The 48,598-nt window shown below is 29.8% G+C and carries 44 protein-coding genes and 1 other annotated feature; of the genes, 36 read left to right on the top strand and 8 right to left on the bottom strand.

The features are described 5' to 3' along the window. Window positions 1–157 precede the first annotated feature (157 nt). The 8 genes from ACX6CF_RS17850 to pyrE all read left to right on the top strand — a co-directional run bounded on the left by ACX6CF_RS17850 (window position 158) and on the right by pyrE (window position 9,714). On the top strand, window positions 158–313 hold the full coding sequence (locus ACX6CF_RS17850) for a hypothetical protein (RefSeq protein WP_458786719.1): 156 nt from the start codon (window positions 158–160) through the stop codon (window positions 311–313). Between the two features lie 147 nt (window positions 314–460). Next, window positions 461–1,729 carry a dihydroorotase gene (locus ACX6CF_RS17845; protein ID WP_458786718.1) on the top strand — a complete coding sequence of 423 codons (1,269 nt, stop codon included), beginning with the start codon at window positions 461–463 and terminating at the stop codon, window positions 1,727–1,729. A gap of 25 nt (window positions 1,730–1,754) precedes the next feature. Continuing rightward, the gene (gene pyrF / locus ACX6CF_RS17840) at window positions 1,755–2,678 is read left to right on the top strand and encodes an orotidine-5'-phosphate decarboxylase (protein ID WP_458786717.1); all 924 of its coding nucleotides are present in this window, start codon (window positions 1,755–1,757) and stop codon (window positions 2,676–2,678) included. Between the two features lie 55 nt (window positions 2,679–2,733). After that, window positions 2,734–3,813, top strand: a complete 1,080-nt coding sequence (locus ACX6CF_RS17835; protein ID WP_458786716.1) for a carbamoyl phosphate synthase small subunit — start codon at window positions 2,734–2,736, stop codon at window positions 3,811–3,813. Further along, complete coding sequence (gene carB / locus ACX6CF_RS17830; protein WP_458786715.1) at window positions 3,806–7,024, top strand: carbamoyl-phosphate synthase large subunit; 3,219 nt, start codon at window positions 3,806–3,808, stop codon at window positions 7,022–7,024. The genes ACX6CF_RS17835 and carB overlap by 8 nt, the downstream gene beginning before the upstream one ends. A 137-nt stretch (window positions 7,025–7,161) precedes the next feature. Continuing rightward, on the top strand, window positions 7,162–7,938 hold the full coding sequence (locus ACX6CF_RS17825; protein WP_458786714.1) for a dihydroorotate dehydrogenase electron transfer subunit: 777 nt from the start codon (window positions 7,162–7,164) through the stop codon (window positions 7,936–7,938). After that, the gene (locus tag ACX6CF_RS17820; protein WP_458786713.1) at window positions 7,938–8,840 is read left to right on the top strand and encodes a dihydroorotate dehydrogenase; all 903 of its coding nucleotides are present in this window, start codon (window positions 7,938–7,940) and stop codon (window positions 8,838–8,840) included. The genes ACX6CF_RS17825 and ACX6CF_RS17820 overlap by 1 nt, the downstream gene beginning before the upstream one ends. 199 nt (window positions 8,841–9,039) lie before the next feature. Beyond that, a complete protein-coding gene (gene pyrE / locus ACX6CF_RS17815) occupies window positions 9,040–9,714 on the top strand; it encodes an orotate phosphoribosyltransferase (protein ID WP_458786712.1) in 675 nt (224 codons plus the stop codon). 90 nt (window positions 9,715–9,804) lie between these two features. Here the strand turns inward: pyrE and ACX6CF_RS17810 are convergent, their stop codons facing one another. Further along, complete coding sequence (locus tag ACX6CF_RS17810) at window positions 9,805–10,716, bottom strand: helix-turn-helix domain-containing protein (protein ID WP_458786711.1); 912 nt, start codon at window positions 10,714–10,716, stop codon at window positions 9,805–9,807. 266 nt (window positions 10,717–10,982) lie between these two features. Between ACX6CF_RS17810 and ACX6CF_RS17805 the strand changes: the two genes are divergently transcribed. The 12 genes from ACX6CF_RS17805 (at window position 10,983) to melA (ending at window position 27,539) form a co-directional block, all read left to right on the top strand. Next, on the top strand, window positions 10,983–11,105 hold the full coding sequence (locus tag ACX6CF_RS17805) for a hypothetical protein (RefSeq protein WP_339364571.1): 123 nt from the start codon (window positions 10,983–10,985) through the stop codon (window positions 11,103–11,105). A 292-nt stretch (window positions 11,106–11,397) separates the two neighbouring features. Continuing rightward, window positions 11,398–12,654: a radical SAM protein gene (locus tag ACX6CF_RS17800; RefSeq protein ID WP_458786710.1), complete on the top strand. Its 1,257-nt coding sequence runs from the start codon at window positions 11,398–11,400 to the stop codon at window positions 12,652–12,654. Window positions 12,655–12,682: 28 nt separating this feature from the next. Continuing rightward, window positions 12,683–13,813 carry an aminotransferase class V-fold PLP-dependent enzyme gene (locus ACX6CF_RS17795; protein WP_458786709.1) on the top strand — a complete coding sequence of 377 codons (1,131 nt, stop codon included), beginning with the start codon at window positions 12,683–12,685 and terminating at the stop codon, window positions 13,811–13,813. Then, window positions 13,810–15,039: an MFS transporter gene (locus tag ACX6CF_RS17790; protein ID WP_458786708.1), complete on the top strand. Its 1,230-nt coding sequence runs from the start codon at window positions 13,810–13,812 to the stop codon at window positions 15,037–15,039. The genes ACX6CF_RS17795 and ACX6CF_RS17790 overlap by 4 nt, the downstream gene beginning before the upstream one ends. Next, window positions 15,029–16,144, top strand: coding sequence for an aminopeptidase (locus ACX6CF_RS17785; protein ID WP_458786706.1), 1,116 nt, complete (start codon window positions 15,029–15,031; stop codon window positions 16,142–16,144). The genes ACX6CF_RS17790 and ACX6CF_RS17785 overlap by 11 nt, the downstream gene beginning before the upstream one ends. Further along, window positions 16,134–17,405, top strand: coding sequence for a M16 family metallopeptidase (locus ACX6CF_RS17780; protein ID WP_458786705.1), 1,272 nt, complete (start codon window positions 16,134–16,136; stop codon window positions 17,403–17,405). The genes ACX6CF_RS17785 and ACX6CF_RS17780 overlap by 11 nt, the downstream gene beginning before the upstream one ends. Before the next feature lie 34 nt (window positions 17,406–17,439). After that, entirely contained in the window at window positions 17,440–17,949 is a 510-nt protein-coding gene (locus tag ACX6CF_RS17775; RefSeq protein WP_458786704.1) for a hypothetical protein, read from the top strand. Beyond that, window positions 17,946–19,703, top strand: coding sequence for a B12-binding domain-containing radical SAM protein (locus ACX6CF_RS17770; protein WP_458786703.1), 1,758 nt, complete (start codon window positions 17,946–17,948; stop codon window positions 19,701–19,703). The genes ACX6CF_RS17775 and ACX6CF_RS17770 overlap by 4 nt, the downstream gene beginning before the upstream one ends. A 33-nt stretch (window positions 19,704–19,736) precedes the next feature. After that, window positions 19,737–21,488, top strand: a complete 1,752-nt coding sequence (locus ACX6CF_RS17765; RefSeq protein WP_458786702.1) for a M3 family metallopeptidase — start codon at window positions 19,737–19,739, stop codon at window positions 21,486–21,488. A 230-nt stretch (window positions 21,489–21,718) separates the two neighbouring features. After that, a complete protein-coding gene (locus ACX6CF_RS17760) occupies window positions 21,719–25,045 on the top strand; it encodes an NPCBM/NEW2 domain-containing protein (protein WP_458786701.1) in 3,327 nt (1,108 codons plus the stop codon). Between the two features lie 148 nt (window positions 25,046–25,193). Continuing rightward, the gene (locus tag ACX6CF_RS17755; RefSeq protein ID WP_458786700.1) at window positions 25,194–26,078 is read left to right on the top strand and encodes an AraC family transcriptional regulator; all 885 of its coding nucleotides are present in this window, start codon (window positions 25,194–25,196) and stop codon (window positions 26,076–26,078) included. A 105-nt stretch (window positions 26,079–26,183) separates the two neighbouring features. Further along, entirely contained in the window at window positions 26,184–27,539 is a 1,356-nt protein-coding gene (gene melA, locus ACX6CF_RS17750; RefSeq protein ID WP_458786699.1) for an alpha-galactosidase, read from the top strand. Between the two features lie 98 nt (window positions 27,540–27,637). Here the strand turns inward: melA and ACX6CF_RS17745 are convergent, their stop codons facing one another. Beyond that, entirely contained in the window at window positions 27,638–28,921 is a 1,284-nt protein-coding gene (locus tag ACX6CF_RS17745; protein WP_458786698.1) for a peptidoglycan-binding domain-containing protein, read from the bottom strand. Window positions 28,922–29,374: 453 nt separating this feature from the next. Between ACX6CF_RS17745 and deoC the strand changes: the two genes are divergently transcribed. Beyond that, a complete protein-coding gene (gene deoC, locus ACX6CF_RS17740; protein WP_458786697.1) occupies window positions 29,375–30,037 on the top strand; it encodes a deoxyribose-phosphate aldolase in 663 nt (220 codons plus the stop codon). 29 nt (window positions 30,038–30,066) lie between these two features. On the opposite strand, the gene ACX6CF_RS17735 is transcribed toward deoC, so the two are convergent. From ACX6CF_RS17735 to ACX6CF_RS17720, 4 genes are all read right to left on the bottom strand, one after another. After that, window positions 30,067–31,164, bottom strand: coding sequence for a pyridoxal phosphate-dependent aminotransferase (locus ACX6CF_RS17735; protein WP_458786696.1), 1,098 nt, complete (start codon window positions 31,162–31,164; stop codon window positions 30,067–30,069). A 134-nt stretch (window positions 31,165–31,298) separates the two neighbouring features. After that, window positions 31,299–32,390, bottom strand: coding sequence for a GerAB/ArcD/ProY family transporter (locus ACX6CF_RS17730; RefSeq protein WP_458786695.1), 1,092 nt, complete (start codon window positions 32,388–32,390; stop codon window positions 31,299–31,301). 14 nt (window positions 32,391–32,404) lie between these two features. Continuing rightward, window positions 32,405–33,817, bottom strand: coding sequence for a spore germination protein (locus tag ACX6CF_RS17725; protein WP_458786694.1), 1,413 nt, complete (start codon window positions 33,815–33,817; stop codon window positions 32,405–32,407). Between the two features lie 20 nt (window positions 33,818–33,837). After that, window positions 33,838–34,965 carry a Ger(x)C family spore germination protein gene (locus tag ACX6CF_RS17720; protein ID WP_458786693.1) on the bottom strand — a complete coding sequence of 376 codons (1,128 nt, stop codon included), beginning with the start codon at window positions 34,963–34,965 and terminating at the stop codon, window positions 33,838–33,840. Between the two features lie 195 nt (window positions 34,966–35,160). On the opposite strand from ACX6CF_RS17720, the gene ACX6CF_RS17715 reads away from it, so the two are divergent. The 3 genes from ACX6CF_RS17715 (at window position 35,161) to ACX6CF_RS17705 (ending at window position 39,654) form a co-directional block, all read left to right on the top strand. Further along, a complete protein-coding gene (locus ACX6CF_RS17715) occupies window positions 35,161–36,309 on the top strand; it encodes a hypothetical protein (protein ID WP_458786692.1) in 1,149 nt (382 codons plus the stop codon). Between the two features lie 114 nt (window positions 36,310–36,423). Beyond that, window positions 36,424–36,675: a binding site (T-box leader), on the top strand. A gap of 53 nt (window positions 36,676–36,728) precedes the next feature. After that, on the top strand, window positions 36,729–36,947 hold the full coding sequence (locus ACX6CF_RS17710) for a hypothetical protein (protein ID WP_458786691.1): 219 nt from the start codon (window positions 36,729–36,731) through the stop codon (window positions 36,945–36,947). 61 nt (window positions 36,948–37,008) lie between these two features. After that, on the top strand, window positions 37,009–39,654 hold the full coding sequence (locus tag ACX6CF_RS17705; RefSeq protein ID WP_458786690.1) for a valine--tRNA ligase: 2,646 nt from the start codon (window positions 37,009–37,011) through the stop codon (window positions 39,652–39,654). A 194-nt stretch (window positions 39,655–39,848) separates the two neighbouring features. On the opposite strand, the gene ACX6CF_RS17700 is transcribed toward ACX6CF_RS17705, so the two are convergent. Both ACX6CF_RS17700 and ACX6CF_RS17695 read right to left on the bottom strand, forming a co-directional pair. Then, the gene (locus ACX6CF_RS17700) at window positions 39,849–40,097 is read right to left on the bottom strand and encodes a hypothetical protein (protein WP_458786689.1); all 249 of its coding nucleotides are present in this window, start codon (window positions 40,095–40,097) and stop codon (window positions 39,849–39,851) included. Beyond that, entirely contained in the window at window positions 40,094–40,171 is a 78-nt protein-coding gene (locus ACX6CF_RS17695) for a helix-turn-helix transcriptional regulator (RefSeq protein WP_458786721.1), read from the bottom strand. The genes ACX6CF_RS17700 and ACX6CF_RS17695 overlap by 4 nt, the downstream gene beginning before the upstream one ends. 170 nt (window positions 40,172–40,341) lie before the next feature. Between ACX6CF_RS17695 and ACX6CF_RS17690 the strand changes: the two genes are divergently transcribed. The 12 genes from ACX6CF_RS17690 (at window position 40,342) to spoVAE (ending at window position 48,577) form a co-directional block, all read left to right on the top strand. Further along, window positions 40,342–41,640 (top strand): bifunctional folylpolyglutamate synthase/dihydrofolate synthase, encoded by a 1,299-nt coding sequence (locus tag ACX6CF_RS17690; protein ID WP_458786688.1) that lies wholly within the window; start codon window positions 40,342–40,344, stop codon window positions 41,638–41,640. Window position 41,641: 1 nt separating this feature from the next. Continuing rightward, entirely contained in the window at window positions 41,642–41,788 is a 147-nt protein-coding gene (locus ACX6CF_RS17685) for a hypothetical protein (protein ID WP_193774394.1), read from the top strand. Window positions 41,789–41,802: 14 nt separating this feature from the next. Continuing rightward, complete coding sequence (locus ACX6CF_RS17680; RefSeq protein ID WP_458786687.1) at window positions 41,803–43,218, top strand: tetratricopeptide repeat protein; 1,416 nt, start codon at window positions 41,803–41,805, stop codon at window positions 43,216–43,218. 278 nt (window positions 43,219–43,496) lie between these two features. Then, window positions 43,497–43,844 carry an anti-sigma F factor antagonist gene (gene spoIIAA, locus ACX6CF_RS17675; protein ID WP_458786686.1) on the top strand — a complete coding sequence of 116 codons (348 nt, stop codon included), beginning with the start codon at window positions 43,497–43,499 and terminating at the stop codon, window positions 43,842–43,844. 188 nt (window positions 43,845–44,032) lie between these two features. Then, entirely contained in the window at window positions 44,033–44,470 is a 438-nt protein-coding gene (gene spoIIAB / locus ACX6CF_RS17670; RefSeq protein WP_458786685.1) for an anti-sigma F factor, read from the top strand. A 13-nt stretch (window positions 44,471–44,483) separates the two neighbouring features. Next, on the top strand, window positions 44,484–45,200 hold the full coding sequence (sigF, locus tag ACX6CF_RS17665; protein WP_458786684.1) for an RNA polymerase sporulation sigma factor SigF: 717 nt from the start codon (window positions 44,484–44,486) through the stop codon (window positions 45,198–45,200). 238 nt (window positions 45,201–45,438) lie between these two features. Continuing rightward, a complete protein-coding gene (locus ACX6CF_RS17660; RefSeq protein ID WP_458786683.1) occupies window positions 45,439–45,582 on the top strand; it encodes a hypothetical protein in 144 nt (47 codons plus the stop codon). A gap of 4 nt (window positions 45,583–45,586) precedes the next feature. Then, complete coding sequence (locus tag ACX6CF_RS17655; RefSeq protein WP_458786682.1) at window positions 45,587–46,210, top strand: stage V sporulation protein AA; 624 nt, start codon at window positions 45,587–45,589, stop codon at window positions 46,208–46,210. Further along, window positions 46,210–46,641 carry a stage V sporulation protein AB gene (locus ACX6CF_RS17650; RefSeq protein WP_458786681.1) on the top strand — a complete coding sequence of 144 codons (432 nt, stop codon included), beginning with the start codon at window positions 46,210–46,212 and terminating at the stop codon, window positions 46,639–46,641. The genes ACX6CF_RS17655 and ACX6CF_RS17650 overlap by 1 nt, the downstream gene beginning before the upstream one ends. Window positions 46,642–46,672: 31 nt before the next feature. Continuing rightward, on the top strand, window positions 46,673–47,128 hold the full coding sequence (gene spoVAC, locus ACX6CF_RS17645; protein ID WP_458786680.1) for a stage V sporulation protein AC: 456 nt from the start codon (window positions 46,673–46,675) through the stop codon (window positions 47,126–47,128). 54 nt (window positions 47,129–47,182) lie between these two features. After that, window positions 47,183–48,199: a stage V sporulation protein AD gene (gene spoVAD / locus ACX6CF_RS17640; protein ID WP_458786678.1), complete on the top strand. Its 1,017-nt coding sequence runs from the start codon at window positions 47,183–47,185 to the stop codon at window positions 48,197–48,199. 21 nt (window positions 48,200–48,220) lie between these two features. Then, window positions 48,221–48,577 carry a stage V sporulation protein AE gene (spoVAE, locus tag ACX6CF_RS17635; RefSeq protein WP_458786720.1) on the top strand — a complete coding sequence of 119 codons (357 nt, stop codon included), beginning with the start codon at window positions 48,221–48,223 and terminating at the stop codon, window positions 48,575–48,577. Window positions 48,578–48,598 lie beyond the last annotated feature (21 nt).

Below are 48,598 nucleotides of genomic sequence, written 5' to 3'. Positions count from 1 at the left end.
TTATCATAAATCAATCATAATGGTAACGCACAAATCTAAAAAAATATTGACTTTTATATTAGACTATGATATCATTTATAAAAATATATAAAACTAATTCGACAGTACGCAAGTCGACCTTTAATTTGGTACAGAGAGACCAGCAAGGGAGGAAATTATGATGCGAGACATCGGTGCGTTCTTTTATTGTATAAAAAAATACAAAAAATGCATAGTGGATAATATGAAGACAGATAATATTATTATGGCGATTCTGTCCTCATTTGTAATTGAAAAAAATAAACTTTGTAATATTAGGGAGTATGCATGGTAATTAATTATTATCATGTGTATTCCCTTTTTCATCTTATAGGAAAGTTCTACTAATCAAGTATATGAAATTGAAATGAAACTTCCTACGGAAGATGAGACGTAGCCACTTTTCTTGTTAATTATACGTAAATTTAGGAGGTTAGAATAAATGAAACTATTAATTAAGAATGGAACAATCATTAATCCAAAAGAAAACTTGGTTAAGAAATTAGACTTGCTTATTGAAGACAATCTAATAGTAAAAATGGAAAGAGATATAATTAGTGAAGCAGATGAAATTATAGATGCAGAAGGGTTATGGGTAACACCTGGACTTATTGATGTTCATGTGCACCTAAGAGAACCAGGATATGAACATAAGGAAACTATAGCAACAGGAAGTAGAAGTGCAGCAGCGGGAGGATTTACAACAATATGTGCCATGCCTAATACGAATCCTGCTATAGATACAAAAGAGCTAGTTGAGATGGTAAAACAAAAAGCAAAAAATGAAGCTATAGTAAATGTTCTACCAATAGGAGCAATAACATTAGGACAAAATGGAGAACAACTAGTGGATATAGAAGCTATGGCAAAGGCAGGTATATGTGCTATAAGTGAAGATGGCAAATCAGTGATGGATGCAAAGATACTGAATGATGCTATGATACAGGCTGAAAAATTAGATGTACCTGTATTATCACATTGTGAAGATGCTAATCTAGCTAAAACAGGAATCATGAATGAAGGTATTGCTAATAAATTAGGTGTACAAGGGATACCACCAGAATCAGAGGACATAATTGTATCAAGGGACATAATTCTTGCAGGAAGAACAGGAGCTAGACTTCATATCTGTCATATTAGTACGAAAGAGAGTATAGACTTTTTACGACAAGCTAAAGATAATGGTATAAACGTATCTGCTGAAGTATGCCCACACCACTATACCTTAACAGAAGATGATGTAACAATAGACAATACAAATACTAAGATGAATCCACCATTAAGAAGTAAAAAAGATGTAGAGGCAATAAAAAAAGCACTAAAAGAAGGAGTAATAGAAATAATCGCTACTGACCATGCTCCTCATCACATTGATGAAAAAAATTGTGGATATGATAAAGCTCCAAATGGAATAGTTGGTCTAGAAACTGCTGTAGCATTAGGAATAACAGAACTAGTAGAAACAAAAATATTATCGCCGCTGGAACTGATAAGGAAAATGAGTTATAACCCAGCTAAGATGCTAGGAATTGATAAAGGAACAATTGGGATTGGAAAAATTGCTGATATAACGATTATTAATCCAACAGAAGAATATGATATAGATGTAAACAGATTTCATTCAAAAAGCAAAAATAGCCCTTTCCATGAAAAACATGTAAAAGGAAAGGTTAAATATACAATTGTAAATGGAGAGATAGTTTTCAAATAAAGATTTATAAGGAGGAAGATAAAAAATGGTAGATCAATTAATAAGAAAGATTAAAGAGATGGATAATGCAACGGTTGTAGGATTAGATCCTAGGTTGAATTTTGTACCAGAATATATAAAAGAAAATTCATACGAGAAATATGGGAAGACTCTTCAGGGAGCTGCTGATGCATTTTATAATTTTAACAAAGAAATAATAGATAATGTATATGATTTAATACCTGCTGTGAAACCTCAAGTTGCTATGTACGAACAATATGGTATTCATGGTCTTAAGGCTTATATAGATACAATAGATTATGCCAAAGAAAAAGGGCTTATAGTAATAGGAGATATAAAAAGAAGCGATATAGCTTCAACAGCTTTAGCATACTCTAACGGACATATTGGTAGAGTAGAAGTTGAGGAAGAAGCATTTGAAGTGTATAGAGAGGATTTCATAACTCTAAATCCTTATCTAGGATATGATTCCATAGAACCTTATATAGGAAATTGTAATGAGTATGATAAAGGGTTGTTTGTGCTCGTAAAGACATCTAATCCAAATAGTGGAGAGATACAGGACCTTGTTGTAGAAGGTGAAAAGATATATGAGAGAGTAGGAAAGCTTGTAGCTAATTGGGGAGAGAAATCAATGGGTGAGCTTGGTTATAGCAGGGTAGGAGCAGTTGTAGGAGCAACTTATCCTAAGCAAAGTACTGAGCTTAGAAGAATTATGCCTAAGACTTTCTTCTTGGTACCTGGTTATGGTGCACAGGGGGCTACGGCGGAAGATCTTGCTGGATGCTTTAATAAAGATGGACTAGGAGCAATAGTTAATTCGTCTAGAGGAATTATTGCAGCTTATACTAAGGAAGTTTATAAGAAGAAATTTAAGGTTGAGGAATTTGGTAAGGCGGCTAGAGAGGCTGTAATTAGTATGAGAGATGATTTGAATAGGGTGAGATAATCCTTAGATAAATATTGATGATGATTAATTAGATGACTTAGAAGGAGTTTACTATATGAGAGCTAGATTGATTCTTGAGAATGGAACTGTATTTCATGGGAGAGCTTTTGGATATCTTAAGGAAACAGTAGGAGAGGTTGTTTTTAATACAGGAATGACAGGGTATCAAGAAGTGTTGACTGATCCATCATATTATGGACAGATTGTAACTATGACGTATCCTTTGGTTGGAAATTACGGTGTGAATTTGGATGATATGCAGTCTAAGGGAGCCAAGGTCAGAGGCTTTATCGTTAGGGAAAAATGCGATAATCCTAGTAACTGGAGATGTGAGTTCGAATTAGATACGTATTTGAAAGAAAATAGAATATTAGGATTAGAAGATATAGATACTAGAGCGTTAACTAAGATAATTAGAAACTACGGAACAATGAAAGGCATTATTACCTTAAGGGATTTAACTGATAGTCAGATAAAATTGCAACTAGATGGATTTAATAATAGAAATGCAGTAAAAGAAGTTACTACTAAGGAGATACAAGTTGAAGATGGCGAAGGATTACATATTGCCATAATGGATTTTGGTATTAAGCAGAATATCATTGATTCATTCAAGAGCAGAGGTTGTAAGGTAACTATTTTTCCAGCTAATGCGAAAGCAGAAGAAGTATTGGCTGTAGAGCCTGATGGAGTGTTTTTATCTAATGGACCTGGTGATCCAAAGGATATACAGGAGTCTATTGAAGAGATTAAGAAACTGGTTGGGAAAAGACCTATTACTGGTATTTGTTTGGGCCATCAACTATTAGCCTTAGCTCTTGGTGGTAATACTGAGAAGTTGAAATTCGGTCATAGAGGTGCTAATCACCCAGTAAAGGATATGAATACTGGCAGGATTATGATAACATCTCAAAATCATGGTTATGTGGTTACTGAAGAAGGATTACCAAAAGATGTTAGTGTAACTCACATTAATATGAATGACAATACTATTGAAGGTATGAAACATAATAAGTACAAGATATATAGTATACAGTTTCATCCAGAAGCTTGCCCAGGACCATATGATACAGACGGGATATTTGATGAATTTATAGACATAATGAATGAACAAGGAGGTAAACTTAATGCCTAAAGATATGAGTATAAAAAAAGTATTGGTAATAGGTTCAGGACCTATAGTTATTGGACAGGCGGCAGAGTTTGATTATTCAGGGACACAAGCTTGTCAAGCACTTAGAGAAGAAGGAATCGAAACTATATTAGTAAATAGTAATCCAGCTACAATTATGACAGATAAAGAAGTGGCTGATAAGGTATATATAGAGCCTTTAACCTTAGAATATCTAGAAAAAGTTATCAAGATTGAGAAACCGGATAGTCTAATAGCAGGAATGGGTGGACAAACAGGACTTAATATTGCAGTAGAACTTTATGATAGTGGAATATTAGATAAATATAACGTTCGTGTAATAGGAACATCCATTGCTGCAATAAAAGAAGGAGAAGACAGGGAAGATTTTAAGAAATTGATGGAGAGAATTGAACAGCCTGTTATAGAGAGTAAGATTGTAACCAGTATGGAAGAAGGTGTAGATTTTGCCGCTAAGATTGATTACCCTGTTGTAGTAAGACCAGCTTATACACTTGGTGGAAGTGGTGGCGGAATAGCCGAAGATAGAGAAGAATTAAAACAAATACTAGCAAAAGGTCTTCAATTAAGTAGAGTTGGTCAGGTTCTTTTAGAAAAATCAATAAAAGGGTGGAAAGAGATAGAGTACGAAGTTATGAGAGACTCTTTTGGTAACTGTATAACTGTATGTAATATGGAAAATATTGACCCGGTTGGAGTACATACAGGAGATAGTATAGTTGTAGCACCATCACAGACTTTGTCAGATGTAGAATATCAAATGTTAAGAAAAGCATCTATAGATATCATTAATGCTATAGGGATTGAAGGAGGATGTAACGTACAATTAGCACTTCATCCAGATAGTTTTGAATATGCAGTAATTGAGATTAATCCAAGAGTTAGCCGTTCTTCAGCCCTAGCATCAAAAGCGACAGGTTATCCAATAGCCAAAGTAAGTACTAAGATAGCATTAGGTTATGGACTAGATGAAATAAGCAATGCGGTAACTAAGAAGACGAAAGCTTGTTTTGAACCAACATTAGACTACTGTGTAATAAAAATACCTAAATGGCCTTTTGACAAATTCAGAAGAGCTAAAAAAACTCTAGGTACCAAGATGATGGCAACGGGAGAAGTAATGGCTATAGGAAATAACTTTGAATCAGCTTTACTGAAAGCGATCCGTTCACTTGAGATAGGAGAATATTCACTATATCATAAAAAAGCTGCTACAAGAAGCTTGGACGAATTAAAGAGAAGAGTTCAGATACCTGATGATGAAAGATTATTTGACTTAGCTGAACTTCTAAGAAGAAATTACAGAATTGATAAAGTATGTAGAATAACAGGAATAGATGAATTCTTTGTAAATAAGATAAAAGGAATTGTTAATGAAGAAGAAAAACTTAGAACTAAGACGATAGATGGTGTAGATAGAGAATGGATGTTGTATCTTAAGAAAAAAGGATTCTCAGATAAGGCTATTGCGGATTTTGTTAAATGTAAACCTGTGGAAGTCTACAACCTTAGAAAAGCGTACCATATAAAAGCAGTTTTTAAGATGGTGGATACATGTGGTGGAGAATTTGAAGCTCTATCGCCATATTATTACTCAACATATGACGAGTATGATGAGGTAGAAGTATCTAATAACAAAAAAGTGATGGTTATAGGCTCAGGACCTATCAGAATAGGGCAGGGAATAGAATTCGATTATTGTAGTGTACACAGTATAATAGCACTGAAAAAAGCTGGAATCGAAACGATAATAGCTAATAATAATCCTGAAACAGTAAGTACAGATTTTGATATAGCAGATAAGCTATACTTTGAACCGTTAACAGAAGAAGATGTACTCAATATAATTGAAAAAGAAAATCCTGACGGTGTCATACTTCAATTCGGTGGACAAACAGCAATTAAACTTGCAGGATTTCTTGATGAGATGAATATCAATGTATTAGGAACGAAACCTAAGCAGATTGACGAAGCAGAAGATAGAGAAAAATTCGATGAATTAATGGAGTCACTTGGAATAGAACGACCTAAAGGTAAAGCGGTATGGACTTTAAAAGAAGGATTAGAAGAAGCAGAGGAATTGGGATATCCAGTACTTGTTAGACCATCCTATGTATTAGGTGGACAAGGGATGGAAATTACTTATGATAAAGTAGAATTAGAGAGATACCTAGTTCAAGGATTTGAGAGAGATAAGAAAAACCCAGTGCTAATTGATAGATACTTAATCGGAAGAGAGATCGAAGTAGATGCAATATGTGATGAAGAAGATATCTTGATTCCAGGAATAATGGAACATCTTGAGAGAGCAGGTGTCCATTCAGGAGATAGTATATCAATATATCCATCTAAGAATATTAGACAGGAAATAAAAGATAAGATTCTTCATCATACTAGACTAATTGCTAAAGCATTGAAAGTTATTGGGATGATTAATATTCAATACATTGAATACAAAAACGAATTGTACATCATAGAAGTAAATCCTAGGTCTTCTAGAACAGTTCCTTATATAAGTAAGGTAACAGGAGTTCCAATGATTGACCTAGCTACAAAAGTGATGTTAGGAAGTAAACTTAGTGAGTTAGGATTTGGTATAGGATTGTATAGAGAAGCTGATACCATAGCAATAAAAGTACCAGTATTCTCAACACAGAAGCTACCGGATGTAGAAGTCAGTTTAGGACCAGAAATGAGATCTACTGGTGAAGTTCTAGGAGTTGGAAAAACATTTGAAGAAGCATTATACAAAGGATTCATAGCTTCAGGTATGAATATGCCAAAAGCAGGTGGAACAATTCTAGCTACCATAAAACCTTATGACCAAGATGAATTCATACCTATAGCAAAAGGATTTTCTGATAAGGGTTATAGATTCCTTGCAACAGAAGGTACTGCTAGAATTCTTAAAGAGCATAATATAGATGTGAGTATTGTGAAAAAAATTAGTGAAGGTGTACCAAATATTCTAGACTTAATAAGAAGTGGTATGTTAGACTTAGTAATAAATACACCTACAAAAGCAAATGATTCTACAAGGGACGGATTTAGGATAAGAAGGGCTGCGATAGAAGCTTCTGTTCCAGTATTAACTTCTCTTGATACAGCTAGAGGGTTATTAGATATCTTGTGTACGGATATGAAACATGAAGATACGGATGTGTATAATTTAGGGGTCAGGGTGGAGAGTTAGAATCACTTGCCTTACTCTGAGAAGCGATCGGTCTGCGTGATTCTAACACTTCACCCTTCGGTCGCTAAAGACAATAAAGGTAGCTTATTTAAGTAAGTTGTCTATAAAAATTAAAAAGATTTGGGAAGGGAGATATTATGTGTCAAGATAATTATAGAGATAAACAAGAGGCAGAGATAATATCTAATGAAGAAATAGCTGATAATGTATATAGGATGGTAATTAAGCAGGAAGAGATTGCTGTAGAAGCTAAGGCGGGGCAATTTATTAATGTTTATTGTAAAGCAGAAAGCAGGATATTGCCTAGACCTATAAGTATATGTGAAGTGGATAGAGATAAAGGCTCAGTTACTATTGTTTATATGATTGTTGGGATGGGGACTAAGGAATTTTCTGACCTTAGTTCAGGGGATAGAATTGAAGTGTTAGGTCCATTAGGCAATGGGTTTAAAATAGAAGATTGTGAAGAAAGTATTATTGTTGGTGGTGGGGTTGGTGCACCACCTCTTCTTGAACTGGTAAAGAATTTGCCCGGTAAGAAAAAAGTTTTTCTTGGATTCAGAAGCGGTTCATTCTTGATAAAAGAATTTGAAAAATATGCAAAAGTCTATGTTGCAACTGATGATGGTTCGGTTGGAGACAAAGGAAATGTAGTTCAATTAATGAATAAAGTAGGAGTAAGTGGGAGTGTGATATACTCTTGTGGACCCAAGCCTATGTTATCTGCTGTAAAAGATATGGCAGAAAAATTGAAAATAGAAGCACAACTTTCATTAGAAGAAAGAATGGGTTGCGGGATTGGAGCTTGCGTAGGATGTATATGTAAAATCAAAGCAGATAATGAACTTGGATATGTTCATAAAAAAGTATGTAAAGATGGACCTGTTTTTAATGCTAAGGAGGTAATATTTTAATGAATACTTCAGTAAATATAGCAGGGATTGATTTTAAGAATCCAGTAATGACTGCTTCTGGAACCTTTGGGTCTGGAAAAGAGTACTCAGAGTTCGTGGATCTTAATAGACTGGGAGGTGTAGTTGTTAAAGGTGTTGCATCAACTGAATGGTTAGGTAATGAGACTCCAAGAATTGCCGAGACATATGGTGGGATGCTTAATGCGGTTGGACTACAAAATCCTGGTGTAGATGTTTTTATAGAACAGGATATTCCTTTCCTTAGAAAATACAATACTAATATTGTTGTTAATATAGCTGGAAAAACAGTAGATGAGTATGTAGAAGTAGCTGAAAAACTACAAGATGCAGATATAGATATGATAGAACTTAATATATCCTGTCCTAATGTAAAAGAAGGTGGTGTAGCATTTGGTACAGACCCGAAGATGGCTGAGTATGTCACATCACAAGTTAAAAAGTATGCTAAACAGCCATTAATAGTTAAACTAAGTCCTAATGTGACAGATATCACAGAAATTGCTAGAGCTGTAGAAGCTGGTGGAGCTGATGCAATATCAATGATTAATACATTACTTGGTATGAAGATTGATATCTATAAGAAGAAACCTGTTCTTGCTAATAGGGTTGGAGGATTTTCTGGACCGGCAATAAAACCTGTAGCGGTTAGAATGGTTAATCAGGTATATAATAGTATTAACTTGCCTATCATAGGTCTTGGAGGGATATGTACTGGTGAAGATGCTATAGAATTTATTCTAGCGGGAGCAACGGGGATAGCTGTAGGAACTGCTAATTTTATGAATCCAAGGGCTACGGTTGATGTTATTGAAGGAATTGAGAGATATATGGATAGTATGGGAGTTAAGGATATCAGGGAGTTAATTGGTAGTGTTAGGTAACGGTCGGGGAGTAAAGGGGTATGTTACGCCGGCAGGTTATACGTCCTGTATAAATTGCCGGGCTCGCCGTCCATGGCTCGCTACTCCACATACCCCTTTACTCCCCTCGGTCGTTATTGATTAAGCTTAGTAGCGACTGTTATGGATAATTATAAGTTAATTAAAAAATACAGAAATATTTTTAGGAGGAATTTATAGTATGGAACAATATAAAAAAGAGTTTATTGAGTTTATGGTAGAGTGTGGAGTATTGACATTTGGTGATTTTACTACTAAGAGTGGGAGGAAGACTCCTTTTTTTGTGAATACAGGTAATTATAGAACTGGTAGTCAATTAAGCAGACTTAGTGAATTTTATGCTAAAGCTATAATGGATAATTTTGATGAAGATTTTAATGTGTTGTTTGGACCAGCTTACAAGGGGATTCCTTTAAGTGTGACTACAGCAGTAGCACTTAGCAATAATTATGAGAAAGAAGTTTCTTATTGTTCTAATAGAAAAGAAATAAAGGATCATGGTGATAAAGGTATATTGCTTGGAAGTAAGTTACAAGATGGTGACAAGGTCATTATTATTGAAGATGTTACTACTGCTGGAACATCTATTTATGAGACTATGCCAATAATCAAAGCTAATGGTGATGTGGATGTAAAAGGATTGATTATATCAGTTGATAGAATGGAAAAAGGGCAGGGAGATGAAAGTGCTCTTAATGAATTAGCTAAAAAGTTTGATATGAGAACTTGTGCTATAGTAACGATGGATGAGGTTGTAGAACATTTATACAATAAAGAGATTAAAGGTAAAATATTGATTGATGATAAGATGAAAAGTATGATAGATTCTTATTATAGTATTTATAGAGGAAACTAAATAAATTATCTAGGGGCTGTCTAACCATAAATTTTATCAAAGGTATCTTAGTAAGATTGGAAAATAGCCCCTTAAATTCATAAAATCGACTTATATTATATAGGGTGTAATGTTGATAGAACATTTACTAGCAGAATCAATTACTTTATTCATATAGATAGTATTTCTACGATTTTTATAATGATAATATGTCATAACAAAAAATTCTGTACTCTTTTCTACTTGTCTGCATTTAGATAATATTTGAGCTTTATTATAGTATAAAATACCTATCAGTGATGGATTCTGATGAATTTGATTTAGAGATATAGCTTTATTGATTGTATTAAGAGCATTTACATATTTATCTATAGATAAATAATTACTGGCTAAGTTATTGTATATTTTAACTTTAATACGGTCAGGAAAATTTATATAATTACATTCTATTAAAAATTCTAAAATTCTAATACTATAATTATTAGCATTCATATAATTCAAAAGGATGGATAGACTATTATAAATAGAAATTTCTTGTATATTTAATTCAGGTTTATATATAAAAATAAATAAGTCATCATACTTTTCAACTGATAATGATTGTTTAATGAGATTGATAGCTTTAAAAAAATTATGATTCAATTCCATTTCACATATGGCTTTATGCCACAATATATATTGTTTATTATGCTGATTTTGATAATCTTCATGGTGTTCTAGAGTATTTATTAAATTATATAGGTCATTATAATTACAAGAGCTTTTTAACATTTCTATTTGTCTTTTGGTTTCAGTAGTAAAATATGTTTCATCGCAATTACAATATTTTAGTAAATCAATAATTGAATTTCCTAGAATATTAGATATTTTGACTAGCATAGTAGATGAAGGTGCTACATTACCTGTCTCTATTAAGCTTATATATTTTCTGCTACACATTGCCAACTCTGCAAGTTGTTGCTGAGAAATATTCTGGGCACATCTTATTTTTCTAAATTCTTCTCCAAATTTGTACAAATTCATAAATCCAACTCCTGTATTGAGAAATATTATACTCTTCAAAAAAAATAATGCAAATGCTATAATGTAAATATTAAAAAGACAATTTATAATTATATTATATATTAACGAAAAAATTAGTACAAGGTCTACTTGAAATAAAACAATAAATTACATATATTATTTAAAACAGAAAAGTGAAATTGATTAGTAAGCTTTATAGTTTAAACATTTGTTAAGGATTGATAAGGCTTAGCTAATAAATATTTATTAGGAAAGGTGGGAGAGTAATGAGTGAAAAAGATTTAAACCTTCAAGAACAAGAAAATGACGAAAAAGACTTAAATGAAGAACTAGAAATTGATAAAGGTAATGCGGAAGAAGAAAGTTGTGTTCATGTTCATCTTACTTAGATTTATGGATTTATCAAAAATGAGACGAAAGGGGTAAGACATGAGCGAAAAAGATTTAAACCTTCAAGAACAAGAAAATGATGAAAAAGATTTAAATGAAGAGATGGAAATTGATAAAGGTAATGCAGAGGAAGAAACTTGTATTCATGTTCATATTTAATTATATGAGCTAATAATACATAAAGTATTATTCAATTATTGCTTGAATGTACTTTTATTAATAAAGGGATTAAACAACAATAAGATGTTTATCCCTTTATTAAGTTCTTATATTAAAAGGGGGTGAAAAAGGTTGAAAGTACCTAATTATATTATAAGAGTTAAAAATGAGGGTGAGAGAAGAGGAGAAATTTTTTATAATACTTTGACTGGAGCTAAAATGTTTGTTAATCAGAATCAATTAAGTAAAATAAAAAATGAAAAATATATATCCCAATTAGAGTTTTTGAAATTAAAAGGATTTATTGTTGAAGATAATTGTGATGAAGATAAAATAAAGTATAAAGCACTTACGAAATCAAACCCTACTTATAATTTAACCCTCATCACAACATATGACTGTAATATGATGTGCCCTTACTGTTTTGAAGAAAATAATGATAATGTTCATACCTATATGGATATTACAACAGCTAAGAAAATTGTTGAGCGTATAGAAACTAAGATAGTTAATGATAAAGTAGAAAAATTGAATATTGTTTTTACTGGCGGAGAGCCTTTTATGAATTTTGAAATTATTGAATATTTTTTAATGTTATTAAAAAAATTATTAGTTGAATATAATAAAATTATATATAATATTTCAATAATTACTAATGGTACATTGTTGAACGATTATATTATCAATACAATAAAAGAATATAATTTAAGAGGTATACAAGTAACAATAGATGGTGTGAAAAGTAGACATGATAGGTTGAGACCTACAAAAGATGGTACAAGTTCTTTCGACAAGATAATCAATAATATAGAGAGATATGCTAAGGATATTCCAATTGCGATACGAACAAATTATCATTATGGTGAAGAGTATACGTTGCTTGAATGGATTGATTATTTAGAAAATAACTTTGGCGATTATAAGAATAATATATCATTAAAATTTAGAAATATCATGGATACAAACAATTATTCATACATACGAAATAGAGACTCAAGTATGTCAATCGGGAAAGTAATTCAATATGGATTTAATAAAGGGTTTAATATTTTAGAAGGTTCAATCTGCGATAAGTGCAGAATACATTCTAATAATAGTGAGTACATTGATTATTTAGGTGAGATTTATAGATGTTTTATGTTTGTGGGAAATAAAAGTTTTGTTATAGGAAATATTAATGAGCCAGAATATAACGAAAAAAAGGTATTGTTTGATAATCTAAAAGTGTGGAAAGATTGTATTAAATGCCCTTTAGTAGCTATTTGTGCAGGGGGATGTAGATATGAAGCGTTTGTCTCTAAAGGAGATATTAATAAAAAAGTCTGTGATTATCAGAATAGGTTAACTGGTCTACAAGATTTTTTGAAATCAAAATATAAGATTAGCTAATTAATCATTTAATTAAGGGGTAGTAAATATGATAGATAAAAATATATTAATTAATGAGTTTAATTTTGAAAATGATATTATTTATTTGAATTGTGGTTCCTTGGGTAAGATGCCTAAGTCAAGTGCTAATCTATTAAATCAATATCTGCTAGATGAAATAAGATGTCCTACTAATAGTAGCAATACTGAAAGATTAAGAGATACATATTATGAGCTTAAAAATAAAATGAGCAATATACTGGGAGTTAATGACGGTAATTTAGCTTATATTCAAAGTACCAATATTGGCATAGGTACATTATTAACAGCATTTACTTGGAATAAGGGGGATAAAATATTAATTGGTAATAACGAATATTCTGATGGAGTATTGCCATTTTATGCATTAAAGCTAAAATTTGGTGTAGAAATCATTGAGTTGGATTCACAAAATCTTATTGAAGAAATCAATAAAAATATAGATGATAAAGTGAAACTGATTTTTTTTAGTCATATAGAATATAATACAGGTGTAATACATGATTTGAAGAAAATTAGAGAAGCAATAAATATAGGAAAAGATACTAAACTACTTGTTGATGGTGCTCAAGCTATAGGTCAAGTTAATGTTCAATTGGATTCAGTAGATTTTTATGTGTTTCCTTTTCATAAATGGATGTTAGGACCTATGGGGACAGGTATGATTTATATTAAAAGTACAAAGGATCTAAAACCTATAATATTAAGTACATTAGGTATAGATTATACTAGTGAAAATAAAAGAGCATTAAGGAAAGATGCTAGATTAGTTGAAAATTCATCATTTAATTTTTGGCTGTTTGCGACTATTTTAAATAATATTAGATTATTAAATAAAATTGGTTTTGAAAACATTTATGAACATATTGAAACATTAGCATCTTATTTTATTTCAGAGCTTCAATCAAAGAATTTGATGTTTATTGATAATTGTTATTATAAGCATGGAATGGCTTTCATTGAATTAAATAGGACACAAAATAATAATAAGCTAATTGAAGAACTTGAGAATAATAATATTTATGCTAGAACAATACCAGATAGCAATAAGTTAAGATTTTGTTTTCATATTTACAATACAAAAAAACAAATAGATGTACTAGTTAATAATTTAATTAATTTTAGGAGGAATAATAAATGACACAAAAATTAAACAAAAATGGATTTACCTATTTAGTATTGGCTCAAACAACATCTGATTTAGGAAATTGGTTTTATACTGCTGCCTTAAGTGCTATGGTTTTCATTATTACTCAATCATCTTTAGCATTGTCTTTTACAATTATATTTAGTTTATTGCCATCTGCAATTTTCTCTTTTGTTGGGGGAGGATTAAGTGATCGATTTAATGCAAAAAAAACTTTGATTCTAATGGATGCAATAAGGGCAGTTAGTATATTGTTTGTTTTGTTTTTCAATTCGCCTAGTACACTTTATGTTGTTTATATAGTTGCATTTATTAACTCGATATGTGGAGCTCTTCATACAATATCTAAAAATGTCATAATTCAAAGATTATATAAAGGTGAAAAGCTTAGAAAAATTATTTCAAAATTAAGGATGTATTATGAACTTACTGTTATTTTTGGTTCTATGTTCGGGGGCATGATATTAGCTTTTTTAGGATTTTATATAGTAGTAATAATTAATTCAGCTTCATTTATAATAGCTCTTTTCTTTGTTTTACTAATTAAATTTGAAACCAGTAAAGAAGGTACAACAGTAGAAGAAGAAGATATAAGCTTTATTCAAATGCAAAAACAAGGTTTTAGATATATATTTTCTAATAGAATACTTAAAGAGATTGCGGTCTATAAAGTATTTTATACTATTGCTGGAGGAATATTGAATGTATTACCTGCAATAATTGCTTTAGATAGATTTGATTTTGGTGAAAATGGTGTTGGTTTTATATTTGCAAGTATTGGTGTTGGTTCTATCGTAGGGGCATGGTTAACGGGTAGGATAAAGGCAAAAGAATATTGTAATAAATATATGGTTTATGGTGCCATCATTTTTACTGTCGGATTTGCTATTCTTATGTTAGCGCCTAATTTTTATATAGCTCTTGTTGCTATTGGCATCGTTGGTGGGGTTAGTATTTTCTTGCAGACTTACATTGAGGGTAGTTATATGGTTATTACTGACGAAAAATACGTTGGTAGAGTAAGTGGTACATTCTTGTTCATAACTTATGGTGGTATAACTATTTCTTTAAGTGTGTTAGGTGCAATATTAGGTAAACATTTTAGATTAACTTTGCTTATCTGTATAGCTATAATTCTTATACCTAATATAATATATGCTCTTGGGAAAGTATTTAATAAGAGGAGCAAAGGGGAGGTCATTCTGAAAAATGAACTTTAGAAATTTTTCTAATCTAATAGCATATCATTCTCTTGATGTACAAAAGAATGACCATGTGCTAATTATGGGTACTACAGAGATTAAACCATTATTATTAGAACTTATACCCATACTATTAAATCAAGGAGTCTTTGTTGATGTAGATTTGAAAGATAATATGATAGATGAGATAGTATATCATCATGGATCATTGAAACAAATAAATAAATTCTTCAATTATAAAATACATAGATTAAAAGAATTTGATAAGATATTGAACTTTATGTCTGAAACCAATCTTTATTTTAGAAATATGAATAGTGATAAAATGAATAGCTTCTATAAAGGGGTCAGTGAATATCTTAGAGAATACAATGCGCTAATAGAAGCAAATAAATTATTTGTATCTACAATGTTATATCCAACAAATGCATATGCTCAGAAGTGTTGTTTATCAACAATTCAATTTCAGGATTTATTTTCGAAAGTAAATCAATTAGATAATGATAATATTATTGAATATCACAAGAATATGGAAAAATGTAATGATGAAATTATTTCTGAAGTAGATTTAATAAAGAATATAAGCATTGTTGGTGAAAATACTGATTTAAGTTTTAGTGTAGAGGGGAGAAAATGGATAAACGGATGCGGTAAAATAAATTTGCCTGATGGAGAAGTTTTTACCACCCCAATAAAAGAATCCGTGAATGGTAAAATAGTATTCACATATCCAATTATTTATAATGGTATAGAAATAAGTGATATAGAATTAGAGTTCTTAGAGGGAAAAGTAATAAATTATAGTACATCTAATAATGATGCTTTTCATAATTTATTAACAATTGATGAAGGAGCATGTTATATAGGAGAAATAGGAATTGGAACTAATTATTCTCATCATGATTTTATAGGAAATATTATATTTGATGAGAAAATTGGTGGAACAGTACATCTTGCTCTTGGGGCAAGTTACCCAGAGTGTGGAGAAGTAAATGCATCCAGTATTCATATTGATATGATTTATGACACAATAGATCAAGGGGAAGTTTTTATTGACAATAAACTCTTCATAAAGAATCGTAAAATTTATAATAAATGTGGTGAGAAATTTTATGAATTATAATATAACAATTTTAGAAAATGGTTTAAAAATAATTAGACATGATATTCCTTATATGAAAACTATTACTTCATCACTATGGATTAATCAAGGATCACAAAATGAAACTAAAGATAATAATGGTATTAGCCATTTATTAGAACATTTACTTTTTGATTTGACTAGAAATGATGAAACTGAAGCTACCATGAATGAATTAAACAATTGTGGTGCAAAATATAATGCTGCTACTACTAAAGAATTTATGTATTTCTCTGTAACAACTATGAATTCAATTGAAAAATTTAAATTAGGCTTAAATACATTATCTCAAATGGTAAGACAACCATTTTCAAAAGAGAGTTTCAATAAAGAAAAAAAAATAGTATTAAATGAAATAAAAACTCATCTAAATCATAAAAACAGAGTTATCAATAATTGCTTTTATGCTCTTTGGGATGAGCACTCCATTGGATTATCAGTGTTAGGAAAAGAGGAAAATATAAATAAATTCACTTTTGAAGAAATGGAAAAATTAAAAGAAGATAAAGTGAATCCAGGAAATGCTTTTCTAGTTATTCTAGGCAACCTTAACCTTAATACTAATATTATAGAAATCATTAATGAATATTTTAGTGATTGGAAAGATTACAATATTGACTGTTTATTCAAAGATGAAATAATAGTAAAAAATGGACCAAGAATTATTACAAAAGATGGAGATAATCAAAATGCAGCGTTTACATTAGCTTTTAATGGAGTAAAATTCAATAATTCTTATGCAAGAGTTCTTGAACTTTCTAGTGTATTGTTAACTAGCGGTGTATGTTCAAGGTTGTACCAAAAATTGAGAACTGAAAAAAAATTATTATATTCTATACAAAGCTCTAATTATTCATTTAACTATGCTGGAGCATTTACTGTATGTATGTTGTTCAATAGTGGAAATTTTGAAGAAATAATTAGAGAAACACTAAAAGAATTAAATAGATTAAAGGTAGAATTAATATCAGAGAAGGAATTAAATCAATGTAAGTCCAAATTCATAACAAAATTAAGCGTGCAGCTTGAAAATCCCAATTCACTACTATTATTTATTAGCCGCTATTTTACATTAGGTAAAATCTATTCATATTATGAACATATTAGGCAAATTCAAAGCATTAAGCCCAAAGATATATATACAATCTTCAATGAAATATTTATTTTAGATAATGTAGCTTTTTCTTCAATAGGTGATATCAACCAACAATTATTAATTCAGTTATTAGAAAATGATTTATAGGTTTTAATATGAAATGGAATAAGGAGGTTTTAAAATGAATCTAAGTAGTGATGAATTAATTATTCTAACAAGTCTAGAAGATAATAATCTACGATTATCTGATTTATCAAAAGTTGTTAATATGTCAAAAATAAAGATTTCTAGTTTACTGATCGGATTAATGGAAAAAGGTTATCTGGCTCAAAAAACTGTAAAAATAACAGAGAATTATATGGATAATTATTATTATATTAATCCGTCATGTAAAGCTAAACTTGATGATGAACTAGATTTTGAAGAAGATGAAAAAATTAGTTATATCAAGCACGAAATACAAAAAATTAGTCAACTGATAATCCAAAATAAAAATGATATAAATATGATTCGTATAAGTACAGTTAAATTAAACAAAAATGAGATTGATGAATTGATAGAGAAGCTTAAGGATATTACACATTTCTTACAAAAAAGTGAGCATTCACAAGAAGAAGATGATGAAAAATACAGTTTGATAGTGTTATTAGCTAAACGAGATGATTTAAGTAAGGAAAGTGAAAGCATATGAAAAAAGCACGAATTTTATTAGTGAATTCTATTAATACCAATGGAAATTTAACCATTTCTCTAGGAAGTATTTATTTAGCGTCAATTCTAAAGAAAAATGATTTGAATGTAGAAATTATTGATTTTAATTATTTGATGAATCAAGGAATAATTAAAAAAAATAAAGATCCTATGATGAACTATCAATCATTAAGTAACTATTTGATAGATGAAAACCCCGATATAATTGGTTTTTATACCATGTGTAATTCTTATCATAATGTAATTCAAATTAGTAAATTAGTAAAGCAAACAGATAGTAATATTAAAATAATGTTAGGTGGACCACAGGCATCAATGTGTGCTGAAGAATCAATGAAATTCTTTGGTTTTTTTGATTTAATTTCTATTGGAGAAGGAGAAATGACAATTACAAATATTGTTAAGGGTCTACTTGGTGAGTATGATCTAAATATTATACCTAATATTTATTTTAGGAAAGATAATGAAGTGATTAAGACTAAAAGTAGAGAAGATTTAATTGATGTAGATCAATTACCATTCTATGATGATACTTTAATGACTTTTATTAATGATATAGAAGAGATGCCTATTGAAGTTGGAAGAGGTTGTCCGTTTAGTTGTACTTACTGTTCTACAAAAACATTTTGGAAACGAAGATTCAGATTGAAAAGTACAAAAAGATTAATTGAAGAAATAAAATATTTCTATTATAAATATAATAAAAGAAATTTTAATTTCATACACGATTTATTTACAGCAAATAAGAAATTAGTAATGGAATTCTGCAGGGAAGTCATTAAAGAAGATATAGAAATTAAATGGTGTTGTAGTTCAAGATTAGATACTTTGAATGAAGAAGTTATGCAACTTATGTATGAAGCTGGATGTAAAAAAATTTTCTTAGGTATAGAAACCGGTTCTCAACGGATGCAAAAACTAATAAATAAGAATTTAGTTGTTAGTGATGTAATGAATCAATTAAAGCTTCTTAAAAAGTACAAATTTGACATTACGCTATCCTTTATATATGGTTTCCCTCAAGAAACTATTAAAGATGTGGAGGAAACCCTTAAATTAATCAGTAATATATACAATGAAGGTATTATAAGTGTACAATTACATCTTTTTACTCCTTTAGTAGGAACAGAGCTGTATGAACAATATAAAGAAGAGTTAATCTTGGATGATTATGTTACAACTATATCACAAGGTGTTAATTATGAAGGAAGTTTAGATCTAATAAAAAATCATCCTACTATATTTCCGCAGTTCTATAATTTTGATACTTATATAAGAAAAGAGTATAGGTATTTAGATAAATTCATTACTTATATAATATCAAAGGGTAATCAAATTTTGAAATCTACATATACTACAATTTTAAGTTATTACAATGGCGATTTATTGAAATTCTATGAAGAATTTATAATAGCTATTCCAGATTTTACAATAAAATTATTTGATAAAGAATATAATGAAATCAAATTTGATTATAGTAATATTATTGAATTAATACATGAATTCATTGATAAGAAGAAATTTGATAACAAAATTCAAAGTATATTTGAATTTGAACGAGATATTTATTATTTCTTGTATGTAGCAGAAGATAAAAGAACGAAACAAATAAGATATAATAATAACGTATTGCAAATAAAAAAATATCCCAATAAAGATAGATCAAATACGGAACCAGTAGATGTTAAGTTTGAATTTAAGGATGAAAAATTAGTTCTTAAAAAAGTTACTTAATAAGCTAACACTATTGTTAGGGGGGATAGTAATATGAATCCAGAAATTTTAGGGAATTTGAATGATGAATATAATAATTTGATTTTTAGATTAGATGAATTAGAAAGCAAAGCTATTAATATAAGAGATTATTATTCAGGTAAGTTGGTAAGTAAAGAATTAGATCCAAATCAATGGAGAAATTTTTTTGAACAGTATGAAGGTATTAATTTGGTTTTAAAGAAAATGGTTCAAAATGCAAATTGGAGATTATATCTTGATCAAAAAAATAACTTTGGTAAACAGATTAAACAAGTTACAGATGATTATTGTATTAGAATAATGAACATATTATATTTTTGGGAGAAAGAATTGATTAAGCTTAATGAAGAGGATGTCATTGAACTTATTAACAGTAAAGAATTAACTACATATAACTATTTTTTGCAAAAACAAGTTGAGGATAAAAATTTATTAGATCTGAATGATGAAAATTTAATATATGATTCCATAATACAATGGGAGAATACAATAATAAATTTTTATGATACAATGATTGGCAATTATAAATTTTCAATCTTAATAGATCAAGAAAAACAAGAAAAGAAATTTCATGAATTAATCCCTATGTTATTAAGTGATAAATTAGAAATACGAAAAAAGGCTAGAGAATCATATTTCTTGAGATATTTAAATGATAAAGAACTTCTGGAATCAATTTATAATTCAAGAATTAAGCAATATTCATTGAAAGCAAAATTCTACAATTGTAATTCATCCATTGATCTTAATCATAAAGAAAATCAGATAAATGGTGATGTGATTCATTTATTAAGGAATTCAATAGATGAAAATGATGATATAGTATCTAATTACTATAAGTGGAAATCAAAACAATTAAATCTGAAATTATCATTATCAAATATTAAGGAACCTATATATAAAAATAATATAGACTATTCTTGGGAATATGGTAAAGAAATCATAATGAAATCTTACAAAGATTTTGATTTGGAAATAGGAAAAATAGTAAAAGACATAATAAATGAAAAAAGAATAGACTATCGCCCTAAAGATGGTAAAATTTTTGGCGCAAGATGCTTGGCATATGTACCAGATTATAAACCATATATATTAATTAATTATGGAGGTAAGCTAGAAGATGTATTGACATTGGCTCATGAGCTTGGACATGGTGTACATAAAACGTTAGCCTCTAAGCAGAATTATTTGAATTATTCTCCGTCGCTTATATTAGGAGAGGTGGCTTCTCTTTTTGGTGAGATATTAGTTTTTCAATCAATTCTAGAACAAGAAAATGATCCTATGAAAAAGAAAGTACTGTTATCTAAACGAATTGAATCAATATTATATATAATATTTAATATGAATGTAATAACAAAATTTGAAATTAACATTCATGATTATGTTAAAGAACATGGATATTGCGAATTTGAAAAAATGAATTCTCTATATATGAATGAATTAAATAGATTATATAAAGATAGTATTTGTATAGAAGAGTATGATAAATATACTTGGTTAATGATTCCACATATATTGAGAACTCCTTTTTATGCTTATGTTTATAGTTTTTCGAATCTATTAGCATTATCTATGTATGCTAAATATAAAAATGATAGTAAAGTTTTTGTGAATAAATTCAAAAAGTTACTTGAAAGTGGGTGTTGTAAAGCACCAAAGCAATTACTAAGTGAAATGGGAATTAACATTTATGATAAAAATTATTGGCAGAAAGGATTTGATGATTTAAGAAAGTATATAGATCAGCTAACTAATTCTTGAGTGAATTATAGGAATTAAATTAAATAAAGTAAATATAGATGTATGACTCTTAATTATGGAGTGTAATTTAGTTAATATTTTGTACATAATATCAATTATTTAGACTTTCATATTATCCTTAATATTTTATAATAAAATTAGGTAAATATGCTTTGAGTATTACTTAATATTTACCTTTGATAAGTAATATAACTTATCAATAATAAAATATTAGAGTTGGAGGAGTTTATATGGGTAACAAAAGCATTAACAAATTGATGTCATTATTATGTATTATTACGTTATTAAGTGTATTTGCAGCACCGGTTTTAACTAGCAGTAATGTATTTGCTAACACTTCAATTAGTTACTATGTATCGCCAGAGGGAAATGATCAAAATTCAGGTACACAGCAAGAACCCTTTGGTACACTAGAAGGAGCAAGAAATGCTATTCGTACTCTTAAGAGCAGTTCTTCATTACCATCAGGTGGTATAACTGTTTATCTAAGAGAAGGTACCTATAATATGAACAGTTCTTTTGAACTAACGGCAGAGGATTCAGGAACTGAAAGTTCTCCTATTATTTACAAAGCATATAATGGTGAAGATGTAAGGATTATGGGGGGATACAACGTTGATTCTAATGGCTTTACTGCAGTTGTAGACCAGACAATTCTCAACAGACTTCCAGCAGAATCAAGAGATAAGGTTTTACAGATTGATTTAAGTACCCAGGGGATTAATCAATACGGGGAAATAGCAAAAGCTGGTTTTGGTTGGACTAAGTTACCACCAGCACCAGAATTATTCATTAACAATAAGACTATGACTTTGGCAAGATATCCAAACCAAGGTTATATGACTACAGGAAATATCAACAATCAAGGATTCATTCCAAGAAATCATGTTGATGATGATCCTTCTGATCCAGACTATGTAGCACCGGACCAATATATTAATCAACAGGGACCTATTTTTTCATATTCAGATACACGTGCTTCTAGATGGGCAGATGAAGATGAAATATGGTTATTTGGTTATTGGAAATGGGATTGGGCAGATGACAATCTAAAAATAAAAAATCTCAATACGTCCACTAAAAAGATAGAGGCTGATCATCCAAGCTTCTACGGTGTTAGTAGTGGTAAACGTTACTTTGCATATAATTTATTATCAGAAATTGATATGCCAGGTGAATGGTATCTAGATAGAACAAGTGGTATTTTATACATATATCCAGAGGGTGATTTAGCAAGTAGTAAAATACAGCTATCAACTCTAGATACACCATTAATTAGAATGGATGGAACTTCTTATGTGACTATCGAGGATATTACATTTGAACTATCACGTAGTGATGGAATTCATATGACTAATACAACTAACAACCTAATTGCAAAATGTACATTTAGAAGATTAGGACAAAGAGCGGTTGTAATTGGAGACCCTTCAGCAATAGGTCATTCAACTGATGATCCAGCAACTATACCAGATGGTGGAAGTAATAATGGTATTGTAGGTTGTGAAATCTATGAAACAGGAGCTGGAGGCGTTTTTGTTGCAGGTGGAGACAGGATATCTCTTACAGCAGGAAATAATTATGTTGAGAACAATCATTTCTATGATTTCGCTCGTATAATAAGAACTTATACACCAGCTATCGCATTAAAAGGAGTTGGTAACAGAGCTAGTCATAACCTGATACATAATGCACCTCATTTCGCAATTGAATTTGGTGGTAATGACCATATAATTGAGAATAATGAATTGTATAATGTTGTTTATGAAACTAGTGATGCAGGAGCTATTTATACAGGTCGTGATTGGACATATAGAGGAAACGTTATCAGAGATAATTATATTCATGATATTCCAACTATTGGGGGTCATGGTTCTCATGGAGTTTATTTAGACGATGCCATGAGTAGTGCAGAAATTACAGGTAATGTATTCTATAACATTAGTAGTAGAGCATTCTTAATCGGTGGTGGTAGAGACAATATCATTAGTAATAATGTCATGATTGATTGTGGTATGTCATTATCATTGGATGATAGGTTACTTGGTTGGGCATCAGATTCAGCGAAAGCTCCAGATGGAACACATTATAAAAGATTAATGGCCATGCCTTATCAACAAGACCCTTGGAGTAGTCGCTATCCAGAATTAGTTAATATTTGGTCAGATAGTCCAGCAATTCCAAAAGGTAATGTTATAACAAATAATGTAATATATAAAAGTGGAGCAATGAGTATAGCTAGTAAAGCTTCTCAATATGGTACTATAAATAATAACTTGACCTTAAGTGCTAGTGATAACCCAGGTTTTGTAGATGAAGCTAATAACAATTTTGCTCTAAGATCAGATTCTATGATTTATCAGCAATTACCTGATTTCCAAGCGATTGATTTTGATAATATGGGATTGAAGGTAGATTCATATCGTACTAACTTGAGTTCTGCTTTAGGTGATTTCACTGCTTACTCACCACAAAATAATGATACTGATCTCAATGCAGCAGGAGTTGAATTAGCTTGGACACCATGTGAAGGTGCAGATTATTATAAAGTATATGTAGCTTTAGACTCTAATTTCAATGATGTTGTTCTTGAGGATAGTATAGAAAATACTAATAAGTCAATAGGTGGACTAGATACTGATACTACATATTATTGGAAAGTAGTAGCACTATCTAATGCTAATTGTTTATCAGGAGTTGAAAAAGATAATACAAATGGTATTTTACAATTTACTACAGGAGAAGCAACAGGAAGTACATTTTTAAGCGATATGAGCTGGACATCTTGGAGTGGATATCAAGAGCCATTAAAAGATGTAGATAGAGATGGTGATACATTAAATATCAATGGACAGACATATAACAAAGGAATAGGTACTCATGCTAATTCTACTATCATTTATAACTTAAATGGTAATTATACTAGATTTTTAAGCGATATCGGAGTAGACGATGATGTTAATGATAAGGGAACTATTATTTTCAAAATATACGTTGATGATGTATTAAAATATGATAGTAATGTAATGACAGGTTCTAGTGCAACAAAATATATCGATATTGATATAACTAGTGGCAATGAATTGAAATTAGAAGTTACAGATGCAGGTGATGGAATCCATTATGACCATGCTAACTGGGCTAATGCTAGACTTGAAGGCGGTAACGGAGGAATACCTTCTATTCAGCCAATTATGATACAAGCAGAGGATTATAGCAGTATGAGTGGTGTAAGCCATGGCGGTGATATGATAGGAAGTTGTGATGATGGTGATTGGGCATGTTACAGCAATATAGACCTAGATACAGGGTATAATCTTCTCACCGCAAACGTTGCAGTACCAGCTCAATACGCAGGTTCTAGAGCTGAAGTAAGACTTGATAGTACTACAGGTACCCTAATAGGAACTTTCACTATTCAAGCAACAGGTGCATTTGACACATATGAAGAACAATCAATAAATATTGTAGGAGCTAGTGGCACACATGATATATATATTGTTTTTAAAGATTATTATGGTGTAGGTAACTTCGATTGGTTTAAGTTCAGTAATTAGAATCAGATAAGCAAGCAGCTTGGCTTTGGGTCAAGCTGCTTATTTTTTATAAACATATCTGTACTATATGTAAAAAATTTTTATGTGAAGTAATATTTCTTTTATGATAAAATATTTATATATTATGAAGAATATGTTGGTGAGAATAATGAAATCGAGTTATAGTTTATATAATAATTTATGGTTAGAAGATAATTATCATCTTGAAGTAATAAATTATTATTACAGGAATTGGAAGCAGTTTAATATGGAATTTCACAATCATGACGAAATAGAAATAATGTATGTCATTAAAGGTAAATGTACAATAATGACAGAAAAGCAGAAGTATCTATTAAAAAAAGGAGATTTCATTTTAATTGATGCAAATATACCTCATGCTTTAATTGTGGATGAAGAAGAAACCTGTAGAATGCTCAATATTGAATTCATATTCAAGAAATCCATGAGCAATTATCTAGCATTTGGAGAATTAGTAGCACAAGTTAAATCAGTAAATACCATGTTAAAGATGAAAAAGTCCCATATACAATTGAAAGATACAGGGGAAGTTTATAATGATTTGCACAAAGTTATTAATGAGCTTAATCAAAATAGCGAAAATCTAATGATACAAATACAATTAATGCAATTGATGATAGATATTTCAAGGCAGCTGGTACAGTTTACAGATGAGAATATATCTAATAAGAATATTTATGTAAAAAAGGCTATTGAATATCTTTATCATCATTATGATTGTGATGTAAAAGTATCTGATATAGCTGGTAGTATTAATATACACGAAGGTTATTTGTATAGAATTTTTAAACAAAGTACAGGTAAAACCCTTATGAATTATTTGATGGAAATAAGACTTGATAAAGCAAAAATAATGTTGGAGAATACAGATATATCTATAACAGATATAGCTGAATATATAGGAATTAACAGTAGGCAGTATTTTACTTATTTATATAAACAGTATTATAGAGTAACGCCTAGTAATTATAGAAATAATTTTTCTGCATCTAAAAAAAAGAAAAGAGTATAGAATTCTTTTCTTTTTTTTAATATGAGGTTAGAAAATTTAAAGCCTGATGATTAAATAATTGTTATAATCCTATCATAAATTGATTTTTATGAAGGAGGAAGTAATATGGCATTTAAAGTAGCATTTATTGGAGCAGGAAGTATTGGTTTTACTAGGAAGTTATTACAAGATTTATTAGCGGTACCAGAATTCAAAAACATCCAGGTAGCATTTACGGATATAAATGAAAATAATCTTGATATGGTTACAAAGCTTTGTAGGAAGGATATAGAGGCTAATGGATTGAATATCAAGATTTTGTCTACATGTAATCGAAGAGAAGCATTAAAAGACGCTAATTATGTAATTAACGTAGTTAGAATAGGAGGTCTTGAAGCATTTAAACCAGATGTTGAAATTCCTATGAAATATGGAATCAGCCAATGTGTTGGTGATACTTTGTGTGCTGGTGGAATCATGTACGCACAAAGAGGTATAGCAGCTATATTAGAATTTTGTAAAGATATTAGGGAAGTAGCACATCCAGACTGTATAATGTTAAATTATTCTAATCCGAATGCTATGATAACATGGGCATGCAATAAATATGGTAAGGTCAAAACAATTGGTTTATGCCATGGAGTACAACATGGACATGAGCAAATGGGAGAGGCACTTGGTATTCCTTTTGAAGAATTAGATATAATATGTGCAGGGATAAACCATCAAACTTGGTATATACAAGTTAATCATAATGGAGAAGATGTTAAGGATAAATTGTTGGAGGCTTATGAAAACCATCCAAAGCTTAGCAAAACAGAAAAAGTAAGAATAGATATGCTAAGAAGATTTGGTTATTATAGTACAGAATCAAATGGACATTTGAGTGAATATATACCATGGTATCGTAAACGCTTAGATGAAATAGAGAATTGGATAAGTCATGATTTATGGAATCAAGGTATTTATGCTGGTTATCTAAATGAATGTATACGTACGAGAAATTCTTTTGAAACAGATTTTCCAAAATGGATTAATGAGCCAGCTAAAGTCTACAAACAAGAAAATAGAAGTAACGAGCATGGTTCATATATCATTGAAGGATTAGAAACTGGAAGAATCTATAGAGGACATTTTAATATAGTAAATAATGGTACAATTACTAATCTACCTGATGATGCAATTGTTGAAGTTCCTGGATATGTTGATGCTAATGGTATTAATATACCTAGAATTGGAGACCTTCCTCTTGGTTGTGCGGCAGTATGTAACAATAGTATTAGTGTTCAGAGATTAGGAGTGGAAGCTGCTGTTAATGGAGATGATATGCTATTGAGACAGGCTATGATGATGGATCCTTTAGTAGGTGCAGTATGTAATCCACCTGAAATATGGCAGTTGGTTGATGAGATGCTTGTAGCAGAAGAAAAATGGTTACCACAATATAAAGATATTATTGAGCAGATAAAAAAAGAAAAGTAAATAGTATTATATACAATGGGTGTAATGATATAGTGCATATAAATAACAAGGGAAGGTCTTTTAGATGAATATAAGACAATCCCTTGTATTTAATTTATTCATGCTAATTCAGCTAATCTAGTAACAGCTACGAATATATCTGATATCTTATACCATGTTGGATAATCAACTATTCCACTTACTGGAAGCAAGAATGCTTTTTGGAATATCTCTACAGCTTCTTTTGTTTTTGGACCAAAAACGCCATCTACTTTTAATCTAGGAATGGCTGGATAATTTTTGGAGATAGCATTAAGTTGACGTTGAATAACCCTAACTGGTTCTCCTGTTGAACCTTGTTGCAAGTTATAACCTGGGAATGACGATGGTATTCCAGTAACTTTTTCTGCGGTATTAATATAGATGTCTTGACCATAGAAGTAACGAAGTATTTTGACTGCATCTTCCCCTAAGTCACCTCTATATTTACTTCCCCATTGAGTCATCCAATTCTCACACTGAACTTGGACACCATCACAATACTGAGTAAATAAAGGTTGACGAATTCCAGGTCTTGAAATGTAATTAATAAATAATTGATCTACGATATCTGATATATTTCTATATATATTTCTACCATAAATAAACTTATGATCATATGCAGTAGAAGAGGTAATATTGAAATTTTTACCTTTTGCACGATACCACTCTGTATATATTCTATTTAGTGTAAAAGATAGTATTGCAAGTATGTTTGCTTGTATAGTACTTTCAGGCCAAGTAGAATAGATTTCTGATGAAGCTACATTTTTTATATAATTAGTAAATGGGACGAAATAGTTAGGGGCACTAGTATCATCAGGTGTTCCATCATGTACTATAATTGTACTTGGAACAACAGGGCTATTTAAAACTATAAAACTATCTTCTACATCTTCTTTTACTTCGCTTTCTGGAATTTTTGGTGGATATTCTGCATATAAAGTATGTGGACCAATAACCAATAATTCTTCCTGTTGATTTTTAATCTTTGAAGATGTTTCTATCGTAGGAATCATTCTTACATCTTGTAGGGCTAATTGATCAGGTAATATCTGACATCCTGCAATTTTAACTGTTTCAAATTCTGGAGCTGATATTTCAAGATTATATTCTGAATAAGGTTTTGGATTATTAGGTTCTAGACTATATTCAAGGGGGGGTGTATCTAAGTCTATAGTTACTGTTCTACCAAGATTAACAGTATTCAATTCTTCAACGATTTCATTATCAGGGGTAGCTTTTCTTATGGTTACTTTTGCAGAATTGATAGGCTTAAAACCTAACTGAGTGACCGCATTTACTGATAACTGACCAAAAGATTGAGTAGATGTTTCTGCTGGATAGATTCTTTTTCTGTTCATAATTCTCCTCACTATTTTAGGCATAATTTTACTTACTTTCAGTATATGAGAAGACAAGCATTATTGATAAAAAATAGATAAAAAAAGAGAATACTACTTGCGTAGTATTCTTATGTGGGGGAGAACATATTGTAAACAGGGATACTAAGTAACCTGTTACAACCAATCTATATACTAGCCCTTATATAAAGACCAGAATAAGGCTGTTTGATCCTTATATAAAGGCTAATTTATTATCCATAAAAAAGCTTCCACATAATGAATCGTTATTTGGTATCCCTGTAGTAATAAGTATATCCAAATACAATTTTTTATATTCAATAATAATAAAAAAATTTTGCCCCGATTTTAATTGAAATAAGATATTTATTGACTATAGTAATATGTAAAGGTAAACTATAATTAACATAAAAAATTTGACTTGAAAGATAATTATTTATAGGAGGGAAAAATATGAATATAGCTAGTTACATAGACCATACAATACTTAAGCCAGATGCAACAAAAGAACAAGTTATTAAAATATGTGAAGAAGCCAGACAATATAAGTTTGCTTCAGTATGCGTAAATGCATTTAGGACAAGGTTAGTAAAAGAAAAGTTGGAAGGTTCTGATGTAAAGGTGTGTACAGTGGTAGGATTTCCACTTGGAGCTGTTCCAACAGAAGTTAAGGCTTTTGAAACTAAATTAGCTATTGAGCATGGAGCTAATGAAATAGATATGGTTATTAATGTTGGTGCATTAAAAGACAAGAATTATGACTATGTTTATGAAGATATCAAAGGTGTTGTGGATGCTTGTGAAAATAAAGCATTGGTTAAAGTGATTATTGAAACTTGTTTATTGACAGAGGATGAAAAGATTAAGGTATGTGAATTATCTGTTGAAGCAGGAGCAGAATTTGTAAAAACTTCAACTGGATTTAGTAAAGGAGGAGCAACTGTAGAAGATGTTTCTCTTATGAAGAAAACTGTTGATGGGAAAGCGAAAGTAAAAGCTTCTGGTGGTGTTAGAGATTACGAAAAGGCTAAAGCTGTAATTGAGGCTGGGGCTGATAGAATTGGAGCAAGTGCAGGTATTGCAATTGTTGAAGATTCAAAAAAAATTAAACAGTAAATAATACTTAGGCAAGCCTGTTGGCTTGCCTAAGTAAATAGTTTAGATAATTCATTAATCATTAAATCATTCTGATCTTCACTCATAAAACAAAAACGGAAAAATTTTGAGTTGAGGAACACAAAGGTGGAAGCATCTCTCATCATAATATTTTTCTTGATTAATATTTCAAATAAATCATGTGAATCAATATCATCTTTCAATATCTTGATTAAGATAAAATTAGCGGTTGGTTTAAATACTTTAATATCCTTCCAATTGCTTAATTCGTTGTATATCCTACTACGTTCTTTCTCAATAAAATCTCTTGTCCTATTAATGTATTCTTCATCTTCAAACATAACTTCACCAGCAAAACTTGCTAAAGAGTTGATTGTCCAAGGATTTTTTAGATTATTAATTTTTTCCATGATTTTTTTATTACTACAGACACCATATCCTAATCTTAATCCAGGTGAAGCATAGAATTTTGAAACCCCTCTAGTAATGAATAAATTATCATAGAGGTCAGTAAGTCCTACGGAAGTTATTTTATCCATTTCTTGTGTGAATTCTATATATGTTTCATCTACCATTACATATATATTTTTCTTTTTACAAAATTCCAATATACATTTTATATCTTCAGAAAAAATAGATGTTGATGTAGGGTTATTAGGATTACAGATAACTAGTAAATCCGTATCATCTGTTATATTTGACAATAAATCTTTAATATCAAGTTTGAAATCATGTTCTTCTTTCAAAGGATAATAATTAGAAGAACCTCCACCTATAGAGATTTCTCTTTCATATTCTGAATAGGTAGGACCGACAATAATAGCTTTTGTTGGTTTGACGATATTTATAAATATAGAAATAAGTTCTGTTGAACCATTACCGACTATTATATTTTCAAAATCGATACCTATGTATTTACCTAGTTTTTTTCTTAGTTTCTTATATTCTCTGTCAGGGTACATCCCTATAACATTAACATTTTTCGATAGTAGTTCCAATAGATTTTTAGAAACTCCTAGTGGGTTAACATTTCCGCTAAAATTTATAATATCATATTTGTTTATATTATATACTGATTCTATTTTTTCTAGATCACTACCATGAAAATGACTTTTATTATTTGACACTTAATCACTTCCTTTATATCTATCATTATACCTATTAAGATTCAAAATGCAAGTCATATTCATGATAGTTGTGAAAACAAATTAATATATTAATTTATTATATTAAAGTTACCAATTACCGATTAATTATAAAGCTATATTTTCTTGAAATGTTTTTTTAGTAAGGTTATTATAGATAAAATTATTGGTATAACCAACAATATAAATACACCTAAATAACTTATATACTCAAGGGCTTGTCTTAACATATCCATAGTTGTAGGTATTAAAGTTAAACTAAATACTATAGATACAAGTATAAAAACAATAATGTTACGATTTATTTTAGAAAATAATTTGTTAAGCAAAAAAATAGCCATATATAAGGAAAGAACAATCGTACCAAAAGTACTCAAAAGCCAAGCTACTATAAAAATGGAGTCCAATCGTTTTAAGAATTGTAGTGCGTCAATTTCAATTCTTCTAATAGAAGCAAATCTAGCATCTTCATAATGAACAATGCTATCAACTCCCATAACAGATATAGATGATTCCACATTCATAATATAAATTACTCCAATGAGAACTATAATACATACTATATGTCTGTAAACATTTTTATTTGCTTTATTAAAATCCATTGGTATTACAGATAATATTTCAATGCCTACAAAAGGAAATATAATTTTGGGTAGAGTTTTATATAAACTATCTATGTCAAATAAAAAGAATGGTTGAATATCAGTTAATTCACCTTGAGAGAAGATTGCAACATCAAGTACAATTGCAAATATAATAAAAACAATGCAAAACACTTCAAATATGCGTCCTAATACATGAATATCATTAAGTAAAGTATAAAAACACACAATAAGCATAACAGTAGTTAAAGCCCATATAGGAGTATTTATTAAAAAAGATAGTTTTATTGTTTCACATGTTAATTTAGTTATAACAGTAGCTGTTGATATTGAGTAGGCACTAATAATAAATATAATGCAGTATGATATAAATGTACCAGTAAGAATCTTACTATACTCAAAGATAGTCTTATTATTGAAGGTTTTTGCCAAATAAGTGAATAGAGTTGCTGAAAAAATTATAATAATATCTCCTATTACAATAGATATCCATCCACCAGTGCCAAGGTCTTCTGCAATATTTTTAGGAAGAGATATTATTCCGTATCCTACTATATAAGAGAATATTAAAAAAATTATCTGTTTGTTTGTAAGTGGCTCTTTCAAAAAAATACCTCCAATTATTGTCTACTATCATCTTTTGTCTTTAAATATTCTGGTCTTTTTTTAGATAAATGAATATCACTTATAAATAAATGCTTTAAATCTCTAAAATTTAATGGCGATAAAGGAGCAATGTAGGATACTCCAAAACTGTCTATAGAACAAAGATTGACTACTATTAAAATAATACCCATAGTAAATCCAAACAATCCAAAAACACTAGTAATAATTATCATCAAAAACTTTAAAACCCTTATTGTATTGGTAATTGAATAATCCGAAGTTGCAAAAGAGCTCATTATAGATAATGATACAATAATTACTAGTAAAGGACTAACAAGACCTGCTGAAACGGAAGCTTGACCAATAACTATTGTACCTACGATTCCAATGGCAGGACCTATTTGTTTAGGGAGTCTAACACTAGCTTCTCTAAGAATTTCTGCAACTGATTCCATTAAGAACGCTTCAAGAAAAGCATTAAAAGGAACAGTTGCTCTCGATGTAGCTAAACTAATTATATATTGAGGGGGTAAGATATCTGAATGAAAGCTTACAACAGCTACATATAATGAGGTTAGGAATAAAGAAATTATTATGCATAAGATTCTTATGAATTTTGAAAAAATACTTATGAATGTATTGTCGAAGTGATCATCACCAGTATCAAAAAATTCTATAAAAGTCTTTGGTACCACTAATGCCAAATTTCCACCTTCCACAAGGATTATAACTTTACCATCCAAAATATTAGCACATGCAGTATCTGAACGTTCAACAATACCTGATTGAGGAAAGAAATTATACGAATTATTAAAGATGAATTTTTGGATGTAGCTTGATTCTAATATTCCATCTATTTCTATTTTAGATATTTTATTTTCTACATCACTGACTAAGCCTTCATTAGCAATATCTTTGATATAGATGATGGCAACAGTAGTTTGGGTTCTCTTTCCTACTATTAATTCATCAATACGTAGATTTGGGTCTTTTAATCTATATCTGATTAAAGATAAATTATCATTATAATTTTCATTAAAGGCATCTCTAGCACCTTTTATTGTGTTTTCTATATTTGGCTCTTGTACTTGCCGTTTTTCTATTTTTAAGGTGTTTGCAACAATATATTTGTCATCTGTAGGGATAATAATAACTGAATTACCTCTTAAAACATAATCTATGATTTCATTTTCTTTAGTACCTGTAAAAAGATCATCAATGTAAATTGTGTTTATTATCCTGTCAGTAGTAAGAGCTCTTTTATGACATAATAATAATGGTTTGATGATATTTAATGAAAGCATGTTTCTATCAGTAATTTGCTGAATATATAAAATGATAACGTCAGTATCACCAACATTAAGATATCTAGTAGTAATACCTAATTCTTTTGATTTTTTTTCCCACGATTCATTAATAATATTCATCTACTACACCCTTCATAATATTATTGGTTGAAATTATCATCGCTTTTCAAGTTTTTATTTACTATGGTTGTTTTGACATTAGCGTTAATATTGGAAGATAAAAATGCTTGTTCCCAATCTATTTTTTGATATTGATAATAATGTTGAGCTTTGAATTCTTCACCAAAATTAAAAATATCGCATTTGAAATCTTTTTGAGCTGTTTTAACAAAATTAATAATTTCTTCAGATATTTTTTTAGAAAGATCAGTTTCTAACTGCTTGATCATTTCGGGTGAAATATTATGTTTATAATACTGATAACGTAGTTCTGCATGTAAGTCTAAGTTAACAGTTATGTTTACTGTATCATCCTTAAATGAGGTTGATATTTTCCTCTTGTTTATATGAACCCTGAATGAGTATTTATTTTTTTTATCAAGTGGGTCGGGGATAAGTTCTATCAATTTAGTATTATCAGCTAGTATATACAAAAGAGGTTTGGTTTCATCTACATCTATTATATCAATAAGTTTAGAGTCTTTAAAAACAGTTAATCCTAGATATTTTAGGTCGTTGGATTCTATGCCGATATATGGAATGACAAAACCTTCTGAACCAAATGCAATATTTGAAAGCAAGTCGCCAACATCTAGACAAATAGAATTTCCTTCATCCTTTAGGTTTCTTAATAAATTTTCTATAAATAAACCAATTGCTAAAGCTTTATTGGTTTTGACATTAAAAAATTCTTTAGTTGGTTCACGACAAACTACAAGGTTTAGAGTCTTTCTATAATCGAATAAACTATCAATTCTATTTAGATATGACTCTATGCCACGTTCTGCAAATTCTTGACTGAAGATTACAACTCTAGTTGCTCCAAGAAATGATGGGAAAGGGATATTTGAATTATAATTTAATCTTGCTTCTTCAAAAGTTTTTCCTTGTCCAAATATTGTATATACAATAGATGATGGTGATTCACCAATTTCTTCTCTTGGGGTATGAGTAAGTTTGACTATTTCACCACAAAATTGTAGATTATCATCTACATAATCTATTCCTAATGAGATATTTATACATTTCTTATTAATATCTTTTGAATCCCAGCAACCTGTAGTTAATAACAAAGGTATAAGGAAAATACAAATTATTTTTTTATACATAACGGCACCTTTTCAGAAATTATTTAATAGTAAAGATTAATGAAATTAGTATTACCAATATATGAAATTATAAACATAAATTGACACTATTCTTGACACTTAATTAGGTGAACAATATAATGAATATATACTTTAATTAAAATAATTTTTTATTTACTAAAAATCATAATCCGAAAATATGAAAGAGGTAGTTAAATGGGACTAATAACAAACTTAAAGAGTATATTAAGAAAAAAAGTTGTTGTTGATATTAACGAGAAGAATTATCTTGGAGTTGATATCAATAATATTTATAATGATGAAGAAAACACTTATAAACTGTGTCAAAAACTTAAAAACACTTATAGAGATAAGGAACAAGTAATATCAGAATATGATAATATAAATAAAGTTCATTCAAGTATTCAACAGATTGAAAAGATGAATAAAAAACAATTAGCTGAATTCGAGAATTGTGCTAGTAATTATGTTTCTATTAAAAATGATAAAGTTGAATATGTTGGTAGAATAAAAGGTGCAGGACAGCAATTTGATTATCTTCAGGATCATGAAGAAAATATGGGTGATGTAATTAATAATATCAAGAATGTGGAGCAAAGACAAAGAGATGTTAAAAATGACATTACATATATTGAAGGGGAAAAAGGAGATCTTATATATGGGAAAGAACGATTAATCAAGGCACAAAAATACGTGAAAGTATTAATGATCGGGTTATTAACCATTTTTGCTTTTTCAGCATTGGTATTAAGTATTATGTATACTAACAATGATATTGATATATTTATTCCTTCAATAATAATGATTGTCGTTATAGGATTTTTTAGTTTGTGGATATATATTTTTAGGAGATATGTTATACACGAGATTAAGAAAAATAATATACTGATGCAAAGGGCGGTTGAACTACTGAATAAGATAAAATTAAAATATGTCAATAATGAACAGTTTCTTGCTTATGAGTATAATAAGTACAAAGTTAAAAGTGGAGATATGTTAGAAGATAGATGGATTCAATATGAACAAAATAAAAAAGATAAAAGTAATATACATAGAATATCCAGCAATATTATTATTTTAGAGGATGATATTGAAAGAGTAATTAAGAAACATGGTATTGAATCAATTAACTATATATTAGATAATATTGATTTGTATTCTGACAAAGAAAAAAGACATAATGGCATGGAAAAAATAAAACAAGATAAAAAGACTTTAAAAAATACTTTAGAACAATATAATAATGAAATACAGCTTATAACTAAAATATTGATTGATGTCAAAAAGAATGATACTACCGATAATAAGGGTATAACTAAAATGATTAATGATGTACTTGTATAATTAAAAGATTATTTTTGGGGTGCTTTATTATACATAAGTAAAAGATAAGAATAAAATAGCCTTGACAAACAAAAAATAATATAATACCATATAATATAATTAGTAATAGGTAGTATAAATGCAGTGAGAAAGAGGAGTATGTTTGATACAGCTTACAGAGAGGAAAATTAATTTTGAACTAAGTTCAATAAGCTGAGAGATTTTCTAGGATATGACAAACAGAAGGTAGCTTTTTAGCAATTTATCTGAAACTTTAGTAGGATAATATCGGGTAACTTCGTTAATGGTTAATAAGTGCTTGTATGTTGTTAGTTTTACTAATTCATATAAGAATTAAGGTGGTACCACGATCTTATCGTCCTTATTGGGGATGATGGGATTTTTTTATTTTTAGAAAACTATTTTGATGAGGTGATTAAATGAAAATAATAGGAATTATTTTAGTAGTAGTAGGAGCAATCATTTTTTATGGTGCAAAGTTGATGTATAAAAGAAATAAAAAAAAGTTGGATTATAATCCTAACAAGAACGATAATGAAGAATTTTTAGCATTATTGAATAATGGTACTATTGTTACTAGAATAATAGGAGCATTATTAGTTGTAGTTGGTGTAATAATGATTGTACTATTTTGTTAATTAATTCAACCTATCAAAGAACTAAAAATATCTTAAAAAATTAATATATAGGAGGTAAGTTATGGCTAAAAATTTAGATAAAACTTATGATCCTTCTAAGGTAGAAGGAAGATTATATCAAAAGTGGATGGATAATAAATATTTTCATGCGGAAGTAGATAGGACTAAAAACCCTTTTTCAATTGTGATTCCACCACCAAACATTACAGGGCAGTTACATATGGGGCATGCTCTGGATAATACTATGCAAGATATTCTTATCAGATTCAAAAGAATGCAAGGTTTTAGTACTTTGTGGCAACCAGGAACAGACCACGCAAGTATTGCTACAGAAGTGAAAATTGTTAAGAAAATGGCTGAAGAAGGAATTACTAAGGAAGATATTGGAAGAGAAAAATTTCTAGAAAGAGCTTGGCAGTGGAAAGAAGAGTACGGTGGAGTAATAGTTGACCAGCTTAAGAAATTAGGTTCATCCTGTGATTGGGATAGAGAAAGATTTACTTTAGATGAAGGTCTATCTAAAGCGGTTGAAGAAGTATTTATCAAATATTATAACAAGGGTTATATATACAAAGGGGCTAGAATAGTTAACTGGTGTCCAATATGCCAAACAACAATATCAGAAGCAGAAGTTGAACATGAAGAGAAAAATGGACATTTTTGGCATATTAAATATCCTATAGTAGGTTCAGATGATTTTGTTGAAATAGCTACTACAAGACCAGAAACCATGCTTGGTGATACAGCAGTAGCTGTACATCCTGATGATGAAAGATATAGTGATCTTATTGGTAAAAAAGTAATTCTACCATTAGTTAACAAAGAAATACCTGTAGTTGCAGATAAATATGTAGATATGGAATTTGGAACTGGTGTAGTTAAGATTACTCCAGCCCATGATCCTAATGACTTTGAAGTTGGAGTCAGACATAATCTAGAACAAATAAATGTAATGAATGATGACGGTTCCATTAATGCAAATGGGGGAAAATATCAAGGACTAGATAGATATGAAGCTAGAAAGCAAATGGTAAAAGAGCTTGATGAACAAGGATTACTTGTAAAAGTTAAAGAACATACACACAATGTAGGTATGCATGATAGATGTAAAAGCGTTATTGAACCAATGATTAAGCAACAATGGTTTGTAAAAATGGAAGAACTTGCAAAGCCTGCTATAAGAGCTCTAAAATCTGGTGATCTAAAATTCGTACCAGAGAGATATGGTAAAATATATCTGAATTGGTTAGAAAATATTAGAGACTGGTGTATATCAAGACAATTATGGTGGGGACATCGTATACCAGCTTACTATTGTGAAGATTGTGGAGAAATTATTGTAAGCAAAGAAGCACCAGAGAAATGTACTAAATGTTCTGGTACCAAGTTCCATCAGGATGAAGATTCACTTGATACATGGTTCAGTTCAGCTTTATGGCCTTTTTCAACACTTGGGTGGCCTGAAAATACTGATGAATTAGGTTACTTCTTCCCAACCAATGTACTAGTAACAGGATACGATATTATTTTCTTCTGGGTAGTAAGAATGGTATTTTCATCAATGGAATTCATGGGCGAAATACCTTTTGATACAGTACTTATTCATGGTCTTGTGAGAGATTCACAAGGTAGAAAAATGAGTAAATCTCTAGGTAATGGAATTAATCCATTGGATGTAATTCAACAATATGGATCAGATGCTTTAAGATTAACCTTAATGACTGGAAATGCACCTGGAAATGATATGCGTTATTACGATGAAAAAGTTGAAGCAAGTAGAAATTTTGCTAACAAAATATGGAATGCATCTAGATTTATCTTGATGAACCTTGAAAATATAGAAGAACGTGAAGTGGCAATAGATGAATTAACACCTGCAGATAGATGGATATTATCTAAAGCTAATACTTTAGTAAAAGATGTTACTGAAAACATGGAAAAATATGAGCTGGGTATTGCTGTATCAAAATTATACGATTTCATCTGGGAAGAATTCTGCGATTGGTATATTGAAATGGTAAAACCTAGATTATATAATGATGATGACGATACTAAAGCAGCTGCATTATGGACGCTTAAAAATGTTCTGATAACATCTCTTAAGTTATTACATCCATACATGCCATTCATTACTGAAGAAATATTTACTTTCATTCAAGACAAAGAGGAATCCATTATGGTTTCTAACTGGCCTGAATATAAAGAAGAATGGAATTTCACAGCAGAAGAATCAGAAATAGAATTGATTAAACAAGCGGTAAGAAGCATTAGAAATGTAAGAGCTGAGATGAACGTACCACCATCAAAGAAAGCAAAAGTTTTTGTTGTATCAGATAAAGAAGAAGTAAGAAATACATTCGAAAAAGGAAAAGTATTCTTTGCAACGCTTGGATATGCTAACGAAGTTGTTATTCAAAATAGTAAAGATGGTATTGATAATGACGCAGTATCAACTGTAATAGAAGACGCAACAATATTTATGCCTTTTGCGGAGCTTGTAGATATCCAAAAAGAAATAGAAAGAGTGAAAGCAGAAGAAAAGAAACTAGAAAGTGAATTAGACCGTGTAAACAAAAAATTAGCTAATGAGCGATTTATGAGCAAAGCACCTGAAAAAGTAGTTGCTGAAGAAAAAGCAAAACTTGAAAAATATACAAGTATGATGGAACAAGTAAAAGAAAGATTGAGTAACTTGATTGCAAAATAAATAAATAAAACAGACAACGGGTGTATAATAAAGGGGCTGTCTGATAATACATTTTTGGGGGAGGGCTACAAGTTTTGGAAGATAGACTAGGTTTAGCTATTCATACCCTTAAACGTCCTGTTTAAAGGGTATGAGCTACGCCGTCCATGGCTTCGCTTACCGCTAAACCTAGTCTATCTTCCTTGATATTAACGTTAAAAAAATGTATTATCAGACAGCCCCTTCTTACTATATATGCCGCTCTTGAGCCAGTAAAAAGTTCTAATATTTCTTTGGATTATAATAGATTTGTTTCTAATTATTACATACAGTACTATAAGAGCAACTCCAACAAGAAAAAATGCTAAACATAGGGCATATAAACTTTTTTGATTCGTACCATCTTGAAAATATCCAATCACACCAATAATAATACCACCTAAAATAAAAATATCTTCTATCAATACCGACTATTCTCCAAAGATATTATTGTCTGTCTTGATACTCCCACTTTTTTAGCCAACTCTTGCTGAGTCATCCTATACCACCTGCCTCTACATATTAAATTAACCCATTCATTTTACTATTGAAACTACCAACCTTATATGATACATTTATATAGAATTTAATCATAGAAATAAGTCGAAAAATACAAATATATATATTGAATTTATATATTTAAATATAAATCATTGGAGGTACTAATCCTTGAAATATAATGAATCTGTACAATATATACTAGATATACCAAAATTTGGAGTTAAATCAGGACTTGATAATATAAAAACTCTTCTTAATTTATTAGATAACCCAGAAAAAAATATGAAATTTATACATGTTGCAGGAACAAATGGAAAAGGCTCTGTATGTACCATGCTCTCATATATACTATGTGAACATGGCTATAAAACGGGATTATTCACATCACCCCATCTTGTGAAAATTAACGAAAGAATAAAAATAGATAACACTAATATTAGTAACAACAATCTATCAAACATACTAACTATGGTTAAAGAAAAAATAGATTATATGGTTAAAAGCGGCTACAACCATCCTACTTTCTTTGAAGTATTAGTAGCCATAGCTTTTGTATATTATAATAAAAATAATGTGGATTATGTAGTCTTAGAGACAGGACTAGGAGGTAGACTTGATTCAACCAATGTAATTGAAAATCCCATTGTCTCAATAATAACATCAATCGGATTAGATCATGTTGCTATTCTCGGAAATACTATAGAAGAAATTGCAAAAGAAAAAGCAGGAATTATAAAAAAAGAAAGACCTACAGTTTTATATTATGATAAGAAAGAGGTAGTTGACACAATAAATGTCGAATGTAGAAATAAAAAATCGAAACTTTATAGTTATAATGATTTACACTATAATATTTTAAAAAGAACCAAGAAAAACATTGATTTTTCTATAAATAACAAGTATTATAATTATGAAGAGGTTTTTTTAAATACTATAGCTAATTACCAAATTATTAATGTTTCCATTGCGCTTACTGCTGTTGAAGTATTAATTGATGAAGGTGTAAATCTGAATACTGAATCTATATTAAAAGGTCTAAAAAAATTCAAATGGCCAGGTAGAATGGAATATGTAATGGAAAATATGCTAATTGATGGAGCGCACAATGCCCAAGGTATTAGCATGTTTGTAAATGATATTAATAGTTTATATAATAATACGGAAATAAACATTTTATATGCTAGTTTAATAGATAAACCTTATGATAAGATGATTAGTCAACTGAAAAAATGTAATAATATAAATAAGATGATTTTAACTCAGATCAATAGTGATAGAGCAACAGATGTAAATTTACTTCAAGAATCCTGTGAAAGGGTAGGCTATGATAATATATATCCTATGGCTAATATTGATGATGCAGTAAAGTATGCAATGCAGTTAAGCCGTGAAGGTAGAATGGTATGTTGTATCGGTTCACTATATCTGGTTGGTTATATCAAAAGTAAAATTATAGAGGAGGACTAATATGATTAATTTTGAAGAAGAGATTAAAAGATTTAAACCATGCTTGGAAATTGAGCAAGCAGAAGAATCAATTTATGCTTATGATTCAAAAGATGTGTCCGATATTTTACAAGAAATGATTAGAGAAATAAAAAATGATGATAAGTAGAGTGGTGAAATATAATGAGTAAATTATGTCTAAAATGTGGTAGTGAATTAAATGATGAATATATATGCACTAACTGTGGTTTGAAAATTGATATATATGAAAAAATTCAGAATACTTCGAAATTGCTTTATAATCAAGGGTTACAAGTAGCCAAGCTTAGAGACCTTACTGGTGCTATTAGCTTATTGAAAAGAAGTTTAAAACTAGATAAAAACAATATAGACGCACGTAATTTATTAGGACTTATATATTTTGAAATCGGGGAAGTTGTATCAGCGTTGCAACAATGGGTTATAAGTAAGAATATACAAAAAGAAGATAATATTGCTGATTATTATATTGAGAAGATCCATCACAATCAACATAAATTGGATTCAATTAATTCTGCTATCAAAAAGTATAATCAGGCGTTAAAATATATTGAACAAAATAGTGAAGATTTAGCCGTTATACAGCTCAAAAAAGTAATAAGTCTTAATCCTAATTTTGTAAAAGCCTATTGCTTATTAGCACTTTGTTACATACATGAAAATAATTTAGCAAAGGCTAAAAGAGTTCTCTTAAAAGTATTATCTGTTGATAAGAGTAATTATGTAGCATTAAAATATTATGAAGAAATAACATCACAAGAGCCAGAAGAAGATAAAGAAAAAGAAAATATATATGCTATTGATAAAAAACAAGAGATGTATTCTATTAAAAATACTCCGAAAAGGGAAAGCAGGATAAATCCATCAGTTTTGCAATTTGGCTATGTAATATTTGGTGTTGTGATTGGACTTCTTGTAGCAGTATTTTTAATTGTTCCAGGAAAAGTAAAAGGTAAAACAAAAGAAGCCGATAATCTTAGAAAAGAGATATTGACACAGCAAGGTGACTTTGATACTTTGTTAGATTCTCTTAGTAATGAAAAAGAAAAACTAGAATCAGATATAGATGTAAAAAATGAACTTGCAAAACAGTATGAAGAAAAAGCTGCTAACTATGAAGCATTGGAAAATCTTCAAAATGCAGTTTCATTCTATTTTGATAATGATAAAGAAGCGGCAGCTAATAAATTATATATGGTTAAGCCAGAAAATCTATTGGCATCAACTTCAAAAGAGCTATATAATAAGTTAAGAAAAGAAATCTATCCTGTTATAGCAAAAGATGCATTTACTGAAGGTTCAAGATTATATAGTAGAGGGAAAAAGCCTGTAGTCGAAAAAAATCTCAATCAAGCCATTGAATATTTTAAGACTGCTTCAAAATTTGGAAGTAGTGATGATTACTTTGCAGATGATATGCTTTATTATGAAGCAAGATGTTATCAATTATTGGGTAATAATAAAGAAGCAATGGATTTATTTCAAAAAGTACTTGACCAATATCCAAAATCCAGTTTTAAAACTTGGTCACAAAATTATATAAATCAATTAAAAAATTAATAATAAATTCTAGTAAATAAGGAGCTGTTTCATAATCGGTTTTTATTGTAAACAAATCGATAGAATAAATCTATCTTTTGATTATTATAAAAATACTATGAAATGGTTTTTTTTAGCTTATGATTGTAATGAGTGGGTGTGGTATAGAAGGTACCTTTTTAAACAAAATGTAATATATTATAATATTTTAAAAAAAACTTCATAATAAAAAAAGGAATTTGGAAATAAATGGAGAATTTATAAAAATATGTAAAATATTTACAGGAGGAGGTAATTCAGTGTCTACCCAATGTAAAATTGTTAAAAGAAACTTAATTGTAAATGTTTCGGAAGAACTTGATCATCATAATGCAGAAATAATTAGAGATAAGATTGATAAGCTTATAATAAAACATAATATTAAGTGTGTTATTTTTAATTTCTCCAACACAAAATTCATGGATAGCTCGGGAATAGGGGTCATAATGGGACGCTATAAAAACATTAAAAATATGGGAGGTAATGTTGTTGTTACCAATGTAAATCCTAGAATGGATAGAATCTTTAAGATATCAGGTTTATATAGAATCATTGATAGTTATGACAGTGTTGACAAAGCGCTTAAAAATATTTCTAATATAAGCTGAATAATATAACTTATTATATGTTTAATATAGATAAGTTGATTTAAACAATTGCTATAGAGCCAACAATTATTTAGTTTTCTTCAACTTATAAAATTAAGGGAAATATATTGAACTTATTGAAATTGGTGTACAGATGTTTAAGTTCAATATATATATAACAAATAATGATAATAATAAAGGGGGATATTATGAAGTACGAAAATGAAATGAAAATTGAGTTTAGTAGTAAATCACAAAATGAGTCTTTTGCAAGAGTGGTAATAGCATCTTTTGTGGCTCAACTGGACCCAACACTCGAAGAATTATCAGATATCAAGACAGCTGTTTCAGAAGCTGTCACAAATTCAATTATACATGGTTATGAAGAATATGATGGACAAGTTTATATGTATTGTAAAATTACGGATAATAAAATATATATAGAAATAAAAGATTTCGGAAAAGGTATTAGTGATATTGACAAAGCACGTGAACCCCTATTTACATCAAAACCTGAATTAGAACGTTCGGGAATGGGATTTACAGTTATGGAAACATTTATGGATGAAGTTGAAGTAGAATCTAAAGTAGGGGTTGGATCAAAAATAATTATGAGGAAAAAGCTAGAAAGTCTAGAAAAGCTTTGAGAAGGTGTTGAATATGGATAAAACACTAGAACTTATAAAAAAATCTCAGCAAGGAGATCAAAAAGCAAGAGAACAGATTGTAGAAGGGAATATTGGGCTAATCTGGAGTATTGTCAAAAGGTTTTCTAATAGAGGATATGATTTGGACGATTTATTTCAGATAGGCAGTATAGGATTGTTAAAGGCAATTGATAAATTTGATTTATCATATAATGTAAAATTCTCAACGTATGCTGTTCCTATGATCATGGGAGAAATTAAAAGGTTTATGAGAGATGACGGGATGATTAAAGTCAGTAGATCTTTGAAGGAAGTAGCTAACAGAGTACGTATCAATAAAGACATCTTAAATAAAAAATTAGGTAGAGAACCAACAATAGACGAGATATCTCATGAGATTGGTACATCAGTTGAAGAGATTGTAATGGCTCTTGAATCTAATGCAGAAGTAGAATCTCTCTATAAGACAATTCATCAAGGAGATGGACATCCTATTTTCCTTATAGATAAACTTGAAAAAAACACAGATGAAAACACATTGATGATAGATAAAATTGCTCTTCGTCAAGTAATAAGTCAATTATCTCCGAAAGAAATGGAGTTAATCATACTTAGATATTATAAAGATAAAACACAAACTGAAATAGCTGAGAAAATTGGTATATCTCAGGTTCAAGTTTCAAGGTTAGAAAAAAAGATTTTAAGTCAAATTCGTGAAAAATTATCTTAGAAATTGAGTAATTATTTGAAAGAGTTACCCTTAATTATATAATTATATATTTGTATTTTTCATTCCCATAAAGGAAGATAAAAAATAAATTTTATCTTATTCCAGCCTATGATAAAAAATCATAGGCTTTTTTTCTTTTTATTTGAAATATAGTTACATTTCTTGTTATTACCAGAATAGTTATGGTTAATACTTCAAAAAATAATAGTAAATTATATAAATCCAAAGAGGTGATTTAATGAAGTATAAAAGAATATTGATAATAGCTATTATGCTTGTATTAGTATTAGTATCTGTCATGACTTATATGTATTTAAATAAAGAAACAGATATAACATATCAAGGAACATTTGTTAATTGTACCTTTAATAATAAAGGGTGATTATATGAATAATATATATATTAAAGCCAGTAAGAAGGTATGCATAACAGGAAAAAAAGAAGTTATTATTGACGATATCGCTGATATTGAAGGTAAAAAGGATATTATTGATAAGATAAAAAATATAAATGTATTTACTATTGATACTAATGAGAAGAAAAATTACTTATTATCTATAATAACAGTAATCACAGAAATACAAAAGATATATGAAAATATACTTATTCACAATGTTGGTGAAGAGGACATTATAATTTCTTATAGTCCTAATAAGAAGGAACACAAACATAAAAAATTAATTAATATCCTGAAAGTTATATTTGTATGCATTACACTATTCGCTGGTGGAGGTATTGCAATAATGACTTTTCATACAGATGCAGCTGTACCAGATGTTTTTGTGAGATTATATAGTTTATTCTTGGGGGAAGAAAATCTTAACCCACTAATTATTGAAATACCATATTCAATTGGTTTAGCGGTAGGAATAATCGTGTTTTTTAATCATTTTTCTTCAAAGAAATTAACAGATGATCCAACACCTATAGAAGTTGAGATGAGATTATATGAAAGAGATGTTGAAGATTGTATTATTGAAAATCTTAGTGAAGAAGGGAAAAAGCAATAATGGTATTGCAATATTTATTGTTAATAATAATTGGATTTGGTGGGGGAGTAGTTATAGCAGGTGGTGTCTTCGCTTTTATAGCGATTATTGGAATTGTTCCTAGATTAGCACAGAAAACATCTACACAAAAATACATTTGGATATATGAAGATGCTATTATGTTTGGTGGAATGTTTGGAACACTAATCATGATTATGGATTTTGAATTACTGCTAGGGAATGTTGGCGGGATGATATATGGATTTTTTACTGGTATATTTGTAGGATGTTTAGCAGTATCTTTAGCAGAAGTATTAGATGTGATACCTATTTTAACTAGGCGGTTTAATATAAAAGTAGGAATGGCGTATTTTATAGTAACATTAGCAATTGGGAAATTGATTGGTTCATTATTATACTTTATCATACCAGGATTTTATAAACTAAAGTAATAAAGTAATAAGTTAAGAAAGGATAATTATGATGGAAAATATTAATGAGCATAAGAAAGACTTTCAAAAATTAGTTGATAAATCTTCGCCAAAACCCAGTTTAATCAAAAACTGCATATGGGCTTTTGTAGTTGGTGGAATTATATGTTGCATAGGTCAGGGAATAACAGATCTTTTAATGTATGTAGCAGAACTTCCCAAAGATACAGCATCAACTTTTACAAGTATCATTCTAGTATTTATTGGCGCATTATTAACAGGGCTTGATATATATGATAGTATCGGAAAAAGAGCAGGAGCAGGTTCAATAGTACCTATTACAGGGTTTGCTAACTCTATTGTATCACCAGCTATTGAATATAAAAATGAAGGTTATGTATTTGGTGTAGGAGCTAAGATATTTACTATTGCTGGACCAGTTATTCTATATGGTATGCTTTCTTCTGTAATAGTAGGATTGGTTTATTATATGATCGGAGTAGGCTGAGCAATAATTTACCTTAGATTTAAAATTACTTAATTTTGAAAGGATGATTATAGTATGGGTAGTCCAATAGGAGAGCAAACAATAGCATTTAATAACCCTCCTACTATTATTGGATATGGCAATATTGTGGGGCCTAAAGAAGGAGATGGATTATTAAAAGAATACTTTGATAAAATATTAGAAGATACCTTATGGGGAGAAGAATCTTGGGAAAAAGCAGAAAGCAAAATTCTTAATGCAGCAATTAACTTAGCAATTGATAAAGCAAATATAGCAAAAAACGATATTAGGTATATTTTTGCTGGAGATTTATTGAATCAATTGACAGCTAGCACTTTTGCAGTCAGAGACTTTAAAAAAGCTTTCTTTGGATTATATGGTGCTTGTTCAACAATGGGAGAATCTCTAGTATTAGCTTCTATGACAGTAGAAGGTGGCTTTGCAGATTATTGTGTAGCAGCTACATCCAGTCATTTTTGCGGGGCAGAAAAACAGTTTAGATATCCTTTGGAATTTGGTAATCAAAGACCATTAACAGCAACTTATACAGTAACTGGAAGTGGAGCAGTGGTTGTTGGCAATAAAGGTAGTGGACCTAAAATTACTCATGTCACACCTGGAAAGATAATTGATTTGGGGGTAAAAGATGTTATGAATATGGGGGCAGCAATGGCACCAGCGGCTGCGGATACTATTCTTACACATTTTAAAGATACAGGTAGATGTGCGGCAGATTATGATTTAATAGCAACTGGAGATCTAGGTATAGTCGGTAAAAAATTAATTAGAGAATTAGTTCAAAAAGATGGTTATGACTTATCTGAAAATTACACTGATTGTGGTGTTGAAATTTTTGATGGTGATAAACAGGATACACATGCAGGTGGTAGTGGTTGTGGATGTTCTGCAGTTACACTGACAGGATACATTTTAAAAGAGATGGCAAAAGGTACATTCAATAGAGTTCTTTTTGTACCTACAGGGGCATTATTGAGTCCAAGTAGCAGTTTTCAAGGTGAGAGTATACCAGGAATAGCTCATGCTGTTGTAATAGAAAATAACCAAGAATAGTGGGAAAGAAGGGACATTATGATTGATTATATAAAAGTTTTCATAACAGGTGGAGTAATATGTGTTATAGCTCAGATTCTAATGGATAAAACTAAACTCATGCCTGCTAGAATATTAGTTATCTATGTTTCATTAGGAACATTTCTGACTGGACTAGGTATCTATGACCATGTTGTAGAATTTGGTGGGGCAGGTGCGACGGTACCTTTAATAGGATTTGGTTATTCTTTAGGCAAAGGAGTAATAGAAGCGGTTAAGACATCAGGATTTTTAGGAGTTTTCACAGGAGGAATGACAGCTACTGCTGGAGGGATAACAGCAGCTTTATTATTTGGTTATTTGGCAGCAGTATTATTCAAGCCTAAAGACACAAAATAGAAAAAATATGGAGCTAACTTA

The organism is Vallitalea sediminicola (genome assembly GCF_054408565.1).
Note: the sequence above shows the minus strand (reverse complement) of the source record. Positions and strands in the feature narration are given on the sequence as shown.

Bases quoted from the DNA above. Each gene is read 5' to 3' on its own strand.
- ACX6CF_RS17825 (WP_458786714.1), top strand. From the start codon at position 7,162: ATGTGTCAAGATAATTATAGAGATAAACAAGAGGCAGAGATAATATCT.
- ACX6CF_RS17725 (WP_458786694.1), bottom strand. From the start codon at position 33,817: ATGAATATTATTAATGAATCGTGGGAAAAAAAATCAAAAGAATTAGGT.
- ACX6CF_RS17680 (WP_458786687.1), top strand. From the start codon at position 41,803: ATGAGTAAATTATGTCTAAAATGTGGTAGTGAATTAAATGATGAATAT.
- ACX6CF_RS17845 (WP_458786718.1), top strand. From the start codon at position 461: ATGAAACTATTAATTAAGAATGGAACAATCATTAATCCAAAAGAAAAC.
- ACX6CF_RS17650 (WP_458786681.1), top strand. From the start codon at position 46,210: ATGGTATTGCAATATTTATTGTTAATAATAATTGGATTTGGTGGGGGA.
- pyrE (WP_458786712.1), top strand. From the start codon at position 9,040: ATGGAACAATATAAAAAAGAGTTTATTGAGTTTATGGTAGAGTGTGGA.
- ACX6CF_RS17795 (WP_458786709.1), top strand. From the start codon at position 12,683: ATGATAGATAAAAATATATTAATTAATGAGTTTAATTTTGAAAATGAT.
- spoVAD (WP_458786678.1), top strand. From the start codon at position 47,183: ATGGGTAGTCCAATAGGAGAGCAAACAATAGCATTTAATAACCCTCCT.
- ACX6CF_RS17810 (WP_458786711.1), bottom strand. From the start codon at position 10,716: ATGAATTTGTACAAATTTGGAGAAGAATTTAGAAAAATAAGATGTGCC.
- carB (WP_458786715.1), top strand. From the start codon at position 3,806: ATGCCTAAAGATATGAGTATAAAAAAAGTATTGGTAATAGGTTCAGGA.
- ACX6CF_RS17770 (WP_458786703.1), top strand. From the start codon at position 17,946: ATGAAAAAAGCACGAATTTTATTAGTGAATTCTATTAATACCAATGGA.
- ACX6CF_RS17655 (WP_458786682.1), top strand. From the start codon at position 45,587: ATGAATAATATATATATTAAAGCCAGTAAGAAGGTATGCATAACAGGA.
- spoVAC (WP_458786680.1), top strand. From the start codon at position 46,673: ATGGAAAATATTAATGAGCATAAGAAAGACTTTCAAAAATTAGTTGAT.
- pyrF (WP_458786717.1), top strand. From the start codon at position 1,755: ATGGTAGATCAATTAATAAGAAAGATTAAAGAGATGGATAATGCAACG.
- ACX6CF_RS17710 (WP_458786691.1), top strand. From the start codon at position 36,729: ATGAAAATAATAGGAATTATTTTAGTAGTAGTAGGAGCAATCATTTTT.
- ACX6CF_RS17805 (WP_339364571.1), top strand. From the start codon at position 10,983: ATGAGTGAAAAAGATTTAAACCTTCAAGAACAAGAAAATGACGAAAAA.
- ACX6CF_RS17850 (WP_458786719.1), top strand. From the start codon at position 158: ATGATGCGAGACATCGGTGCGTTCTTTTATTGTATAAAAAAATACAAA.
- ACX6CF_RS17835 (WP_458786716.1), top strand. From the start codon at position 2,734: ATGAGAGCTAGATTGATTCTTGAGAATGGAACTGTATTTCATGGGAGA.
- ACX6CF_RS17705 (WP_458786690.1), top strand. From the start codon at position 37,009: ATGGCTAAAAATTTAGATAAAACTTATGATCCTTCTAAGGTAGAAGGA.
- spoIIAB (WP_458786685.1), top strand. From the start codon at position 44,033: ATGAAGTACGAAAATGAAATGAAAATTGAGTTTAGTAGTAAATCACAA.
- melA (WP_458786699.1), top strand. From the start codon at position 26,184: ATGGCATTTAAAGTAGCATTTATTGGAGCAGGAAGTATTGGTTTTACT.
- ACX6CF_RS17755 (WP_458786700.1), top strand. From the start codon at position 25,194: ATGAAATCGAGTTATAGTTTATATAATAATTTATGGTTAGAAGATAAT.
- ACX6CF_RS17780 (WP_458786705.1), top strand. From the start codon at position 16,134: ATGAATTATAATATAACAATTTTAGAAAATGGTTTAAAAATAATTAGA.
- sigF (WP_458786684.1), top strand. From the start codon at position 44,484: ATGGATAAAACACTAGAACTTATAAAAAAATCTCAGCAAGGAGATCAA.
- ACX6CF_RS17820 (WP_458786713.1), top strand. From the start codon at position 7,938: ATGAATACTTCAGTAAATATAGCAGGGATTGATTTTAAGAATCCAGTA.
- ACX6CF_RS17785 (WP_458786706.1), top strand. From the start codon at position 15,029: ATGAACTTTAGAAATTTTTCTAATCTAATAGCATATCATTCTCTTGAT.
- ACX6CF_RS17765 (WP_458786702.1), top strand. From the start codon at position 19,737: ATGAATCCAGAAATTTTAGGGAATTTGAATGATGAATATAATAATTTG.
- ACX6CF_RS17745 (WP_458786698.1), bottom strand. From the start codon at position 28,921: ATGAACAGAAAAAGAATCTATCCAGCAGAAACATCTACTCAATCTTTT.
- ACX6CF_RS17660 (WP_458786683.1), top strand. From the start codon at position 45,439: ATGAAGTATAAAAGAATATTGATAATAGCTATTATGCTTGTATTAGTA.
- ACX6CF_RS17790 (WP_458786708.1), top strand. From the start codon at position 13,810: ATGACACAAAAATTAAACAAAAATGGATTTACCTATTTAGTATTGGCT.
- ACX6CF_RS17685 (WP_193774394.1), top strand. From the start codon at position 41,642: ATGATTAATTTTGAAGAAGAGATTAAAAGATTTAAACCATGCTTGGAA.
- ACX6CF_RS17715 (WP_458786692.1), top strand. From the start codon at position 35,161: ATGGGACTAATAACAAACTTAAAGAGTATATTAAGAAAAAAAGTTGTT.
- ACX6CF_RS17760 (WP_458786701.1), top strand. From the start codon at position 21,719: ATGGGTAACAAAAGCATTAACAAATTGATGTCATTATTATGTATTATT.
- ACX6CF_RS17720 (WP_458786693.1), bottom strand. From the start codon at position 34,965: ATGTATAAAAAAATAATTTGTATTTTCCTTATACCTTTGTTATTAACT.
- deoC (WP_458786697.1), top strand. From the start codon at position 29,375: ATGAATATAGCTAGTTACATAGACCATACAATACTTAAGCCAGATGCA.
- ACX6CF_RS17775 (WP_458786704.1), top strand. From the start codon at position 17,440: ATGAATCTAAGTAGTGATGAATTAATTATTCTAACAAGTCTAGAAGAT.
- ACX6CF_RS17695 (WP_458786721.1), bottom strand. From the start codon at position 40,171: ATGACTCAGCAAGAGTTGGCTAAAAAAGTGGGAGTATCAAGACAGACA.